Raw genomic sequence first — 53,795 nt, forward strand, 5'->3', positions numbered from 1 at the left:
GCTGGCGGGCGGGGTGTAGCTGATCGCCCCGGTCGTCGCATTCACCGTGGCGCTGCCGGAGACCGGCAGCGTGGCCAAGGTGACCGAGGCCGGATTGAGCGTGCCGTCGACATCGCTGTCGTTGGCCAGCACGTTGACGGCCACGGCGGTGTTGACTGCGGTGGTCGCGCTATCGTTCACCGCCTTCGGCGGCGTGTTGGCAGAGGTGACGGTCACGGTCACGGTCACTGTGGCCACGTTGGTCGCGGCACCGCCGTTGTCCTGCACGGTATAGGTAAAGCTATAGGTGCCCGCCATGCTGGGCTGGTAGGTAACAGCGCCAGTGAACGGGTTGACGCTTGCGCTGCCGCTGCCGGGGAGCGACAGCAGCGTCAAAGTGCCGGGAAGCAGGTTGCCATCCGGATCGTAATCGTTGGACAGAATATCGATCGTGACGGATGCATTGGAAGGCGTCGCGGCCGTGTCATTGCGGGCGACCGGCAATTTGTTGCTGCGTTTGACGATGACCGTGGCCGTGGCGATGTTCGAAATCGCGCCGCCGCTATTACGGATGGTATAGGTGAAGTCGTCTACGCCCGCGAAACCTGCCGCCGGGGTGTAGGAGAACTTGCCGCCGCCGGCATTCACAGCACTGCCATGGGCGGGACGTCTGACTGCTGTGATCGTGGCCGGGTCGAGCATGCCGGTTCGGTCGAAATCGTTGGGGAAGACGTCGACCAGCACCACGGTGTCTTCGGGGGTGACGGCCATGTCGTCAGCCGCCGCCGGCCGGGCGACGGCATCCTGTATCAGCACCGTCACGGTACCATCGTTGGGCGTGCCGTCAGCCGATGGATTGTAGTTCGACACCACGATGTCCGGGTGGCCGTCCTTGTTCCAGTCCGCGATCGCCAGTCCTTTTGGCCTGGTGTTGAAGGTGCCGCGCGAGTTTGTGGCGCGGGTGGACACATTCTGGCGCGGATGGAAGGTCCCCGCCGGATCGCGCAGGTAAATCGCCACATCATCGGTCTCGCCGTTGACGACGACAATGTCGCCGTAACCATCCCCGTTCAGGTCCGCGATGGCAACCGCAATGGGGTGTGACTCCACAGTGGGATCTGCACCGGTCGGCAAGGACGCGCCGAACGCGATGAAGCTGCCGTTGGGCTGCCCCAGACCCACGCGGACGACATCGTCGGCTGGCGTGTAGAGATTGTTCGTGCCTATCGACACCAAGTCCGGAATGCCATCACCGCTAATGTCGCCCACGGCTTCGCCGCCTCCGGTCACCGGCCCTGCCACGAATGTGCCACGCCCTGTGCCTAAATAAACCGCGCCGGGCATAGCGAGATCCAGGTGACCGTCCCGGTTGAAGTCCGCCACCGTGATGTGATTGGATTTCTCGGTCAAAAATACCTGCCCTGCGGCGAAGGTGCCGTTGCCGTTACCAGAGAGGAAGTATGTGTCCCTGTCGACCGTGTTGACGTCGGCGCTGGATATCGTCACCACCAGATCGGTGATGCCGTCCTCGTCGAAGTCGCCCGTGGTCACTGCGCCGGGACGGCGGCCTGCAGACAGGCAAGGCAGTTGCTGTGTGAAGCTTCCATTGGCTGTGCCCAGAAACACTGGAACCCTGGGCCCAACACTGTTGCAAAGCCCGACTGGTACGTTCTGACCTGCTCCGTCGAAACCTTCCGTGGTTACCAAATCTGAAATGCCATCGCCATTGAAATCAGCCGTGGCAATGCCGGTCAAGTACTCGCCGGCCAGAAAACCACCCGTCTGCGGAAATCCGCCCTGACCGTCGCCGAACAATAAGGTGACGCCGTCCACGTTTGGATAGGATTCCGGTGCAGAAAAGTCGGGAGTGGTCACCAGATCGAGGTTGCTGTCCCGATCGAAATCGCCGACGGCAATGCGATCTCCGACGCCACCGGCCGGCAGGTCGACAGAAGCCGGCGCGTGGAAGACGACCGAGGAACCCGCCCCGTGAACCAGTGTGGCGCAGGCGGCGAGGGCGGCCAGCGCGAGACGTGCCATCCAGATACTCAGCTTCGGCCAGCCGGTCGGGGAGATGTTGGGCCCGGACGCTTTTTTCTTCATCGCTTGTGACTCCTAAAGTGTGGCCACACATTGACACTCGCGCCGCTGTGAGGTGGACACGGGCACGTGAGCGTGTCCTCCGACCATCGCAGTGGACGGACGTTTATTCGACCACAGGCATCTGCCGCACCATGTAGGGCATACCGTGTATTTGCCCAGGGCAATTACCCTAGTTCCACCGTACCCGGCAAGCAGCTCATGCGCTTCGCTCGGCATGCCGATGCTCACGAGCATCAAGAACCGTTGAAGCAAGATACTCAACGCGATCGACTGCTGCTGACCTGGATGTACAACTCTGCGGCGCGGGTGTCCGAGATTGTTGGCGCTAAGTATTCCTGCGCCCGCAAATTTACAGTGTTCAGCGTATTGCTCTGCTGGGGCGTGCTGCGTAGGCTTGGCTGATGATGACACGCAAACACATGGGAATATGGCTGCTGCTTGGATGCAGTCTTTGCCGGCCGGGATGGGCGGAAATTTATTCCTACACTGCTGACGATGGTACGGTGTCGCTCAGCAATGTGCCGACGGATGACCGCTACACCGTACTGATCTCGGCGACAAAGCTAGCGGTTACCACAGCGCCCCTGACTAAAAGTCGCAAGGGCATTGCAGGCATGGCTGCAAAGGCTGGCTACGACCAGGTTGTCAACGAGGTGTCCCGAACCTACGGCCTGGAAAGCGCCTTGCTCCATGCGGTGATTTCGGTGGAATCGCGCTACAACCCGAAGGCGGTCTCCAAAAAAGGGGCGACCGGCTTGATGCAGCTCATGCCGCAAACCGCGAAACGCTATGGCGTGGCCGATGCGTTTGATCCGAGGCAAAACCTGGATGGCGGCGCCCACTATTTGCGGGATCTGCTACGCCTGTTTGACAACAACGTCAGTCTGGCACTCGCTGCCTACAACGCCGGCGAACATGCCGTGATGAAGCATGGCAACCGCATCCCGCCCTACAGCGAAACTCTGTCCTACGTGCCAAAAGTTCTGGATTTCTACCAGCGTTATCAAACCGATTTTTAACCAGCTGTGGTTCACGGAGTCTCGCGGGTTCACTTGCAGTGCTCGTCCGTCGTGTTCAATGCCCCCATTGTTGAAGACAATGTCACGTTCCTCAGCGGCGCGGACCATTTCATGGTGAAAGGCGAGTCGATCGAAGCGAAGACTGTCGGCCTGCTCAAGCACTGGCTGCGGGCACGCTTCATCACCCTGATCATCGTGAATTCCATTGGGTCAGGGCGAACGCAGTCCTGATTCGGTACTGGACTACAGTGAAACCCACCACTTCGAATAAAGGCTTGTCCGTAGCGAAGTGAGGGGTTCACTCCAGTGCAGTTATTTTTCCTTCCTCTAGAGTTAAGGCTACGGATGCGTCCGGCGCGGGCTTTGGGGCCAGCGGCGATGCAATTGATTTGAGTTGACACCAGTACGGGAGAGCACGATGAAAACCAATGCATTGAGTCTATTTCGCCCCTGCAGCCGATTCGGGTGTAGCCTCCGAATAATGTTCAATTACCTGGTCGCAGCGCTGTTGCTGGCCGGCTTGGGGCAACCCGTGTTTGCAGCCGTGCTGCTGAACGAGGATTTCAACGACAACGCCGCCACCTACACGACAATTCTGGGCGGAGAGGCCACAGCCAGTGCCATTAATATTCGACTGGCCAGCAACGCCATCAACACCGCTGTGAATGCTGGCTTCGATTTCTTTTTTGGTGCCAGTTCAAGTACCAACCGCTTCCTGGTGATTGGCGATAACGCCGGCAATCTAGGCTTAGAACCTGATGGACAGAGCATTGGCGCACTGTCGATTGCCAAGTTTGATCTTGGGCTGTGGGGAGGGGGGCTGCATAGCCTGGCTATCGGTTTCGATTACGCGTTCGATACCAACCAGGCTCCCGGGACTGCAGGGACGCGCAGCCCCGACGATTTCTTTGTGCTGCTGCTGGACGGTTCGGACAACCAGATTGACGAATTGCTGAGCTTCGATGATGTGCTGCGCAATGAAGCCAGCCGCAAGGGTAATTTCAACCAGGTGGTGAATTTCAGCATGGCCGGCGCGAGCAACGTCTATTTGGCCTTCGGCCTTACTGAAGCAAATGGCACGAGCAGTTCGGCGGTCGGCATCGACAACATCCAGGTTCAGTCCGTACCTGAACCAGGCTCCCTGGTCCTGCTCAGCCTGGGCCTGCTTGGCCTCGGCTTCGCCCGCCGCGGCAAGGCCTAGGCACGCTCCAGATACCAGACAGATACGTCGGGCGATGCTGGCACGCGTCGCTGGCGTCACCCGCAGACAAGAGCTGCCGTCGCTCTGCAACCCCCTTCATCAGATTTTCTTCACACAGACGCTGACCCAAGGCGTGTGAGATTTCACCTGTGCATCGTGATCCGTAACGCATTCCCGCTTCCTGCGTTACCACGCTACCGTCCCCCCTGTTTCCTACAGTGAAACCCGCCGCTCGAATGCAGACTTGGCCGCAGCGGAGTACAGGTTTCGCCCCGCTGAAATATGGCTGTAGCGTCACTAAACTTCAGTCGTAACTTTTGGTGACTTTCGTGTTGGCAAGGACGCGAGGTCACAAGTTAACTCAATTCATATTGATACGAGCCGGGGAGGACGCGATGAAAACCGATACCTTGAGACAATCTAGCGGCGCATACCACGTGTGGCGCCTGTTGCTGTCACTGCTGTTGCTAGCGGGCCTTTTTCATGCCCTCAACGCCCAGGCGCTGACGATCAACGTGGTCAACCCGAGCGGCGCTGCGGTGACCGACTTCCGCTGGCTGGTGGAGGAGGATGCCACCAAGGAATCCATCCCGGGTCTGCCGGCGGGGGCCGGCAACTTGTCGCTGAACTTCCACACCAGCTATATGCCGGTGGTGGCGTCTGGCCGGGTGGGCACGGTGTCGAAAGGCCCCAATCCAACCAGTCTGGTGCTGGATACGGCGAAGCGCTATTACGTCTCGGTACTGCCCGACGGCGGCGGCTACCAGATGGGCGGTGCGCCGGTGGCAGCGGGACAAAGCGAAGTGACCATTGTGGTCAACAAGACGCCCATTCCCACCGCGCAGATTTCAGTGTTCGTATTCAATGACAATCAGCCGATCAACGGCAAACCCGATCTGCCGCAGGAAGTAGGGCTGGCGGGCTTCAGCATCATTCTCAAGGAAGCAGGCGGCACCTACGGGCAATCCGGCGGCCAGGTGACCCAGGACGCCTTCGGCAATCCGGTCGGGACCACCTACCAGCAGGACGTCAACGGCAATTTCATATTCGAGGTTGATGGCGTAACGCCGAAGGTGCTGGCTGTCGGCAACGGATTCATGGCGTCGGGTCCGGACGGCGTGGTACGTGTCAAGTATCTGGCGCCCGCCAAGTACACCGTGGAGGTGGTGCCGCCTGCTGGTTCCGATTGGCACCAGACTTCCACCATCGAAGGGACCAAGGGGATCGACGCCTGGGTGAAGGCCAATGAGCCGAGCTTCTTCCAGGAGTTCGGGCCACCCGGGCACCATGTGGATTTTGGTTTTGTGAGGACGCTTAACGATACCAGCGTGTTGAGTGGCGGCAGCACCATCACCGGCAAGGTCGTGAACCAGCACATGTCGCGCCCACCCAATTTTGCTTTTTACAACGGCGCCCCGGTGCCCAATTGCTGGGTGGGGTTGAATGAACTGCCGGTCGCGGGAAGCAGCCGCGGGATCTACTCCCGCAAATGCAATGCCGACAGCACCTTCTCCATTCCCAACGTGCCGGCCGGTATTTATCAACTGGTCATCTGGGACGAGTTCCTGGACCGCATCATCGCTTCAACCAACGTCACAGTGCCGGCGGGCGGCGGCGTGGTTGATTTGCTCGATGTGCCGGTTTTCGACTGGTTCGGGCATTTCAAGGCGCGCGTTTTCTTCGATGCCAATAAAAACGGTTTCCGCGACTCGACCGAGGTCGGTCTTTCGGACCAGGCGCTGAATCTGCGCTTCCGCGATGGCAGCATCTACCAGGCAACCGCCACCAACGCCCAGGGCGAAGCCGAATTCACCGAAATCTTCCCCTTCTTCAACTGGCTGGTCGCCGAGGTCGATTTTGCCCGCTTCAAGGCGACCGGCATGACTGCTGTTGTCGACACTGGCGGGCCGGTTGCGGCTGACAGTGGCTGGACCATGCCATCTCGTAACACACTCACTCCGCAACTTCAATACTGCATGCAGGCGGATGTGGACGCCGGGGTGCCGGAGTGTCCGGCTGCAGGCGGGCTCAGGACCAATCCCAACACCGGCAATGCGTTGTCGCGTACCGATACCGGGCCGATTCTGACCCAGGGCATCGCGACTTTCCTTGGTCAGACCAACCTCATCGAATGGGGCAAGGCGCTTTACAGCCCAGGTGAGAATGGTGGCGTTTCCGGCATGGTCCAGTACGCCACGGTGCGCGCCGAGGAAGACCCGCGCTATGCCGCCGCCGAAAACTGGGAGCCCGGCATTCCGCGGGTGCAGATCAACCTGTATAAGGATTTCAACAAGGACAATGTGATCGATGACCTGGACGGCAACGGATCAGTCACCCTGTCCGATGTGGATAACTACCCCTTCGGCTGGAGCGACGGCAGTGCGCCCAAGGGGCCGGAGGACATAGACCGCAATGGCAATGGCGCCTTCGACAAGGGCGATGCCTTCGACGTCGCCACCACCGATAGCTGGGACGACAACGTACCCGCTGGCTGCCAGGGCGCAACGTTTGTCTCTAACGGCGTGACCACCGACTGCTACGACGGCCTGCGCAATTTCAACCAGCTGCGTCCGGCCGTGTTCGACGGCGGCTATGCCTTCGGCGGCGGCGCGGGTAAGCCGGAGCTGGCAGCCGGTACCTATATCGTCGAGGCGGTGACGCCGCCCGGCTACGAAACCGTGAAGGAAGAGGACAAGAACGTCGATTTCGGCGACAGCTACACGCCCAGCCCCTTGCTGTTGCCACCGGTCTGCGTGGGTGACTCTCGTGTCGTCCCTGCTGAACTTGATCTGATGCCGGGCGTGGCTTCGGCCTACGCCGGTCAATCCCGACCGCTGTGTGACCGCAAGTCGATTGATGTCGCGCAGGCCAAGAACGCCGGCGTCAACTTTTTCATGTTCACCGAAGTGCCAGTGGCGGGCCACATCGTCGGCTTCATTCTTGACGATACCGCCAACGAGTTCGATCCGAACGCACCGACCTTTGGCGAAAAACACGCGCCGCCTCATCTGCCGGTGTCGATCCGCGACTGGACCGGCCGTGAGCTTTCGCGGGTCTATTCCGACCAGTGGGGCACCTATAACGCGCTGGTGCCATCCAGCTATTCGGTGAACATTCCGTTCCCGTCCGGCGTGTCGCCCAACATGGTGACCACCTGCATGAACCATCCGGGCCCGATCCAGGATACCCGTGTCGGCTCACCGACGTTCGGGCAGATGATCATTGATCCCTACTTCGACCGGCAGTACAGCCAGTTCTGCTACACCTTCCAGTACCTGCCGGGCAAGACCACCTATCTGGACACGCCGGTCATGCCGGTGGCGGCGTTCGCCGGTGCAGGGCAGTTCCCGGTCGACTGCGAGGTGGGCGATAGCACCCCGATGATTTATTCGGCGGAAGGCATCACGGCGGCTGGCAGCAGCTTCGGCGGCCCCTACGTGGGCGACCAGGGTAATGCGGTGGCGGCAGCCAATCAACATCGCGTGCGCCTCGTTTCGGCCGGCATGGTGGAGGTGGCCAATCCGGCCTACGACGGAACCAATGCCAGGACCATTCTGCGCAACTACGGCTTTGGCGCCACACAGGGCAGCGTGACGCTCGGTGGCGTTCCCCTGCCGGTCGATCCAGGCAGCTGGAGCAACGACATGATTGTCGTGCGGGTGCCGGGATCTACCCCCCTTGGCAATGGTCAGCTCCAGGTCGTGAGTAGCGACGGCAAGGCCAGCATCAGTGGCATCACCCTGACGGTGGGTCAGTACGGCAACGCCGTCACCCCGCCAGTCGACAGCCCGACACGACGCGTGGTGCAGGCGGGGCAGACGATTCAGCAGGTGATCGACAGCGCCAACAGCGGCGACCTGATCCTGGTGCCGCCGGGAACCTATGAGGAAATGGTGATCATGAACAAGAAGGTGCGCCTGCAGGGTTGGGGTGCGCCCTCGACCATCATCAATGCAGCCAAGTATCCGGCCGAGAAATTGCAGGCCTGGCGCAACAAGGTGAATCAGCTGTTGGCTGCCAACTCCTTTGACCTGTTGCCGGGACAGGAAGCCGGTATCAACGCGCCCAACAACGAGCCCGGCTTGTTCAATACCGAAGAGGGCCCGGGCATCATGGTCGTGGCCAAGGAGTTTGGCGATAAAGCGTTCGACAACGCCCGCAATGCGCGCATCGACGGCCTGACCATCACCGGCGCCGATCACGGTGGCGGCATCTTCGCCAACGGCCATGCCAATTACCTGGAGATCAGCAATAACCGTATCGTCAACAACTACGGCACCTACGGCGGCGGTATCCGCATCGGCCATCCGAACCTGATCAACCCCACGGTCGAAGCCATCAACGACCCCCAGTATGGCGGCTATACCAACGCCAGCAACGACTTCGTCCGCATCCACCACAACCACATCGCGCAGAACGGCGGTGGAGGAGAAGCGGGCGGCGGCGTGGCGCTGTGCACCGGCAGCCACAACTACCAGGTCAGCCAGAACTACATCTGCGGCAATCACACCCTGGGCAATGGCGCTGGCATCGGCCATCTGGGCCGCAGCAACAACGGCACCATTGCCAACAACAAATTGCTCTTCAACCAGTCGTTCAACCAGGGGCTGGGCGTGTCAGGTGGCGGTATCTACATCGGTGGCCAGGCTTCCTTGGTTCCGACAACGACACCACGCCCCTCGCCTGGTACCGGGAACGTGACCGTGTCGTCCAACCTGATTCAGGGCAATCAGGCCGGTGCGGGCGACGGCGGCGGCATTCGTGCCGAATTCGTCAACGGGATGGATGTGCGCAGGGCGCCCGGCAACTCGACCACTTGGTACCGGCTGAACGTGGTGAACAACATGGTGGTGGATAACATCGCCGGCATGGCGGGGGGCGGCATCTCGCTGCAGGACACCGTGCTCGCCAATATCAGCAACAACACCATTGCCAACAACGACAGCACGGCAACGGCGGGGGCGGCATTTGCACCCAACAGCCCAAACCTGTCGACACCGCAGCCAGCCGGAATCGTGTCGCGTGCCCATACCACCCTGCTGTACAACACGATTGGGGCGGGCACTGGCTACAAGCTCGAGTTCTCCAACCCGACGCTGTTCAACAACATCGTCTGGCACAACCGCTCGTTCTACTGGGCCATCGACAACACGACCGATCCGGCCACCTTCGGGCTGGTGCCGAACATCGGTGCGGGTCAACCAGCGGTGTATTCGGACCTTGCAGTGTTGGGGACGTCGAGCCCGGCGCACCAGCTGAGCCCACGCTACAGCCTGCTCACCGACCTGACGGGTTATGGCGGTGCCAACAACATCACGGGTGATCCGATGTTCGTTTCGGAGTACACCAACGGTGATCAGGGCCAGACCATTCAGCAGCCTGAACTGACCACCAGCATCGCCACGGCACCGGCCTTCGACGAGGGCGGCAACTTCATCGACGTGCGCTTCGGCCCGCACACCCCGACCGGTGATTACCACCTCAGCGCGGGTTCGCCGGCCCTGGCCACGGGAACGATGCAGAGCGGGGTGCCGACGAGCGACTACGACGGCGAGCCGCGGCCGATCTCCAGCCCCGATATCGGTGCGGACGAACGCAACTAGCAGTTGAAGGAACATCCGCCGGGACTACCCGGCGGATATGGAAACCAGAAGGAGAACCATCATGACTTCAAGCGACCTTCGGAAACATTTACTGCCAATTGCGATGGCTGCATCTGCCCTGCTGGCAGGCCAGGCTGGCGCCGCGGTATATGTGCAGTGCCCGGGCGATACCAACGGCGATGGCGTCCCCGAGACGCCCACCCCGGGCGTCGTGTGCAAGCACCTCGGGGCCGGTGACGGCTTCTCCACCATGGCCGACGGCAAGCCGCTGTATGGTTTCGGTTTTTCCGACCTCACCGGGGTGCTCCCGGCACAGGCCATCAGCACCGGGCTGCTGGCCGCCAACTTTGCCGCGCCGACCATCGAACTCAAGGAGGGCGACAAGTTCTATCTCACCCTCACCAACGTCGGCATGGTGATCCGTCCTGATCTGTTTGACCCGCACACCGTGCACTTTCACGGTTTTCCCAACCAGGCGCCGGTGTTCGACGGCATGCCGGAGGGTTCGTTCGGGATCAACATGGGGTCGAGTGTGACCTACTTCTACAACGTCACCGAGCCCGGTACCTATATCTACCACTGCCACATGGAAGCTACCGAGCATATGCAGATGGGCATGCTCGGCCAGATCTATGTGCGCCCGGCGCAGGACGGCACGACCATCGCGGGCTACTCGAAGTTTGCCTACAACGACGGCGACGGATCCACCGGCTACCACAAGTCCTACCCGATCCAGCTCGGCTCGGTGGACCACAATTTCCACGACGCCAGCGAATCGGTACAGCCGCTGCCGTTTGCCGAGATGAAGGACACCTATGCGACGCTCAACGGCCGCGGTTACCCCGACACCGTCAACCCGGGCCCCTTGCCGTCGCCGACAGTCGACGGCGCGAGCATCAACAACGACAACCAGTCGCAAAAGATCAGCGCGCTGATCACGGCCACAGCGGGAGAGAAAATCCTGTTGCGGCTGTCCAATCTCAACGTGACCAACTACTACACGGTGACCACGCTCGGTCTGCCGATGCGCGTGGTGGGCGGCGGTGCGCACATCGCGCGCGGCCCCGGCGGCAAGAACCTTTACTACGACACCGGTTCGGTCACCCTGGGCGGCGGCGAGACGTCAGAAGTAATCGTCGATACGGCTGGCGTGACGCCAGGAACCTATTTTCTTTACACCACCAATCTCAATTACCTGAGCAACAACGACCAGGATTTCGGCGGAATGATGACCGAAATCGTTGTCCAGTAGCCGGACCGAACTTCAGCGAAGCAAGAGGAGAGACGACATGAACCAGACTATTTTCCCGCTCGCACGATGGCTCACTGCCGTCATCACCCTGTTGCTGTCGGCTACCGCGCTGCCGGCCTGGGCTGCCATTGACGGTATTACCGGGCCCGTCTTCAACCTCACGGCCAAGGAGGATCACATCAGCACGGGCGATGGCAACAGCATTTATAACTGGGGCTACGCTTCGGACGACAAGGGGAACTTCCCGGGCGTCATGCAGTACCCCGGGCCGACCCTGATCGTGAACCAGGGCGCCACCGTCACCATCAACCTGAGCAATACGCTGCCGGTGCCGGTGTCGATCGTTTTCCCCGGCCAGCAGGGTGTCACCACCAGCGGTGGAACGGACGGCCTGATAACAAAAGAAGCCCCGGCGATGAGTGGCGGCGTGCCCGGTATGGTGAGCTACACCTTCACCGCGACCCATGCCGGCACCTACCAGTATCACAGCGGCACCCAGCCGGCGGTCCAGGTAGAGATGGGGCTGGTGGGAGCGCTGATCGTTCGCCCGTCTGGTGTGGCCGACCCGCTGCATCAAGCGTACGTCCATCCGGATACCGCGTTCGCCCGTGAGCATCTGTTCGTGCTCACCGAGATCGATCCGCTGATACATGAGCAGCTGATGTCCAACCCGCTCGCCGTGGTGGACACAAGCAACTACCGTCCGGTGTACTGGTTCATCAACGGCCGCAACGCGCCGGACACCATGCTTGAAGCTGGTGTGCCCTGGCTGCCCACCCAGCCCTACAACAGCATGCCGCGCATGCATCCGGGCGAGAAACTGCTGATCCGCATGGTCGGCGGCGGGCGCGACCTGCACCCGTTCCACACCCACGGCAACAACTTCTGGGTCATCGCACGGGATGGCCGGGTGCTGGAAAGCGCGCCGGGCGCCGGGCCGGATCTCGCGGTCTCGGATTTCACTCTGCGCACCGTGCCGGGCGAAACCTACGACGCGATTTTTGAGTGGACCGGCAAGGGCCTGGGTTGGGACATCTATGGCACGACGGCGCAGTTTGCGCATACCTGCACGCCGGACGTTAACGGCTTCGACACTGCCACCAGGGAGTGGTGCGCCGACCATAACAAGCCGATTCCGGTGGTGCTGCCCAATCTGCAGGACATCACCGTCGGCCCACATTACAGTGGTAGCCCTTACCTCGGTCGCTTCGGTACCTTGCCACCGGGATCGGTGGTGCTGAACCAGAACGCGGGCTACTTCCACATGTGGCACTCGCACAACGAGCGGGAGATCGTCAATAACGACATCTTCCCCGGCGGCATGATGTCGATGCTGATCATCGAACCGGCCAGCGTGACCATTCCGTAATCAAGGGGAGATACGACCATGAAAACCAGGCTTCTACCCATCAGCTGGATGGCCCAGGCGCTCGCGCTGGCCGGACTCTCCAGCTTCCCGCCCGCGGCGTCTGCCATCGATTATTGGCTGCGCGCCGAGCCGCTCACGGTGTCGATGCCGGGTGGTGTCAACGTACCGATGTGGGGTTACGCCAGCTGTACGGATGCAACCTTCAGCAGCTGCAGCGCGGCGAGCGTGCCGGGGCCGGCGCTGACGGTACCGGTGGGCGACCCGTTGCTGACCGTCCACCTGAAGAACAACCTGCCGGCCAGCACCTCGATCGTGATTCCCGGGCAGACCGCAACCATGGTGCCGGTCAAATTCACCGATGCCAGCGGACGTGAGCGGGTACGCTCTTTCACCCATGAAACCCTGGCGGGTGGCGGCACGGGCGATTACGCCTGGTCCAACATGAAACCCGGCACGTATCTGTATCACAGCGGCACGCATCCGCAGGTGCAGGTGCAGATGGGGTTGTATGGTGGCGTGAAGAAGGATTTCGCGGTCAGTGCGGCTTATTCGGGCGTGACCTACAGTAACGAAGTGACGCTGCTCTATAGCGAGATCGATCCGGCACTGCATACCGCGGTCGCGACCGACAGCTACGGTCCAGGCACGGCCATGCCCAGCACGTTGAACTACCAGCCGAGGTATTTCCTGATCAATGGCAAGGCTTTCGTCAAACCCCTTGCTGGTGATCCTCCAGTTCCCGCGCTCGCCACGCTGACGGCCGGGCAGCCGACGTTGCTGCGTTTTCTCAATGCCGGCCTGCAGACCCGTGTTCCGGTGATCAACGGCATGTCCATGCGGCTTGTCGCCGAGGACGGCAATCCTTATCCGTGGCCTGCCAATCCACGCGAGCAGTATTCGGTATTTTTGCCTGCCGCCAAGACCATCGACGCGATCATCGTCCCGCAAGTGGGAGCAGGCGGGGCAGCAGCCCGTTATCCCATTTATGACCGCAAGATGGGCCTGAGCAATGATGGCGCGCCGGACGGCGGCATGCTCGCCTTTCTCGACGTGGGCGGCGGCGGCAATGCGCCTGCATTCACCTCGACTCCGGTTACCACAGCGATGCAAAATGTGCTTTACAGCTACCCGCTCGCCGCGAGCGATGCCGATGGCGGAGTGCTGAACTACTCGCTCGACGTCAAGCCCACCGGCATGAGCGTCGATGCCGGCACAGGCGCCATCAGCTGGACCCCGAGCAGCGCACAGGTAGGAACGCAGGCGGTGACGGCACGGGTGACCGATCCGACCGGATTGTTTGCAACGCAACCATTCATCATTGTGGTTGCTGATGCCAATGATCCGCCGGTGGCACAGAACAACGCTTACACCATGATCCGGCGCGGCACGCTGAATGTCGCGGCGCCCGGCATACTCGCCAACGACAGCGATCCGGATGCCGGTGACACCCTGAGCGCCGTGAACTTCGGCGCGCTGACGCCACTTGGCGGCACGCTGGTACGCAATGCCAACGGCAGCTTCAGTTTCACCCCGCCGCTGGCTTACACCGGAACCAAGAGTTTCAGCTATCAGGCGCAGGACAGCAGCCTGGCCACCAGCAACGTCGCCACGGTATCCATCACTGTCATCGCCAACCGGGCACCGGTTGCCGTGGATGACACGGTGGCTGCACCAGTGCGCAGATCCACGCCGCCGTATGAGCCGGTCATCATCAACGTGTTGGCGAACGACAGCGATCCGGATACGGCGATTGATCCGGCCAACGTCATCAACCCGGCCAGCGTGACGATTTCGAGTGCACCCAACAAGGGCGGCAGTGTGGTCGTCAATGCGGACGGAACCCTTGCGTACACACCCAAGCTCAATTTCCGTGGCACCGAAACATTCCGCTATCGGGTGCAAGACACTTACATCGCGCCGGCTACCTCGAACGCAGCTTATGTGCGCGTCAACGTTCAATAGCGGAAACAGTCGGCGCCTTGCCTCTGCAAGGCGCCCATCGACAGGCAGGCAGCTGCCTGGACTGAACCGGGGTGGTGAAAGGGGACGATATGAAACAGCATGAGTTCTTGTCAGGCACACAGGGTCGGCAGCTGGCTGCGGGTGCTGGAGATGTGTTGGGGGCACTCTTGCTGGCCGTCGTGATTGCCATGACATTGTCGAGCGGCCAAGCCAATGCCGCGGAAACCCCAGAAAAGCCGACACCACACAGCGAAATTGAGGACAAGCTGGGCATCAAAATCGTGGGTTTGCGGCGCTCCGCGGTGGGGTATATGGTCGATTTCCGTTACCGCGTGCTTGACCCGGCCAAGGCCTCGCTGCTGCTGGATCGCAAGATCCAGCCCTATCTGCTGGACGAAGCCACCGGCGCGCAACTGGGTGTGCCTGATACGCCCAAAGTCGGCCAGCTGCGCCCGACCTCACGCAACAAGGTCATCCCGGGGCGCAATTACTACATCCTGTTCGCCAATCCGGGACGCTACCTGCAGGCGGGGAGCAAGGTCACCCTGATTGCGGGGGATGCCCGCATCAGTCACCTCACGGTCGAGTAGCGGAGGCATGAATCATGAACGCTTGGAGACCACCAAACGAACACCGAGCCGGCGTTCTGGTTGCGCTCGGTTGCATCGCCTGCGCCGGTGCGCAGGCAGCGGTGATTGCGCCCGATCTGAAAGCGGAATTGGCGCTACGGGCGCCGCATGAAGAGATCGCGGTGATCCTATCCTTGTCCGACAAGGTAGACCCCCGCCTGTTCAAGCTGGCAGATCGAAGCAAACGCGATACCCGACTGGTCAAGGCGCTCAAGGCAAAAGTTGCAGCGACACAAGGTACGCACCGGGTTTTCCTGCAGAACAATGGGGGGCGGCGACTGCGCGAATTGTGGGCAATCAACGGCATTGCCGTGACGGCACGCGCCAGTGTCGTCCGCCAGTTGGCGTCGCGCGTCGGCATTGAAAGCATTCGCCTGGATTCGACCTTGCAGGCCCCGGTCACCACCTTCGGCACTGCGGCACCACCGGAGTGGAACCTGAACGTGATGCGGGCACCGGAGATGTGGTCACTGGGCCATAGCGGCGCCGGCGTGGTGGTGGCCAACATGGACACCGGGGTCGATGCCGCGCATCCCGATCTGGCCGCTCAATGGCGCGGTGGCGACAACAGTTGGTACGACCCCCACGGCGAGCACGTCACCCCGCATGACAGCGATGGGCACGGCACCCAGACCATGGCCATCATGGTCGGCGGAGGCGCTGGGGGGACCGCCGTCGGCATGGCGCCGGACGCCCGCTGGATCGCGGCCAAGCTCTACAACGATGCCGGTCTGGCAAGCTACAGTGACATTCACCTTTCGTTTCAATGGCTGCTCGATCCCGATGGCGATTTGAATACCATGGATGCGCCGGATGTGGTGAACGCCTCGTGGGGCCTGGTCGGCACAGCTGGGCAGTGCATTACCGAGTTCAGCGCGGACGTTGAGGTTCTCAAAAACGCCGGCATTGCCGTGGTATTTGCTGCGGGGAATGACGGCCCGGCGCCGCTGACCAGCGTCAGTCCGGCCAACAATCCACAAGGCTTTTCTGCCGGCGCAATCGATGCCGCCCTGGCCATTGCCGGCTTCAGCAGCCGTGGTCAGTCCGCATGCGATGGCACGTTGTACCCGAAGCTGGTCGCGCCCGGCGTCAACATCAATACGGCCGATCTCTCCTTCGGCGGGTTGCCGCTGTACGCCGTGGTCTCCGGTACGTCCTACGCCGCCCCCCATGCGGCGGGGGCGATGGCTCTGCTGGCGGGGGCCTTTCCCAATGCCAGCATCAGCCAGATCGATGCGGCGCTGATCCAGAGCGCGCGCGATCTGGGCGTGGCCGGCGAGGACAACAGCTACGGCTACGGCCTGGCCGATGTGGCGGCGGCCCATCAGCTGCTGCTCGCCGGCTCCAACGGCCAGCCCGCCATCACCTCGACGCCGCTGACAGGCGCCACCGTGGGTAGCCTCTACCGCTACGCCGTCACCGCCAGCGATCCCGATGGCGATGCGCTCAGCTTTTCCCTCGACGCGGCGCCGGCCGGCATGACGATTGATGCCATCACCGGCGTGATCGAGTGGACGCCCGGCAGCACCCAGGCCGGCACCCATGCCATCACCGTGCGGGTCACCGATGCGCGGGGCCAGTCCGCGACCCAGTCCTTCAGCGCGACCGTCGCCACGCCCAACCAGGCGCCGGCTGCGTCGAACGATGCCTACAGCATGTCGTCTGGATCCACGCTCGGGGTCGCCGCTCCCGGCGTGCTGGGCAACGACGGCGATCCGGATGGGGATGCGCTGACGGCGGTGCTGGCGAGCGGCCCCGCCAGCGGCAGCCTCGCGCTCAACGGCGACGGCTCGTTCAGCTTCACGCCGAATGCCGGCTTTGCCGGCACAGTCAGCTTTGCCTACCGGGCTTATGACGGCGCTCTTTACAGCAACAGCGCCACCGTCTCGATCGCGGTCAATGCCAGTGTGAACAAACCCCCGTTAGCCAAGGGCGACAGTGCGACAGCCGCCATGCGCAAGGCCACCGCCTATACGCCCGTGGTCATCCGCGTGCTGGCCAATGATTCCGACCCGGACGGTAGCCTTGATCCTGCAACTGTGAACATCGCCACTGCGCCGGACAAGGGCGGAACGGTGGCGGTGAATGCCGGCGGTACGGTGTCCTACACGCCGGCGCTCAAGTTCCGCGGTAAGGAAACGTTCAAGTACACCGTGCGCGATCTGGCCGGCGCACTGTCCAACCTTGCGACGGTGACGGTCAACGTGAAGTGAACAGGCAACGATCCACCAACTGGGAGGATGACATGCGTACCCCGATACCAAAAAACCAAGTGCGCCGGCCGCACGCCTGTGCAAGCCTGATGCTCGCCGCGCTGTCGCTGAGTCTCGCGCCTTTGCCCATAAGCGCGATCGCGGAGGAAGCTTCGCATGCCCACCACCATCACGCTATGCCCGGCAAGCCGGACAGTTATGTGCGCACGCGGGTGGCCTACTCGGTCCCGGACGTGAAGCTGCTGGACGCCAATGGGGCAAGGGTGTCGCTGCGCAGCGAGCTCGCCGACCAGGACAGGCCAGTCATCCTCAATTTCATCTTCACCAGCTGCACCGCGATCTGTCCAGTGATGACCGCGACCTTCTCAGAGGTGCAGGCCACGCTGGGTCCGCAGCGGAGCGCAGTGCGCATGGTGTCCATTTCCATCGACCCCGAGCAGGACACGCCTGCCGTACTCAAGGCCTATGCCGGCAAGTTCGGCGCGGGACCGCAATGGCAGATGCTGACCGGAAGCCTGCATGACAGTATCGCGGTGCAGCGCGCCTTCAATGTATATCGCGGCGACAAGATGGGGCACTCCCCGGCCACCTTCCTGCGGGCGAAAGCCGGGCAGCCCTGGGTGCGGCTGGAAGGTTTCGCCAGCGCGAACGACATCCTGCAGGAGTACCGCCAGCTCGCAGCGCGATAAGCCTGCGTTCATCTGGGCGTGCCATGTGCTATCTCAAGCGCTGTGCGGTGCAGATTCTGGCCGCGCTGCTCGCCATGTCCGGGCATGGACTAGCGTCAAGTCCCGCTGCAACCGAGAGCCTGCCGGGTCAACGCATCTATCGTGATGGGGTGCTCCCCTCGGGCGAGCTGTTGCGCGCAACCGTGCAGCAAGGTGTGCCACTGCGCGGTGCTGATGCGGCCTGCGCCAAGTGCCATCGACGCAGCGGCCTTGGCAGCAGCGAAGGCCGCAACAACATCCGCCCGATTGCTGGGCGGCTGCTGTTCCCAACGACCAAATCCGAACAGCCAGCCTCACCGTCCGTAAAGGGGGGGCGCAGCGTGAGCGCCGGAGCACGTGTGGCAGCGCGGCCCGTATACACCGAGGCGTCATTGGCGCAGGCGCTGCGCGAAGGCATCGATCCGGCCGGTCACACGCTTGATCCGCTGATGCCCCGCTATACCCTGAGCGATACCGAGGCTGAACAACTGCATGCCTATCTTGCAGTCTTGTCTGCCGAACCCGCGCCGGGAGTGAGCGATACGGAGATTCACTTTGCGACCATCATCACTCCTGGCGTCAGCCCGGAAAAAACCCAGTCGATGCTGGGCGTGTTGCGGGCTTTTGTCAGCGACAAGAATGCCGGGACACGGAAGGAAGCGCGTCGCAGGGATGAAGGGCGTGAGCAGATGGATCGCGCCTACCGGACCTGGGTGCTTCACTCCTGGGAACTGAGCGGCCCGCCGGAAACCTGGCATGGTCAACTGGCGGACCACTATCGACAGCAGCCGGTGTTTGCCGTGATCGGCGGTATCGGCAACGGCAGTTGGAAACCGGTGCATGCCTTCTGCGAAGCATTTGAAGTTCCCTGCGTGTTCCCCGATGTGGACTATCCGGTCGTCACGGAGGCGGGTTATTATCCGCTGTATTTCTCGCGCGGTGTGACCCTGGAAGCGGAGGTGCTGGCCAAACATCTGCTGGAAGCCGGACCGAACAACAAGACCGGAACGATTGTGCAGGTACACCGCGACACGCCGTTGGGCCGGTTGCCGGCACAGGTGTTGCGCAAAGCCCTGCAAGACGGGAATAAGCAAACTGTTGTTGATTACACGCTGGCGGATGCTGGCCGCATGCCGGAAGAATTCCTGCCAAAGTTGCTGGGCAGTCAAAGCCCGAGCGTGCTGGTGATATGGCTCGACGCCGCCGATGTCCAGAATCTCCGGTTTGCCAGCACACCGCCAGCAGGGCTGCAAGAAATCTATCTATCGGCCAGCCTGTCAGCCATGCGCCGCCCTGACTTGCCTGACAATTGGCTGGAGAAAGTGCACATGGTTTATCCGTTTGATTTACCGGACAGCCGTGAACGGCGCTTGGCACGCATGAACGTGTGGCTCCGCGCCAAAAAAATTCCACTGGCGGACGAGCGTACCCAAGCCAATGCATTTTTTGCCGTCACCGTTACCGGGGATGCGATATCGCACCTGGGCGAAAACTTTTCGCGAGACTATTTCATAGAGCGGATCGAGCAAATGACGGCAGCCTCATTGTCCCCCTCAATCTATCCCCACCTGAGTCTTGGCCCAGGCCAGCGCTTTGCGTCGAGGGGCGGTTATGTCGTCAGGTTCCCTCCGGGAGCAGATAGCCCGCCGTTGCCAGTTGGCAACTGGTTGGTTCCTTGATGGCTCTAGGCTGGATTTGACATAAGCCGCTCAGTCATGGAGTCCGCCGGGCAGCGCGTGTCTGACGCGGAGCGTTCGGGCATCCCTCCCGCTTATTGCTTTGATTTGTCCGGCTGACTCGCCTGCCAGCAGACAGTTTGAAGAACCTGTCAAGGCACGCCGTTGCGCCCCGTATGCTTGGCCAGATAGATATTCGCTTCCCCCAAGTTTCAGGACCATGCCGGTTCGCAAACCTGATCGAGCATGTGGGTGGAGCGCTAAGTGGGAGTGCCGGGTACATTCATCGAGACATTCAGCACCCACCCAATCCATACGGTCTACGCACTGACTCTGAACACGATTCGTCCAAGGACACTCGCAGATTAAGCGGCCGTCATCAATCTGATGAAACAAACTCCATCGTTTGAGGTGGGGCAGGGTAGGTGCCTTTCCCCATGTCGGCCAGGCGAGCATTCCGAGATGTCTGCGGAGGAACTTAATTGCTAAAAATCTCGACCTAATAATCCTTCTTTTTGACCTTGCCCCTGGAATCCGTATCCCATAACCGAGATCATGAGTTGGCTTGCTCAGGCTGAGTTGCTCGCCAGCTTTGCTCGAACTGCAACGGGCTGACATAGGCCAGCGTCCAATGCAGCCGAGCGCGGTTATACCAGAGCAACCAGGCGATGGTCTCATCCTTGGCCTGGCGCCGGGTCTTGAACCGTTGGCCGTGCAAGCGTTCCACCTTCAATGAGCCGAACAGCGTCTCTCTGCAGGCGTTGTCCCAGCCGTTGCGACGCCGACTCATAGAACTGGTGATACCGTATTGCGTCAGCACGTCCCGGCAGTCCTTACTGGCACTGGTATTCTTACTGTCGCTATGGAAGATCAGCCCAGTTTGCTTGCTCGGGTGCCGCTTGAACTACGCCATGCGCAATGCGTCGATGACGATGTCACGCGTCATGTCTTGGCGCAAGGACCAGCCCACCACTTGGCGACTGAACAAGTCGATCACCACGGCCAGGAACAGGCAGCCTTCGTCGGTAGCGATATACGTGATATCGCCCGCCCAGACTTTGTCTGGCTCGGCCACAGAGAACTCACGGTTGAGCAAGTTGGGCGAAATCGGAGAATCATGTTTACTGTCGGTAGTGACCTTGAAGCGCCGTTTGCCCTTGGCACGAATGCCGTGCAACTGCATGAGCTTTGCACGTGCTCCTTGCTCGCACGGATACCGCGTGCGAGCAGTTCCTTCCAAATGCGCGCCCAGCCGTAACCGCCACGGGTTTCGACGCGGATAGCCTTGATATGCACCAGCAACGCGCCGTCGCTCAGATGGCGGCGCTGTGCATAGTTGACCCCATGAAGGAAGTGCTCGTGGCATCCGGCCACACTAACGCCGAGCACCCGGCACTGTTCCGAGATCGGCCACACGCTGCGGTGCGTCGGATGAAGGCGTACTTTAAGTCAATCCCTTTGCGAAGTACGCCGTCGCTTTTCCCGGAATGTCGCGCTCCATCTTCAGATGCGCCAACTCGGCTCGCAGCCGGCTGATCTCCATCTGCTCGGCACTCACGGGCGCCTTGCTGTCGGCGCCCTCAAGCTTGCCGTGTCGATGTGCCTTAACCCACTTGAACAGTGTCCGGTCAACCACACCCAATGTCCGCGCCGCCCTCGACCAACCGCACCGCCTCCTGCTTAAATTCGAGCGTGTATTGCGCCCGCGTCGTTTTTGTCATTTCCGTTCTCCTTGCCTGAATTGAACCACTCAGCAAGGGATACGTTTTACGCGGATGCAGGTAATCAAATTTTTAGCGGGCTTGCATAGCCTGGGGACCTTGAATTGTCCTTCAGTATCAGGCAGTTACTGGACTTCACTCGCTTGAATCGAAACCTGTCAAGTTCGAAGTTGAATCAGCGAGTTGTTTCTGGTGAGAGTCAGATGCCGAGCGAACTTGCGAGCTGAGGCGGTAAAGCAAGTGGCCGAGCGTGGTCATTCAGCAGCGGTCGGCCATTGCTCCACCTGGGTATCAGCAACCAGGCGATTGCCGCTATCGGCCCCGAACGGAGACACGATACGGCCCGGAGTTACTGCGCGGGACGATCTGGACCTTGCGTACCCTGGGCGCGCGCCGAGAGGTAAGCATAGAGATCCGCGATATGCGCGTTCACACGGGGTTCGCCCTGCCACGCGGGCATCGTGAGCATGTATTCCTTGCGCTGCACGATCTCATCGATCAGGGCTTCCCGTGCGGCGCTGTCGCCGCTGGACTGCCGCGCCGGCAGACCCCAGTCGTAGCGCGTGAGCACGAGGCTGACAAATTGGCGCGAGCCCATTTCGCGAACTCTGGGCAACAGATCGGGGCCGCCGGCCGTCCCGGTCGCAGCGGGCCCATGACAGCCTGCGCACCTGTCCTGAAAAACGCGCCAGCCGGTATAGACCGAACCGGGCGGCTTTGCGAGCCTCGCCACCTCCTGGGGGACCTCCCTGTTCTGCACTTCCAGGGCGCAACCGGCCAGCACCAGGGCCGACGCGACTGCACTGCCATACAGCAGGCCGCGGCGCCTCGTCGTGATGCGGCCGAAGAACGGCTTCAGTGCAAACTCCGATAGTCTCGAAAACTTCGCCATCGACATCACCTTTTCGTTTCTTGCGGCTGTAAATCCGACATGCGGTGCAGCCCATTTCGGCTGTGCTGCATGAGATTATGGACAGCGGCCCATACCTTTGTCTTGCGAAAGATCAGTGCCGGCTTCGGTTTGCACAGCCGAAGCGGCAGCCACCAGCCGCTGTTCACGGTGGCAGGAAAATTGTTCAACTCGCCGGACGCAGGCGCTCGGCGTCTGACGGCGGGCGATCACCGTCACAGATTTGAAGCGTGAAGCGAATTCGTTTCTGCTTCCGTCAGCGCCGGGCGAACGATGGCGGCCAGGTAAGCCTGAGAAAAATCCGGCGGCATTCGACGCGCTCGCCCGCTGCTTCGCTCAATGCACACCAGTTCCCAGCGGCCGCGCAGGATGGTTGCCTGGTCCCGGTTGCGGATCAACTGGAAACGACGCTCCATTGTCAATTTGCCGTCGCTGGCAGTCAGCCAGGTGCCGAGGGTGAGTTCGTCATTGAGTATCGTAGGCAGCAAATAGTCATACTCGCCACGCCGAATCGCCATCGCACGATCAAGGCGCTGGTAGTCAGCCAGACCAAGGCCGAGTGCTTCTGAGTGTGCCCAACCGATCTTCTCGCACCATTGAACATACACCGCATTGTTGGTGTGATTGAGGCCGTCAATGTCGGCGGCCTGCGGCACGGCAGGCAAGGTGAAGGGGTGCGGATAGTCCCAAGCCATAGGGGTGGTCAAAATATCGAAGGGAGTTCATCTTAGCCGCCGAATCGCGCCAGGAAGCGACCGACGGCCTGCGGTGCACAAGGGCAGCCAATCGCCGCCCAAAAAAAAGCCGCCAAGCTCTGTGAAGCTGGGCGGCTCGTCGCACTGCAGGTGCATTTTCAGGGCATGTACTCGCCAACAGGCGGCGCATGCCAGCACGAGCATGCGGTACAGGCTGCTTACTTGCCTGCCGCCTTGGCAGCTTTGCGCGCAGCGGCTTTGGGATCAACAGCCGCCTTGAACTTGGAGCCAGGGGTGAATTTAGGTACTGTGCCAGCAGGAATTTTCAGCGCAGCGCCGGTGCTCGGATTTTTACCGGTGCGGGCTGCGCGCTTGACCGACTTGAAGGTTCCGAAGCCAACCAGGGTGACCGTGTCGCCTTTTTTGACGGCGAGCTGCACGGTTTCAATGAAGGTGTCCAGGACGCGTCCGGCTGCCGCTTTGGACAGGTCGGTTTTGGAAACAAGTTTTTCGATGAGTTCAGCGCGGTTCATTTTTTGACTGCAATTGGTTGATGGGATGCATATCGTACCGGACGAATGCGGTGGCGCAGATTGGGACTTCCCTGGGTATGAGAGGCTGGACACGGCCTTCAGTCGTGCACGAAGAACACATGGTCAATGAATTCAGCGCCGAGCCACCAGTTGCGCCCGGCGCTTCCGAACCGTTTGTTGACGGCACCGGCCTGGCTCTGCAGCGGCTGGTCGACATTGCCCGCAGCGTCGCGCTGGGCGGTCTTGCCAGCCTGTTCAGGTACGACGACGGTGATATGGCCGGCCCGGCCTTCGGTGGCGCGGTCTGCGCAGATGATGCCAATCCCGCCCCCATTCGCCGCGTTCTGAAGTGCCGTCGCGTCTGCCACACGGCGCCAGCCGAACATCGTGCCGAAATCGAGCAGCCAGCGGTAAAGGTCGTCGGCGCGCATCTCGCGCACTGTCTCGCCGTAGGCCGGCGCGACCGCCTGGCCGGCGGCAATCTTCGCGATCGTGGCGCTGGTCCACCACACGCGCGGCAGGTAAGCCGCCGCAAGATAGCAGTAGTCGGCGGTGTAGACATTGCAGAAGGTCAGGCCGTCCCGGCGCGCATACCGCGCGCTGTGCTCAACGTCCAGCCAGTCACCGATCGCAGCAAGCTGCTGCCTTCGCAAGGCGGCATCGACATCTGGATTGCGTGCCGGTCGCCCGGCCTCGCCGATCGGTGAAGCCAGGCCGCTGGTCGACTGGCGCCCGGCCGAGCGGTTTTCTTCCTTCCAGTGCACGGCCGGTATGCGCGGGATCTGCACCGGCGCCGGCGGTAGCCCGGGTACTGCCGCAAGGAAACTCGCCTTGACGTGACCGATGAAGGCGGCGCCGTTCAGCACCACACGCACACGCACCCACCCAGGGGCGGAGATTCCGAGGACCCGCAGCAGCGTGCCATGCGGCAAGGTCGCGAGCGGCGTGTTGGCGTCTGCGGTCGGCACAAAACGCAGGTTCAGCTGCGTCGCGCTGACCTGCATCAGTTCGCCCTCGCCTGCCTGAATATCGAAACCCGCGGGCTGGAACTGGCCGAACGCTGGCTTTGCGGTGCAACGCTGCCAGCCATTGCCGATGCTGCAGAGATCCTGGCTGGTGACGAATTGCTTGATATCCCAGGCCGTGTACGTTCTGGATTCAGCCCATCCGGTCGCCTCGGCCAGCCAGGTGAACTCAACCAGGCCGGCCTGCTTGAGCAGTCGGCACGTCATGCCCGACCCATAGACGCCCAGCTTGTAGTGGGATACGCCGCCCGAGGCCGCGTCCAACGCAGCGCGCACGCCCCTGAAATACGGCAGCACAAACTTTTTGATCTGCGTCGCGCTGAAATCGACGTCGACCGCGAAGTAGATCGCACTGCCGGCCGGCTGACCGATCTGCCCGGCACTGGAAAAGGCGCTGGCACCATCGAGCTGGCCGCGCGCCAGGTTGAAATCTCCGGTGAGTCGGGCCCGGTCCTGGTAGACGACCGCGAGCAGCAGCCCGGCGCGCGCCAACTCGGCGGCCTCCTTGGGACGAAGCTGCTTTTCCGGCTGCTGCGTGGTGCGCGAGTAGTAACGGATCACAAAAGCCTTGCCAGCCGTCACCAGGCAGCTGGCCGAGCTATCGCACAGGCGGTTGGTGGATATTCCCTCAAGCATGTTGGCTCCCCGGGTGAACGCGTCACCACGGACATCAGCGTAGCCAATGTCCCAATTTTCTGCAAGTGTTCAATTCCGCCCTGGGCGCCAGTCAAGTCCGGGCTGACTGTGGCACTGAACGGCACATGATGGTTACCGTACCCGGACTCATCAAGGCCCGGCAGGCCGCGTCTGCTGGTAATCCCTCGTTCGTAACAGCCTGAACGACGGGAAATCCAGAGTACAGTTGATTTGTCAATCGATCGAATCAAATGAATTTGTGAATTTCCCGTACCGACTGCATTCATGTCCATCCCCATTCGAGTTCTTCTGATTGAAAGCGATACCGGGCGCGCGCGCGCCGTTGGCCAGGCATTGGCCCGGACGCGTGAGGCGTGGCAGGTGGCTCTGGCCACGTCATTGGCTCAGGCACGCGAGCGGCTGGCCGACGCAGAGTTTGATGTCGCGCTTGCCAGCTATCGTCTGGTCGATGGGATTGCTTTTGATTTGACAGACCTGGCGAGTCGCATGCCCGCGGTGCTGTGCGTCAATCCGGACGAAGAATGGGCCGCGGCGCGCGCCTTGCGTCAAGGCTTCAGTGACTACATTGTCGCGGGTGAGGGCGCAAACGACCTGGACGCTCTTGCCGATTTGATGGATGCGGCTCTGACCCGATGGCAGACCCAGCGGCAGTTGCGGGAGACTGCCGAACGTTACGAGCTGGTGCTCAGCGGCTCTGGCCTGGCGCCATGGGATCGGCACTTGCCGAGCGGCAGGGTCTTTCTCAGCAAGCAGAATTACGAGATGCTGGGGTACAGCGAAGGAGAACTCGGGTCGGACGCCAGTTTCTGGCAGCGCCTGATGCATCCGGACGACTGGGAGGCGACGCATGAGGCCAGCGAGGCTCATCTTCGAGGAGAGACGCCGAGTTACCGAAGTGAGTACCGGATGCGCCACAAGGACGGGCACTGGGTCTGGGTGCTGAGCCGTGGCCGGGTCATGGAGCGCGATGTTCACGGTGCACCCGTGCGCATGCTGGGAATTTATGTCGACATCACCGAGCGCCGACGTGAGCAGGACGCGATGGCACGTCAGAACCGCTTGTTGCAGGCTGTCAGTCGGGCGCAGACCCTTGTGATAGCGAGCCGTGAAACCGGTTTCAATTTCGAGGGTCTACTGGACGAACTGCTCGCCGTGACGGAAAGCGAATACGGCTTTGTCGGTGAAGTGTTCTTCACTCCTGAGCGGCAGCCTTACCTGAAGACATTTGCTGTTTCAGATACTGCGCGGGACGAAGCATCAAGACGGCCGGGCAAGGAACGCATGCCGCGCGGCATGATGTTTTCCAATCCGAACACGCTGGTTGGTGCCGCCCTGGCGTCAGGCAAGCCAGTGATTTCCAATGAGACTGACAGCGATCCGATGCGCGGCGGCGTGCTGCGTGGGCAAGTGGCGATCGACGCTTTTCTGGGTATTCCCATTCACCATGGTGAAGAAATGGTCGCCATGGTGGGTCTGGCCAGGCGATCGGCTGGCTACAGCCAGGCGGACGTCGACTTCCTTGAGCCCCTGTGCAACACGATCGGTCAGCTGGTTCAGGCGCGGCGCATGGATGCCGAGCGACAGCGTGCCCAGGACGAACTGCAGGCAACAGCCGCCCTGCTGGCTGAAAAAACCAAGTCACTGGCGACCACGCTGGACAGCATGAACCAGGGCATCATCATGGTGGATCCGGGTGGTCGGATCATCGTCTGCAACCAATACGCCCTGGGGCTTCTGGATATTCCTGAAAGCCTCATGGTGACGCATCCGAGTTACACGGACATTGTGCGGTTTCAGGCGGAACGCGGTGACTTTGGTGACAACTATGCCGGGATTGAAACCAAGGGGCGGGCGTATGTGGCGCGGGGCGATGCATCTGGCGCGCCGGACAAGTACTTGCGGACAACCAGATCGGGTCGCGTGCTGGAATTGGTGACACGCATGTTGCCTTCCGGCGACATGGTGCGAACCTATACAGACATCACCGAGCAACTTCGGGCCGACGAGAAGATACGCGAGAGCGAGGCCCGTTTTCGCGCCTTGACCGAACTCTCATCGGATTGGTATTGGGAGCAGGACGCGGAGTTCCGTTTCGTTCGGGTCGATGGTGACCTGGAAACCCCCAATCCATTGCCTTGGGATAGCTATATCGGCACAACGCGTTGGGGTAGCGATGCAGAAGGTGTCAGTCCCGCGCAGTGGGACGCGCACCGGGCCGCGCTGCAGGCGCGCGCAGTCTTTCGTGATTTTGAGTTACAGCGCCTGCGTGCGGACGGTACGTTGATGTGGATTGGCATCAGTGGCGCCCCCATCTTTGATTCGGATGGGGTATTCCAGGGTTACCGGGGAACAGGGCGCGACATTACCGTTCGCAAGCAGGCGGAAGCCCAGATTCAGAAACTGGCGTTTTACGATTCATTGACGGAGCTGCCCAATCGGCAAATGCTGCTGGATCGGCTTGAGCATGCGGTCGCGGGCAGCGCCCGTCACCGCAGTCATGGCGGCTTGTTGTTCATTGACCTGGACAATTTCAAGATGCTGAATGACACCATGGGGCATGACCGCGGAGATCAATTGCTGCAGCAGGTGGCCCGGCGGCTGACCCAGTGCGTGCGGCACATGGACACCGTGGCACGACTGGGGGGCGACGAGTTCGTGGTCATGCTTGAGGAACTCAGCGCGGATGCCCTTGAGGCGGCCACTCAGGTTGAAGCAGTGGGCAAGAAAGTCCTCGCGGCGCTTAACCATCCCTTTGACCTCGCGGGTCAGCACCATCACACCTCTCCCAGCATCGGCGCAACCCTGTTTTTCGATCACATGGAAACGGTGGATGAGTTGCTCAAGCGTGCTGACTTGGCGATGTACCAGGCGAAGGCGGCAGGGCGCAATACCCTGCGGTTCTTTGACCCCGAGATGCAGGCGGTTGTGAACGCCAGGGCCGCGCTGGAGCTTGATCTGCGCCAGGGTCTGGCACAAGGCGAGTTGCTTCTGCACTATCAGCCTGTGGTAGACGCTGCGGGCGAGACCACGGGGGTCGAGGCATTGGCGCGCTGGGTGCATCCCCGGCAGGGTATGGTGTCACCCGCTGAATTCATTCCCCTGGCAGAGCAGACCGGACTTATCTTGCCCTTGGGCCGGTGGGTGCTCGAGACAGCCTGCTTGCAGTTGGTCGCCTGGAGTACCAGCCGGGCCACGAAGCATCTCACCATGTCGGTCAATGTCAGTGCCCGCGAGTTTCATCATCCTGACTTTTCTTCGCTGGTCGTTGCCCTGCTGGGCAAGACCGGCGCCAATCCCGGCCGTCTCAAGCTTGAACTGACGGAAAGCCTGTTGCTGAGTGACGTGGAAGACGCCATCGCCAAGATGAGCGAGTTACGCTCGATTGGCGTGAACTTCTCGCTGGACGACTTTGGCACCGGCTACTCATCCTTGTCCTACCTCAAACGCCTGCCGCTGGATCAGCTGAAAATTGACCGGTCGTTCATATCCGATGTGCTGACAGATGCCAACGATGCCGCGATTGTGCGCACCATTCTGGCATTGGCGCAGAGCCTGGGTTTGAGCGTGGTGGCCGAAGGGGTGGAAACACAGGGTCAGCGGGATTTTCTGGAGCAGATCGGTTGCACCGCGTTCCAGGGGTACCTGTTCGGACGACCGGTGCCGCTGGATGCGTTGCGACTGACCTGATCCGGTCAGGGCGCGTGCGGCACAATGGCGTGGCCGATTGGCGATATGGTGGTAGAGGCCCCGAAATGAGACTTTTCTGGTGAGTTTTTCTGAGGAAGTCCAGCGCCTGCAAGATCAATTGCAGCAAGCTTGCCGTCGTCTGCAACTGGTGGCCGATGCCTCAGGGGGCATGATCGGCAAACTTGAGTTTGAGTTGCGTGCCGGTGGCGCTCTGATTCTCGTCGATGCAGACGAAACGGCGGATCAACTCCTGCACAGAACTTGTTCAGATTTTCTTGAACGCCCGTTTCTTGCACTTTTTCCCGGATTGCAGGTCACCAATATTCAGGCTGCCTTGGTGGACGTGGCGCTCAAGGGCAGTTTGCTGGAGCCCCGCAGTCTTCTTGGTGAGGGCTTTTTTTCGGGGGCGGCCTTCAATTTCTTTGCCTTTCAGATCGCACCCGGCCGTGCCGTGGTGAAGTTCTGGGACAGCTGCGGAGCAGTCGAATCCGAAAACAGGAACATGCGTTCGCAGCAACAACTGGCTGTGGTGTTCAGCCAGAGCCCGGTGGCCATCTCGCTAAGTCGCGAAAGTGATGGCGTCTACGTGGACGTCAATGAAGAATGGTCCCTGCTCACGGGTTTGTCGCTTGCGAATGTCTTGGGGCGAACCACGATCGACCTGGGTTTCTGGCCCAGCGCCGAGGAGCGCGAGGCAGCGCTGGGCGCCTTGCGCGAGTCTGGGCGCCTGCACAATCTGGATTTGCCGTTCATCAGGCCGAATGGCACCAAGCTCATACTGCAGCTCAATGCCTCCCGCATCGAGATCGGCGGCTCGCGGTATATCTTGAGCTACGCCAAGGATGTGACCGCGGAGCGTTCGGTGCAAGCCGAACTGCAGGCCAGTCGGCAGTTGTTGGAAGAGACCAATACCAGGCTCAATCAGCAGATCAGGCTGTTCGAATCGATGGAGAGTCTGGCCTCTGTCGGCTACTGGACGTCGGGTGCTGACCCCGCCAGTTTGCGCTGGTCCAATGGCTTGTACAGTCTGGCGGGGCTTGAACCCGGTACGGTTCAAGGCCGGGTGGCCGGGCGCAGCCTCATCCACGCAGAAGATCTAAAACAGTTCGAAGAGGCCCGCAGCAAACTGGATGGGTCCATTGCCGAGTACCGATGGAATCATCCGGACGGGCGGGTGCACTGGTTGCGTTCGCGCATGCGGCATTTGTCGGGAGAAGGCGCCGAGGCCATTGATTTTGGCGTTGTCCAGGACGTTACCAACGAGCGCGAAGCAACCCTTGCCCTTCAGGAGAAGTTGGGGTTCATTCAAAAAATCACCAGCCGCGTGCCAGGCGTGGTGTTCCAGTTGCGGCTCAAGGCCGATGGATCGTACGAGTTCCCTTACATCAGTGATCCCGTGCGGGACCTTTACCGGGGTGTAACGCCCGAAGAAGTGATGCAGGATGCATCCTGCACCTTGCGACTGCACCATCCGGATGACCGGGCAGCCTTCGTCGCCTCCATCAGGACCTCCGCGCAGCATCTCACGCCCTGGAGTCATGAATATCGTTTGCGGTTTGATGACGGCGAGGTGCGCTGGCTGATGGGACAAGCCATGCCTGAACGGGAGGCGGATGGTGCCGTGTTGTGGAATGGCTTTACGACAGACGTCACCTTGCGCAAACAGGCGGAGGAACGCCTGCGTGATAGCGAAGCGCGTTTCCGTGCCCTGACGGCGCTCTCTTCAGACTGGTACTGGGAGCAGGATGAGGAAATGAGGTTTGTGCGCTTTGAAGGACGCGCCGTGGGTTCGACGCCTGTCGATCGAATCGGCAAGACGCGCTGGGAGGTGGGCGCATTGAACATGAGCGAGGCTGACTGGGATGCGCACAGGGCTGTACTGCGATCGCATGGCACTTTTCGGGATCTGGAACTACAGGATGTTGACGCCAAAGGTCGCAACTACTGGATGTCCGTCAGCGGCGAGCCGATTTTTGATTTGCAGGGAATTTTCAGAGGGTACCGGGGCATTGGACGCAATGTCACAGGACGCAAGCGGGCTGAAGACGAGATTGAACGGCTGGCCTTCTACGATGTGTTGACCGGATTGCCCAATCGCCGTTTGTTGATGGACCGCCTGCAGCACGCGTTGGCGACCAGCGGACGCGACAGTTCGCCCGGCGCCCTGTTGTTCATTGACCTGGACAATTTCAAGGATCTCAATGACACCCAGGGTCATGACATGGGTGACCAGTTGCTGAAACAGGTGGCGGTCCGGCTGGGCGAGTGCGTGCGTGACGCTGACACGGTGGCACGCCTGGGAGGCGATGAGTTTGTCGTGATGCTGGAGAAACTCGGGCGCGAGCCCAATGAAGCGGCAGCTTTGGCGGAAAGTGTGGGCCGCAAAATATTGAGCACATTGAGTCGGCCTTACCGGATGGGCGACGCCGAGCATCACAGCACCCCGAGCATTGGCATCACGCTATTTCATGACCATCTGCTCAGCATTGATGAGTTGCTCAAGCGGGCAGATCTGGCCATGTACCAGGCCAAGGCTGCGGGGCGCAACACGCTGCGCTTTTTCGACCCCGAGATGCAGGCCGTGGTAGCCGCACGTGCTTCGCTGGAGTCAGATCTTCGCCAGGGCCTGCAACGCAAGGAATTGTTGCTGTATTACCAGCCCGTGGTGAATGAGGCCGGGCTCATGGTGGGCGTTGAGGCACTGGCACGCTGGCAGCACCCCCAGCGCGGCATGGTGTTGCCAGGCGATTTCATCCCTCTGGCCGAACAAACCGGCCTGATTTTGCCCCTGGGGCAATGGGTTCTGGAGGCCGCGTGTACCCAATTGGTGGCATGGTCAACCCAGCCCGACACGGCGTGCTTGAGCGTGGCTGTCAACGTCAGCGTACGCCAGTTCAGGCAAGCTGATTTTGCCAGTCAACTTCTGGCTTTGCTGCAGTTGAGCGGCGCCAATCCCTGCCGCCTGAAACTCGAGATAACAGAGAGCCTGCTGCTCAATGACATGGAGGACGCGATCCAGAAGATGGGTGAACTCAGGTCGATTGGCGTGAGCTTTTCACTGGACGATTTTGGCACCGGCTACTCTTCGCTGGCCTACCTCAAGCAACTGCCGCTGGAGCAGCTCAAGATCGACCAGTCGTTTGTGCGTGACGTGTTGACTGATCCCAATGACGCCGCCATCGCCCAGACCGTGTTGACACTGGGGCAGAGTCTCGGTTTGACGGTGGTAGCCGAAGGTGTGGAGACCCAGGCTCAGCATGAGTTCTTGCTGCGCCACGGCTGCCGTGTGTTTCAGGGATATCTGTTCGGCCGGCCGGTGCCGGTGGGCCAGCTGGTGCTGAATGGGATTGCCAAACCCGGGCAAGCCGGGTCGTAGGGTCGTAAGCCGGCTTACCCGGCCCGGCTGTCGTCTGAGGGCAGTACGGTTTCACTGTCCGACAGTTCGGCAATGGCCTGGCGCACCGCGGCTTTGTCACCGGCATTGGCAAACTTGCTGTATTTGCCAAGAATGGTTACCAACTGGCCGTAAACACGGGGGTTGCCAGCCATGCATTCATTCTGTTCCAGGAAATCGGAATCGCCTGTGAAATTGCCAACCAGGCCACCCGCTTCGGTCACCAGCAATGAGCCCGCCGCCACATCCCAGGGCTGCAGGCCGGTCTCAAAAAATCCATCGGTAAAACCAGCGGCGACATAGGCCAGATCAAGCGCGGCGGCGCCAGGGCGGCGCAGGCCGGCGGTCTTCTGCATCACGTCACCCATCATGCGCAGGTAGGCGTTGAAGTCGTCGCCGGGGCGGAACGGGAAGCCGGTGGAAATAAGGCACTCCTGCATGCGGATGCGTTTGGAGACGCGCAGGCGGCGGTCGTTCAGATAGGCGCCGCGCCCCTTGGTGGCGGTGAACAGGTCATTGCGGCTGGGGTCATAAATGACGGCCTGCTCAATCTTGCCCTTGACGGCCAGGGCAATGCTCACGCAGTAAACCGGCAAGCCGTGGATGAAGTTGGTGGTGCCGTCCAGCGGGTCAATGATCCAGACGAATTCCGAATCTTTGGCGCCGTGTTCCCGACCTGATTCCTCGGCCCAGATGCCGTGCCCGGGGTACGCTGCCAGCAGCGTCTCGATGATGGCCTGTTCGGCTGCGTGGTCAACGTCGGTGACGAAGTCATTGACCAGCTTTTGCGAGATGCGAACCGCTTCGACGTCAAGCGCGGCGCGGTTGATGATGGCACCAGCGGCGCGGGCGGCCTTGACGGCCACATTGATCATGGGATGCAGATTGGGGGACATAAATTGTTTTCAGGAGCTGGGCGGAACTGCACGGCGATGCGGGCAGCGACAATAGCGTGATTTTACCCGTCCCGGCGATTTTCCCCATTTCCGCGCGCATTTACGAGTTTATGCAGACACGTTTTATCCTGATCAATACCAGCCACGCCGGCAATGTCGGAGCGGCGGCCCGGGCCATGAAAACCATGGGTTTTGATGACCTGGTGCTGGTGGCGCCGCGCTGGCCCAATGTGCTCAACCGCGAAGAGACCATCCAGCGCGCCAGCGGGGCGCTGGATGTGCTCAAAAACGCCCGCATTGTGGCCACGCTGGACGAAGCACTGGACGGCATGACCCATTTGTGTGCCACGGCCATGACGCCGCGCGACTTTGGCCCGCCCACCGTCACGCCTCGTGAGCATTTCGAGGCGCTGTCGAATGAAGAGTCGGCAACGCAGCAGGGCGTGGCGTTCCTGTTCGGTTCCGAGCGTTTTGGCATGAGCAATGACGATGTCTATCGTTGCCACGCCTGCCTGAGCATTCCCAGCAACCCGAAGTTCGGCTCCCTCAATCTCGGCGCGGCTTTGCAGGTCATCGCCTACGAGTGGCGCCTGGCCTTGGGCGGCTATGCCGTGCAACAGGCGACCGTGGCCCCCGTGCTGGCCGATGCCAGCCAGGTGGCTGGCATGCTGGCCCATTGGGAGCGATCGCTGGTTGCCATCGGTTTTCTGGACCCGCTGGCACCCAAGAAACTGATGCCCCGGCTCAATCAGCTGTTCAACCGGGCGGGTGTCACGCAGGAGGAGATCCACATTCTGCGGGGCATCGCCAAGATGATGGACCAGACCGCTTCCGGGCAGAAGCCCCTGCCGGAAGCCGCGACACCTTCAAAACGCTAGACTTGCACGATGTTTTCCCGACTACGTTCCGACATTCAATGCATTCTTGACCGCGACCCGGCTGCGCGCAGCACCTGGGAGGTGCTCACCTGCTACCCCGGCCTGCACGCCCTGGTGCTGCACCGGCGCGCCCATTGGTGCTGGAACCACGGGCTGAAGTGGCTGGGGCGTTTTATTTCCCACCTGGCCCGTTTCCTCACCGGTATTGAAATACACCCGGGTGCCAAGATCGGACAGCGGGTGTTCTTTGACCATGCCATGGGCGTGGTGGTGGGCGAGACGGCCGAAATTGGTGACGGCTGCACCATTTACCAGGGGGTGACCCTGGGCGGCACCTCGCTCTACAAGGGCACCAAGCGCCATCCCACGCTGGGGCGCGACGTGGTTGTGAGCGCTGGCGCCAAGGTGCTGGGCGGTTTCGAGGTCGGTGACGGCGCCAAGATTGGCAGCAATGCGGTGGTGATCAAGCCGGTGCCGGCTGGCGCCACGGCTGTGGGTATTCCAGCGCGGATCATTCCGTCGAAGGCCGGTGAAAGTGCTGATGTCACGTCGCCGGAAAAGAAGTTCTCGGCCTACGGCATCACGCAGGAGGACGACCCCTTGAGCCAGGCCATGCGTGGCCTGATTGACAATGCCTCATCGCAGGAGCACCAGATTGCGCTGCTGTGGAAGGCGATTGAGACCCTGCAGGCCAATCGATCCGCCACCAATTGCGTGCCGGGCGATGCGGCCCGCAGCGAGCACTTTGAGGCCGACAAGCTCAACCAGCTGGTCGGCAAATAAGCCCTTCCGCCAAATCAGGCGGAAGGGATGGGGCGAATCGCTGACTTGGGCCGGAAAGCCTTGCACACGTCGTCGTTGGTTTCCAGGTACGGCCCGCCAATCAGGTCCACGCAGTAAGGAACAGCGGCAAAGATGCCCGCCATCAGGGTTTCGCCATTGCTGCCTTTGAGGCCTTCCAGTGTTTCCTGAATCGACTTGGGCTGCCCCGGCAGGTTGATGATCAGGGTCTGATCCCGGATTACCGCCACCTGGCGCGACAGAATCGCGGTCGGTACGAACTTGAGGCTGATCTGGCGCATCTGCTCGCCAAAACCGGGCATCTCCTTGTGCGCCACCGCCAGCGTGGCCTCGGGTGTGACATCGCGCCGGGCCGGACCGGTGCCGCCGGTGGTCAGTACCAGCGCACAACCGGCATCGACCAGTTCAATGAGGGTCTGGCTGATGAGGATTTGCTTGTCGGGGATCAGGCGGGGCTCAATTTGCAGCGGGTTTTTCAGGGCGCGGGTCAGCCAGTCCTGCAGGGCCGGCAAGCCTTTGTCGACATACACGCCGGTCGACGCCCGGTCGCTGATGGAGACAATGCCAATCTTGACCTGGTCGAATGGATGGCTTGCTGCGGCAGTCATGACGCCTCACCCGATCCACCCACTGCGTCGGCTTCGTTCTGGTTTGTCAGCTGCTCACGCACGATCTGAAATATATCCCGGTAGGCCCGGCCATGGCGCACGGCCTCACCGGGCTTCTCGGGCTTGGCGTCCTTGCGCGCCTGGCGAATGAGGGCGCGCAGTTGCTGCGAGTCGGAATTGGGGCACTTGGTAACCCATTCGCCAAATGCATCATCATCGGCGATCAGGCGGTCACGCCAGGTCTCTGCCAGGTGCAGAACGAGGTTCTCCTGCGCCGAGCCGCTGTGTTGTTCGGTCAGAGCGGTGCGCACCGTCTCCAGCACCGTCGGGTCCACCAGCCGCATCAGCTTGCCAATGAACTGCATCTGGCGGCGTTTGCCTTCGAAATTGGTGATGCGCTTGGCCTCGGCCACGGCGTCCTTCAGCTTGTCCGTCAGCGCGAGGCGTGCCATCAGGTCGGCGCGCAGCGTCAACAGGTCTTCACCGAGCTTTTGCAGCTCAGTGCTTTCCCGTTTGAGCTCGGTCCGGCTTTGATCGTCCGTGCCCTTGAGTTCGCGCTTGAGCTCCAGATCGCGTTCGCTGCCTTCGGCGACGAACTCACCTCTGACGAAATAGCCTTTTTTGAGTTTGCGTGACATGGTCTGGAAATAGTGAGGGAGTGGCAGGCGCAGAGTCCCGCAGAGCCAAGTATCATAGCCTCCGATATGAAGAAACCCAATATGCCCCCTGCGCGGTCAAGCGCTGACAACGGCTTCAGCTACAGCCGCCCCTACTTTGAAGAACTGGTGGACACGGCCCTGGCCCACGCCAAAAAGCTGGGTGCGACCGACGCCGGCGCGGAGGCGTCCGAGGGTTGCGGCCTGAGCGTCTCGGTTCGCAAAGGCGAACTGGAGAACGTGGAACGCAATCGCGACAAGTCACTGGGGGTGACGGTTTACATGGGCCATCGCCGTGGCAACGCCAGCACCTCGGATTTTTCCAGGGCTGCGATTGAACAAACGGTGCAGGCCGCCTATGACATTGCGCGCTTCACCGCGGAAGACCCTTTTGCCGCCTTGCCGGACGCCGGGGATGTGGCGCCAGCGTCAGAGCAGCGCACTGACCTCGACCTGTTCCACCCCTGGGCCATCAACAGCGAACAGGCGGCAAAACTGGCCATGGCCTGCGAAGCGGCGGCCTTGAAGACCGACAAACGCATTACCAACAGCGAGGGGGCCGCGGTGTCAGCCCAGCAATCGCATTTCTTCAGCGCCCACACCCGGGGTTTCCGGGGTGGTTACGCCAGCTCGCGCCACTCACTGTCGGTGTCACCCATTGCGGGCAAGGGCAGTGACATGCAGCGCGACGCCTGGTACAGCTCGATGCGCAACGCGGATGACTTGGCCACGCCCGAAGCCGTTGGACGCTATGCGGCAGAGCGTGCCTTGAGCCGGCTGAACGCGCGCAAGATTGCGACGACGGAATGCCCGATTTTGTTTGAGTCACCGCTGGCCGCTGGTCTGCTGGGCAGCTTTGTGCAGGCCATCAGTGGTGGCGCCCTGTACCGCAAGAGCTCGTTCCTGCTGGACTCGCTGGGCAAGCAGGTGCTGCCCAAGCACATTGACATCATGGAAGACCCGTTTGTCAAACGCGGCAAAGGCAGTTCGCCGTTTGATGATGAGGGTGTGAGGGTCAAGGCCCGCCAGGTGGTGGAGGCCGGGCGGGTGCAGGGCTATTTCCTGGGCAGCTATTCGGCTCGCAAACTCGGCATGAAGACCACCGGCAATGCTGGCGGTTCGCACAATCTCACCCTGACTTCGCGCCTGACGCGTGCCGGCGATGACCTCGATGCCATGCTGGAAAAACTGGGCACCGGCTTGTTCGTGACCGAGCTCATGGGCAGCGGCGTGAACTACGTCACTGGCGACTACTCACGCGGGGCCAGCGGCTTCTGGGTGGAGAAGGGCCGCATCGCGTTCCCGGTACAGGAGATCACCATCGCCGGCAACATGAAAGCCATGCTCAAGGGCATCCAGGCGGTGGGGGCGGATACCTACAACTACGGGGCCAAGACGGTGGGGTCCATCCTGGTCAATCGCATGAAGGTAGCGGGGAGCTGAATCAGCCTGCCAGCGCGGCTTTGACCGCTGCCGACACCTGTCCCATATCGGCCTTGCCCGCCAGGCGTGTCTTGACCGCGCCCATGACCTTGCCCATGTCGCCAGGTCCCGTGGCGCCCAGTTCCGCGACGATGGCGCGCACTTCGGCCGCTACTTCCTCGGCGCTCAGGCGCTGCGGCAGGTAGTCCTCCAGCACCTTCACTTCAGCCGCTTCCTTGTCCGCCAGGTCCATGCGGTTGGCCTGGGTGAAGGCGGCGATCGAGTCCTTGCGCTGCTTGATCAGCTTGTCGACGATGGCGACCATGGCGATGTCGTCCAGCACGACACGTTCATCGACCTCTTTTTGCTTGGCGGCCGCCAGCAGCAGGCGGATGGTGCCCAGGCGCTCGCTGTCCTTGGCGCGCATGGCGGTTTTCATGTCATCGGTGATCTGGTCTTTGAGTGTCATGGTTTCGTTTCCAATTCGATTCGATACGTTGTTGCCCCATCTTGCCGTGCTGAACAATACAGGGTCGCAATCTTCGCCAAAAAAACATAAAAAAAGCCCGCCTGAGCGTCCCCGGCGAGCTTTTTTTGAGACCTTAACTGTGGTTTTAACCTGCGTTAAGTGCCTTGCCAGACGAGCTGGATCAGTACATCTTCTTGGGCAACTGCATGGCGCGGATGCGCTTGTAGTTGCGCTTGACGGCGGCAGCCTTCTTGCGCTTGCGCTCGGCAGTTGGCTTTTCGTAGAACTCGCGTGCGCGCAAGTCAGTCAATAGGCCCAATTTTTCAATGGTGCGCTTGAAGCGGCGCAGGGCGACGTCAAAGGGTTCGTTCTCTTTTACACGGATGGTTGTCATTACGTAATGTTGTCCAAAATATGCAGACTTCAGCCAAAGGAAGATCGGGCCAGTTGAAGAATATCGTGCGATGTTCCCCGCTAAAAAGTTGATCAGGCAGCGGGGGTTTGCCAGCAAAGCCTTGGATTATAGCGTTTCTGGCAAGGAATTCAATGCCCCGCTTCACGCAATTGTCCGACCGGCCGACAGCGTGGCGGCCAAACCCTGTGCGCAGGCATGGCCGCTGGCCCAGGCCCACTGGAAGTTGTAGCCGCCCAGCCAGCCGGTCACGTCCACCACTTCGCCGATGAAATACAGGCCGGGCTGCTTCGATTCGAGGGTCTGCGACGACAAATCGCGGGTGTCGACACCCCCGGCGGTGACCTCGGCCTTTTTGTAACCTTCAGTGCCGGTGGGCGTCAGTTCCCAGCGCGCCAGGCGCTCCGCCAGCACCGCCAGCGCCTTGTCAGTGGCCTCGTTGATGGGCCGCTGCCAGTTCTGGCCCAGGGCAGCGCCCTGTGCCACCCAGGTATCGGCCAGGCGCGAGGGCACCAGACTCGCCAGTTCATTGGCGATCAGCTTGCGTGAACTGGCTTTGGCGTGGGTGAGCGACTGCAGCACATCGGTGTCGGGCGCCAGATTGAGCCGAATCGGCGTGCCCGTTTGCCAGTAGCTCGAAATTTGCAGCACGGCCGGGCCGCTCAGACCCCGATGGGTGAACAGCAGGTCTTCCAGAAAACCCATTTTTTCTTTCTTGCTGCCGGTCTCAATGTGCACCGGCAGCGACAGGCCGGCCAGCTGGGCGTAGGGCGCCCAGGCGTCGCCGTCAAAGGTCAGCGGCACCAGAGCTGGTCGCGGCTCCACCATGCGCAGCCCGAACTTGCGGGCGAAACGGTAGCCGAAGTCGGTGGCGCCAATCTTGGGGATCGACAGGCCGCCGGTGGCGATGACCACCGATGGCGTGCGAATAACGCCCCGGTCGCTATCAAGTTCATAGCTGCCGGCGCCCGTTCCTTCTGGGCTGGAGGCTGAATACCTGATGTTCCTGATGCTGCAGGGCTGCCAGCGCGTGATCCGCCCGGCATCGCATTCGGCCAGCAGCAGAGCGATGATGTCTTCGGCCGACCGGTCGCAGAACAGCTGCCCCTTGTGCTTTTCATGGAATGGGACGCCGTGGCGCTGCAGCAAGTCGGTGAACTGGCGCGGCGTGTAGCGCGACAGCGCCGAGCGGCAAAAATTGGGGTTGTTGCCCAGAAAATTGGCCGCTGTGGTGCCCAGGTTGGTGAAGTTGCAGCGCCCGCCGCCCGAGATGCGGATTTTCTCCGCCACTTTGTCACTGTGGTCCACGACCAGCACTTTGAGTCCGAGTTGCCCGGCCACGCCGGCGCAAAACAGCCCGGCGGCACCCGCCCCAATCACCACGACGTCAAATGAATTCACGGGCTAAAGCGGGCGCTTGCCCGTGCCCGCGAGCCTGTTTCTGCCATTTGCACGGGGTTTTCCTGTCCGGCGTTCACAGCTGTTGCACCAGACGCAGGATGTGCGCCACCTGCTGCGCGATGGGGGTCGGCACAGGGCTGTCACCGGCCAGGACGCGTCGAATGTAGGCGGCTGTGCTGTCGGCATCAATCTCCTTGGGCAGATCGGGCAGGGTGGCCAAGGTGCCGCTCTGCGCTTCCTGCAGTTCGACGGGCCGGCCCGCCACAAAGCCCTGCATGCGGGGCATCCGGCGCGGGTCGGCCACGGCTTCGCCCTCCGTGCCGCGTAGCAGCAAGGCGTTGGCCTGGATCAGCTCGAAGGTGGCTGCCATGGATTCGGCGTACTCGGGGTGGGTGTAGCTGCTCACCAGCAGGCTCTTGCCCGCGCAGGGGTTCATGAGTTTCACGAGGCTGTGGGCCGAGTTGCGCAGGTTGACCACACGACGCACGTCCAGCAGGCGCTGCAGGCCGGGACACAGCAGTTCAGTGGGCGCAAACACCACTTCACCGTTTGCTATTGATTTGATAGCTGTTTGTGCAGGCAAATCAAGGGCCAGCAGCACTTTTGACGTAAAGACACGGGTGGACTCCGTGGCCGTGCCGTGGATCAGCACCGGCAAACCTTCGCGCGCCAGCAGCAGGGCCAGCAGCGGGGTCAGCACCGGCAGCTTGCGCGCGCCGTTGTAGCTGGGAATCACGATGACCGGTTTGTCACCAGCGGGAATCAGCTGCAGGCGCTCGTGGGTGGCGTCCAGAAAGCCCGCCATCTCCTGCGGCGTTTCGCCCTTGATGCGCATGGCCAGGCAGAACGCACCAATCTCCAGATCGGTCACGCTGCCGTCCAGCACCTGCCCGAACAGATCGGCGGCCTGCTCGCGCGTCAGCGCACGGGCGCCGTCCTTGCCGCGCCCGATTTCCTTGATGTACTTGCCAATTCCCATGGGCTGATTGTCGGCGATGCGACGCGCCTTTTAGCCTCCGGGTCGATGCCCCTAGGCAGATTCCAGGCTGGGGGACACCGATGCCCGCACCATGCGCTGCAACTCGGGAACGCAGGAGCCGCAGTTGGTGCCGCACTTCAGGCTGATTTGTAACGACGCCAGACGCTCTTTGGCCGAGCCACTGCAATAGCCCAGCTGCGCCTCAATCGCCACATCGGTCACGTTGAAGCAGGCGCACACCTGTTTGCCGCGCGACACCACGGCGATGGGCGGCCTGGCGCCTGCTACCAGCAGGGCGCGGCCATAGGCCTGGGCCGGCAGCTCGTCCTGCAGCAGGGTCTTGATCCAGCTCTGGGCACGGGTGTCACCGGCTAGCATGAAGCCCTCCAGCTGGGTATCAACGGCGCCGCGCACCAGCTTGACGGCGCGGCGTTGGCCGCGCTTCCTGTCGGCGTAACGCAGGACGTCGTTACCGGCGAGGTTCAGGAGGGTTTCGATTTGCTGCAACAGCTCATCCGCTGGCGCGTCGTGACCGGCCGCGCGAAACAGCAGGCCGCTGCGCTCGCCCATCGGTGCATCGGCGGGTGCGTTGTTGGAGAAAGGCACGCAACTGGCAAACGGAAACCGGGCCATCAGTGACTGCAGTTCCGCGCGCGCCGTGAGCAGGCACCCAGCGGGGAGCCAGGCCACCGCCAGCAGGGTCCAGGGCAACTCGGCCTTCAAAATCTTGACCGCCGCATGCTTGAACTCGGGCTGCTTGGAGTCGGGGCAGCAGGCCGAGGTGGTGAGAGCATTCACGCCGGCCAGCCGTTGCCCGGTGCTGGCCGCGCCGCTCAAAAATTCTTCGCCCCAGTGCATGGCGATGAAGGCCTGGCTCAAGCCGATCTCGGCGCTGCTTTGCACCGGCACCAGAATGGAGCCCCGCTTGCTGGTGACGTGAACCAGGTCGCCATCCTTGAGCAGGCGGCGCGCCATGTCCTGCGGGTTCATCTGGACCGCGGGCTCGCTGACGTGGCCAAACAGGCGCCCCAGTGTGCCGGTGCGGCTCATGCCGTGCCATTGGTCGCGCAGGCGGCCGGTGGTGAGCGAAAACGGATAGCGCGATTCGCGCGGTTCCGCCACTTCCTTGCAGACGGTGTTGACAAAACGCGCTTTGCCGTCGGACGTGGGGAAGATGCCGTCTTCGTACAGGCGTGCCTTGCCTTCGGTTTCGCCCTCTTTCAGGGGCCATTGCCGGGGAGATTGCTCCAGCATGGCGTATGACATGCCGGTGATGTCGAGGTCGCGGCCTCGGGTGGATTCGCGGTGTTCGAGCCAGATCGATTCGGAATTTTGGTAAGGGAAAAGGGTGGTGCCAGTCCCCATCGCATGTTCCAGCCGGCGGGCGAAATCGACCGCGATTTGCCAGTCGTGGCGCGTCTCGCCGGGCGCGGGGACCGCGGCGCGCACGCGCGAGATGCGGCGCTCGCTGTTGGTGACCGTGCCTTCCTTCTCGCCCCAGGTGGTGGCGGGCAGCAACAGGTCGGCGTAGGCACAGGTGGCAGTCGTGGCGAAGGCTTCCTGCACCACCACAAACTCCAGGCGCTCCAGCGCGCGGCGCACGGTGGCCTGGTCGGGCATGGATTGGGCCGGGTTGGTGCAGGCAATCCACAAGGCCTTGATTTCACCGTCGGCGGCGGCCTGGAACATTTCCACCGCAGTCTTGCCCGGCGTGGCCGGCACATCCGGAACACCCCACAGGGCGGCCACTTCGGCGCGGTGCGCGGGGTTGGCGAGGTCGCGATGGGCGGACAGCAGGTTGGCCATGCCGCCGACTTCGCGCCCGCCCATGGCGTTGGGTTGGCCGGTGAGCGAAAACGGCCCGGCACCGGGTTTGCCGATCTGCCCGGTGGCCAGGTGCAGGTTGATCAGCGCCGCGTTCTTGGCGGTGCCGCTGCTGGACTGGTTCAGGCCCTGGCAGTACAGGCTGAGCGTGGCGGGGCGATGCGTCGTGTCGCCTTGCTGGACGCCGGCAAAGTAGCGCGCGGCCGCCAACAGGTCGGCCTTCGTGATGCCGCAGGTTTGCGCGACCATGTCCGGCGTGTAGTCGCGCACCGTGGCTTTGAGCCCGTCAAAGCCGCTGGTATGGGCCGCCATGAACGCCGTGTCGGTCCAGCCTTCCCACAGCATGATGTGCAGCATGCCGTTGAACAGCGCGACATCGGTGCCGGGCTGGATGGGCAAGTACAGGTCGGCAATCTCGGCCGTGTCGGTGCGGCGCGGGTCGCAGAAGATGATTTTGAGCGCCGGGTTGGCCTTTTTTGCGTCTTCAATCCGGCGAAACAGAATCGGGTGCGCATAAGCCGTGTTGGAGCCGACGATGAAGATCGTGGTCGCGTGCTGGATGTCGTCGTAGCACGCCGGCGGCGCGTCCATCCCCAGCGTCTGCTTGTAACCTGCCACCGCGCTGCTCATGCACAGGCGCGAGTTGGTGTCGATGTTGTTGGTGCCGATCAGGCCCTTGGTCAGCTTGTTGAAGACGTAATAGTCTTCGGTCAGCAACTGGCCGGAGACGTAAAAGCCCACCGCGTCAGGGCCATGGCGCGCGATGACATCGGCAAAGCGGCTGCTGGCCAGGTCCAGCGCGGCATTCCATGTCACAGCTTGAGGCGCCTGGGTGCGCTGCAGGCGTTGCATCGGCTGCAGCAGCCGCGTTTGCTGTGTCACGCCAGCACTGGCCGTCAGGTGCAGCGTGGAGCCCTTGGAGCAAAGGCGCCCGAAATTGGCCGGGTGATCCGGGTCGCCCTGCACGCCGGTGATCTGCCCGCCCTCTGCTTCGATCAGCACGCCGCAGCCGACGCCGCAGTAGGGGCAGGTCGATCGGGTCTGCGTGCGCTGGCCGGCCGTGACGAGGGGGATGGTCATGCGTCGGTGAGCTCGGCGTGTCCTTTGCAGCCGGGGCCGGCCACCGGGGCCGCCAAATCAAGTGCCAGCGTGGCCAGTTCGCCGGCGTCGAGATGCACGGCACCATCCACCACGCTGACGCTGAATTTTGGCGTGCAGCCTTCGTCGGGCGCCTTCGCGCAGCCGTCCGCCAGGCCAATGGTCCAGTTGTGCAGCGGGCAGGCGACACTGGTGCCAAACACAATGCCCTGGCTCAGGGGGCCGCCTTTGTGCGGGCAGCGGTCGAGCAGGGCAAACACCTCGTCCTGCTCGTTGCGAAACACGGCCACGTCCATCCCCTGGGCTCGCGCGACCCGGCGCGAACCCAGCACGGGGATGTCCTGCACCAGGCAGATTTTTTTCCAGTCACTCATATCAATATCCTTTTGCTATAGTTTTAATAGCTTATAACGTATATTCCACGGGGGCTAGAGGCCAATTTCATTCAAGGAAGTGCGCCTGTCAGGCCGGCGCGGCCAGTTTTTCAAACTGCCGTGTATCGACCTCGGCCTTGTCAAATTCAAACCAGGGATCGGGCTCGCCGTCCAGGCTGAACTGCAACTTGGCCCACAGAGCCTTGCGGTTCTCGTCATCTTCCAGAATCTTCTTCTTCACGTAGTCCATGCCGACGCGGTTGAGGTAGTGCACGGTGCGCTCCAGGTACCAGCCTTCCTCGCGGTACAACTGCATGAAGGCGCCGGTGTACTCCAGCACCTCGTCAGCGGTCTTGAGCTTGGTGAAGAAGTGCGCCACCTCGGTTTTGATGCCGCCGTTGCCGCCGATGTGCATTTCCCAGCCGCTGTCCACACCGATGATGCCGACGTCCTTGATGCCAGCCTCGGCGCAGTTGCGCGGGCAGCCGCTCACCGCGAACTTCACCTTGTGCGGTGCGTACATGCGCCACATGGCGCGCTCCAGGTCCTTGCCCATCTGGGTACTGTCCTGCGTGCCCATGCGGCACCACTCGGAGCCGACGCAGGTCTTCACGGTGCGCAGCGCCTTGGCATAGGCGTGGCCGCTGGGCATGCCGATGTCCTTCCAGACGTTGACCAGGTCTTCCTTCTTCACGCCCAGCAGGTCGATGCGCTGCCCGCCGGTGACCTTGACGGTGGGGATCTTGTACTTGTCCACCGCATCCGCAATGCGGCGCAGCTCACTGGCGGTGGTCTCGCCGCCCCACATGCGCGGGATCACGCGGTAGGTGCCGTCCTTCTGGATGTTGGCATGGCTGCGCTCGTTGATATAGCGGCTTTGCGGATCGTCCTTCGCTTCCTTGGGCCAGCTGCTGATCAGGTAGTAGTTGATGGCCGGGCGGCAGGAGGCACAGCCGTTGGGTGTCTTCCACTCCATGAAGTTGAAAACGTGGGCGATGGTGAGCAGCTTGTTGGCGACAATGGCGTCGCGCACGGCCTGGTGGCCGTGGTCGGTGCAGGCGCACATGGCTTTCATCTTCGGCGTGGCCGAGTAGTCGCCGCCGGCGGTGAACATCAGGATCTGTTCCACCAGCCCGGTGCAGGAGCCGCAGGAGGCACTGGCCTTGGTGTGCTTGCGCACCTCGTCCAGCGTGAACAAACCTTTTTCCTTGATGGCCTTGCAGATCGTGCCTTTGGTCACGCCGTTGCAGCCACACACTTCGGCGTCATCCGCCATGCTGGCGGCCTTGTTGTGGCCCTCGTGACCGCCTTCACCGAGGTTGGATTCGCCAAACATCAGCTTGTCGCGGATGTCAGACACGCTGCGGCCATCGCGCAGCAGCTTGAAGTACCAGCTGCCGTCCACTGTGTCGCCGTAGAGGCAGGCGCCGACCAGCTTGTCGTCCTTGATGACGAGCTTCTTGTAGACGCCGCCATAGGGGTCGCTCATCACCAGCTCTTCGGTGCCTTCGCCGCCCAGAAAATCGCCTGCGCTGAACAAGTCGATGCCGGTGACCTTGAGTTTGGTCGAAGTGAGCGATCCGACGTAGCGGCCAATGCCGAACTGTGCCAGGTGGTTGGCCGCCACTTTGGCCTGCTCGAACAGGGGTGCTACCAGCCCGTAGGCAATGCCGCGGTGCGCGGCGCACTCACCGACCGAGTAGATGCGGGCATCGGTAATGGTCTGCAGGGTGTCGTTGACCACGATGCCCTTGCTGCAATGCAGGCGCATGGCCTCGGCCAGGCCGGTGTTGGGGCGAATGCCCACCGCCATCACCACCAGATCGGCGGGAACTGAAGTCCCATCCTTGAATTTGACGGATTTGACGCGGCCATCGGCGCCAGCGATGAGCTCCTGGGTTTGCGCACCCATCAGGAACTTCAGGCCCCGATCTTCCAGCGATTTTTGCAGCATCTTGCCGGCCACGGTGTCGAGCTGGCGCTCCATCAGCGTGGGCATCACATGCACGACGCTCACATTCATGCCGCGGCGCATCAGGCCGTTGGCCGCTTCGAGCCCCAGCAGGCCACCACCAATGACAACCGCATTCTTGTATTTCTGCGCCGCGTCGATCATGGCCTCGGTGTCGGCAATGTCGCGGTAGGCAATGACGCCGGCCAGGTCCTTGCCGGGCACGGGCAGGATGAAGGGGTTGGACCCGGTGCACATCAACAGCCGGTCGTATTCGGCGCTGATTTTTTCACCGGCCGCATTCTCGGCGTGCACCAGGCGGTGAACGCGGTCCACCGCGGAGACCTTCCAGCCCGCATGCAGGGTGATGTGGTTGTCCTTGTACCAGTCCCACGAGTTGAGCACGATCTCATCGATGGTCTGCTCGCCCGCCAGCACCGGCGAGAGCAGGATGCGGTTGTAGTTGGGGTGCGGCTCGGCACCGAACACGGTGATGTCATACAGGTCTGGTGCGATCTTGAGCAACTCCTCCAGCGTACGTACACCGGCCATGCCGTTGCCGATCAGCACGAGCTTCATTCGGGTCCTGGGTTCTACGCGCATGTCCATGATTTTTTCCTTGTCTGTACCGTGAGGTTTCAAGCCGCTTTCTCTACATGCGCCTGGCGCGTGTAGAGAAAGTCAATGACGGCTTTGCGGTAATGCAGGTACTGGGTGCTCTCGGCCAGCTCGACCCGGTTGCGCGGACGCGGCAGCTCCACGCTCAGCACTTCACCAATCGTGGCGGACGGGCCGTTGGTCATCATCACGATCTTGTCGGACAGCAGCACGGCTTCGTCCACGTCGTGCGTCACCATCACCACGGTGCTGTGGGTGCGGGCCACAATCTCCAGCAATTCGTCCTGCAGCTTGGCGCGGGTCAGGGCATCGAGGGCACCGAAAGGCTCGTCCATCAGCAGCACCTTGGGCTCCATCGCCAGCGCCCGGGCAATGCCGACACGCTGCTTCATGCCGCCCGAAATTTCGCCGGGGCGTTTCTGCGCGGCGGGTGTCAGGCCCACCAGCGCCAGGGCGGCGTCGGTACGGGCCTTGAGCTGGGCTTTGCTCTCGGACGCGGCGCCAGTGGTGCGGCTCGCAGCGCCGAACACCCGTTCAACGCCGAGATAAACATTCTCGAAACAGGTCAGCCAGGGCAACAGCGAGTGGTTCTGGAACACCACCGCGCGCTCGGGGCCGGGTCCGGCGATTTCGCGGTTGGCGCACAGCAGGTGGCCCTGCGTGGGTGTGGTCAAGCCGGCGATCAGGTTGAGCAAGGTGGACTTGCCGCAGCCCGAGTGGCCGATGAGCGCCACGAACTCGCCTTTGGCGACGGTCAGGTTGATGCCCTGCAGCGCGCAGAACGGTCCCTTCTTCGTTTTGAAGGTTTGCTCGACGCCCGAGATTTCGATGAACTTGGTGGTCAGGGATGCGTTCATGATTTCACTTCCTCAAAGGTGAATGCGGTGGCGATTTTGATCAGGGCGAATTCCAGGATCAGCCCGACGATGCCGATCACGAAGATGGCGATGATGATGTTCTTGACGTTCAGGTTGTTCCACTCGTCCCAGACCCAGAAACCGATGCCCACGCCGCCCGTCAGCATCTCGGCCGCCACGATCACCAGCCAGGCGGTGCCGACTGCCAGCCGCACACCGGTCAGCATGTAGGGCAGCACTGAGGGGAACAGGATCTTGGTCACGATCTTCCACTCAGACAGGTTCAGCACCCGCGCCACGTTCATGTAGTCCTGCGGTACCCGCTGCACACCCACGGCCGTGTTGATGATCATGGGCCAGATGGAGCAGATGAAAATGGTCCAGATGGCCGCCGGGTTGGCGCCCTTGAACACCAGCAGGCCAATCGGCAACCAGGCCAGCGGCGACACCGGGCGCAGCAGGCTGATCAGCGGGTTGAACATGCGGCTCAGAAACTCGAAGCGCCCGATCATGAAGCCGGCCGGAATGCCCACCGCCGCCGCCAGTCCGAAGCCCACGGCGACGCGCTCCAGCGACATCAGGATGTTCCAGCCCACGCCCTGGTCGTTGGGACCCTTGCGGTAGAACGGGTCCGAGAAGATGACGATGGCCTGCTTGAACGTCTCGGTGGGCGAGGGGATGCTGCTGGCCGTCGAGATGGACACCAGCGCCCACACGCCGATCAGCAGAATCAGGCCGAACACCGGTGGCAATACCGTCAGCCAGAAGCTGCGCCAGTCGAAGCCCGGACCTGACGGCCTGGCTGCAGGTTCAATGAGTTTCTGGCCTCTAGCCCTCGTGGTATCTGCTTGAGTAGCTATTGTTTTTATAGCGTCTTCTGCGATCGGCGCAGCCGGCGCCACCCGTGATTCAAGGGGAGAGTGAAAAACTGCGCTGACCATGGCCTGCTCCTTAAGCGTGAACTTTGAAACTGTCGGCGTACTTTTTCGGGTCTTTGCCGTCCCACACGATGCCGTCCATCAGCTTGGAGCTGCGCATCACATCCTTCGGCACTGGCGTCTTGGCTGCCGTGGCGGCCTGCTTGTAGATGTCGATCTGGTTGATCTGCTTGGCCACCGCCAGGTAGTCGGGATGCTCTTTCAGCAAACCCCAGCGCTTGTGCTGCGTCAGGAACCACATGCCGTCCGACAGGTACGGGAAGTTCACGGCGCCTTCGTTGAAGAACTTCATGTAGTTGGGGTCGTCCCAGGTCTTGCCCATGCCGTTCTGGTAGCGGCCCAGGATGCGCTGGTTGATGGCGTCCACGCTGGTGTTCACGTAGGACTTTTCTGCAATGGTTTCAGCCATCTTGTTTTTGTTCAGCAGGCTGGCGTCAATCCATTTGCCGGCCTCCAGAATGGCGGCCGTGACGGCGCGGGCCGTGTTGGGGTATTTCTTGACGAAGTCGCCGGTGGTGCCCAGCACCTTTTCGGGATGGTCTTTCCAGATGTCCTGCGTGGTGGCAGCGGTGACGCCAATGCCGTCGATGATGGCGCGGTGGTTCCAGGGCTCGCCCACGCAAAAACCGTCCATGTTGCCCACCCGCATGTTGGCCACCATCTGCGGCGGCGGCACGGTGATGACCTTGGCGTCCTTCATCGGATTGATGCCGCCCGAGGCCAGCCAGTAGTACAGCCACATGGCGTGGGTGCCGGTCGGAAAGGTCTGCGCAAAGGTGTATTCGCGCTTCTCGGCGGCCATCAGCTTGGCCAGCCCGGCGCCGTTGACTGCGCCCTTGTCGGCCAGTTTCTTCGACAGCGTGATGGCCTGGCCGTTGTGGTTCAGGTTCATCAGGATGGCCATGTCTTTTTTGGGGCCGGACGTGCCCAGGTGAACACCGTAAATGAGGCCATAGAGCACATGGGCGAAGTCGAGTTCGCCATTGACGAGCTTGTCGCGCACACCGGCCCAACTGGCTTCCTTGGTCGGAATGATCTTGACGCCGTATTTCTGGTCGATGCCCAGCACCGAGGCCATGACCACCGAGGCGCAGTCGGTCAACGGAATGAAGCCGATCTTGACTTCCTTCTTTTCAGGGGCGTCCGAGCCTTGCGCATAGACAACAGCACGCAAGGCCGGACTGATGCCGCTGGCGCCGACGGCGGCAGCCTGCAAAACGGTACGGCGTGTCAGTGAAGATTTCAGCAGTTCGGTCATGGTCGGGACTCCAGAATGAAAAATGCAAGGTAAAAAACAAAAAAGGCGTTCGACCCAGGCACACACAAGAGATGTGAGTGCGGGGTGCGAACGCCTTTGTTCTTGGAAGGCATCCCGCTTCGCCGTTGAAGCAGGATGTTTTGTATCTAATCCTGAGCAAAACTTGTGCCAGCGGGTGCTCTTATTTCACGCGGCTTCGAAATATCAATTAGATTGGCCTGTAGAGCTTTGTATATAAGCGTAATCAGCTATTTAATTAATAGCAAAAACAGCAACAAGCCGGATCGCCCCAGGATTTTCGAGGGCCTGCACCGTATGTGTGCGGCGCACCATTTCGGCGTCAGCCGAGCAGGTCGGCTGCGTCCAGGATGCGCTGCGCCACCTCGCCCAGGCGCAGGCCCTTGTCCATGGCGGCCTTGCGGAGTTTTTCGTAGGCAAGCTGTTCGTTGATGTTCTGGCGCTGCATCAGCAGGCCCTTGGCGCGGTCAATCACTTTGCGGTCCTGCAATTCGGTCCTGGCGTCTGCCAGTTCGCGCCTGAGGCCCTGCTCATGTTCGAAGCGCGCCATCGCCACGTCCAGGATGGGGCGTATGCGTTCGGGCGACAAGCCGGCCACGATGTAGGCCGACACCCCGGCTGCCACCGCGTCTTTCACGTGGGTGGTGTCATTGTCGTTGGTAAAAAGAACGATCGGGCGCCGCGCATCGCGGGTCGCCATCACCACATGCTCCAGGGAATCGCGTGCCTCGCTTTCGGCGTCCACAATAATCATGTCGGGCTGGAGCTGGGCCAGGCGCTCGTCCAGGAACGTGTCCGCTGGCAACACCGCGACGATGTTGTAGCCGTTTTCCAGCAGACCGATGCGCAACTGGCGCGAACGCTCCGCTTGCGCGCGGGCATGGCTGTCCGTGGAGACGCCTTCCAGCAAGTCTGGAGCGATGATGACAAGGCGCAAGGATTGGGAAGGTGTCATGGGCGAGTTTGTGCAAGATTCGCGCCAGTGGAATATGGCCCCCACGTTCGCTCACTGACGTGTAGCTCTCTGCCCCCCACGGGGGCTAATTTCCCTTGGGGCGGCCCGGCGGGAAATTGCCGGCCCCCACGTTCGCTCACAACGCGCAAGCTCTCTGCCCCCCACGGGGGCTCATTTCCCTTGGGGCGGCCCGGCGGAAGTCTGAACCATCAACCGGCTAGCGCGGCGGATCCCGGATGCTGAGCGCTATCGACTTCCGAACAGCCGGCGCCACCGCAGCCGTGAATCTGCCCCTGCGGCAGTGCCTCGGGCATGTTGACAACCCCGCTGACCGGGTCATAGCCGATCTGGCGCAGATGCAGGGCCAGGGCCGCGTCCATGCTCTGGGCATGAAATGCAAACCAGACGCCAAGCTCACGCGCCATCTGCCGCAGCAGCGCCAGGTCGCCGGTCTGGCCGCGCACTTGGCCTTCGCGCATCACCTGCAGCACCGCCTGGTGCTGGGAACTGTGGCAGTTGTTCGATGAAAAACGGGTCGCCAGCATCCACTGGTCTTCGCGGCCGAAGTGATCGTCGGTGTGGGCGATCAGGTCGTGCCAGGCAGCGAGCACGGTGTCGTCGCCAGCGGCTTCGACCGTGCCGAGCAGCACGACGAATTCTTGATGGGTCTCGTCCATGACGGGCAAGCCAAGCACGAGCGCATCGGACCATTGCAATGTGGACATGCTGGAAATTTCAGAGTTGATATCCGAGGAAGGATAGCGGCGGCGGACAATTCCGGATTGATGCAAATCAGGAAAGCTGCGGATGGCGGGAGTGATGCGGAGCATGACACGCCAGTCGAGCGAACGTGAGGGCCAGCAATTTCCCGCCGGGCCGCCCCAAGGGAAATTAGCCCCCGTGGGGGGCAGAGAGCTTGCGCGTTGTGAGCGAACGTGGGGGCTACACTTCTTCCATGATTGTTCTGGGCATTGAATCGAGTTGCGATGAAACCGGCGTGGCGCTGGTGGATGCGTCGGGTAGCCAGGTGCCGGTGCTGCTGGCGCAGGCGCTCTACAGCCAGATCGACATGCACCAGGCCTACGGTGGCGTGGTGCCGGAGCTGGCCAGCCGCGACCATATCCGGCGTGTTTTGCCCTTGACGCAGGAGGTCATGACGCAGGCGCAATGTTCGCTGGCGCAAGTGGACGTGGTTGCCTACACGCGCGGGCCGGGCCTGGCGGGTGCGCTGCTGGTGGGCGCGGGCGTGGCCTGCTCGCTGGCGGCGGCGCTCGGGCGGCCAGTGATGGGTGTACACCACCTCGAAGGCCATCTGCTGTCGCCCTTTTTGAGTGCTGATCCACCCGAATTCGCGTTTGTGGCGCTATTGGTATCGGGCGGCCATACCCAGCTCATGCGGGTGGACCGCGTGGGCAGCTACGAACTGCTGGGCGAGACGATTGACGATGCGGCGGGCGAAGCGTTTGACAAGTCGGCCAAATTGCTGGGCCTGCCATATCCCGGCGGGCCGGCTTTGGCCCGGCTGGCCCAGCACGGCGATGGCCAGGCCTTCAAGTTGCCGAGGCCTTTGCTGCACAGCGGCGATCTGGATTTTTCATTCTCCGGACTGAAGACGGCGGTGCTGACGCAGGCCAAAAAACTGGGTGAAGCGATGGGCGATCAGGCCCGGGCCGATCTGGCGGCCTCGACGCAGGCGGCCATTGTCGAGGTGCTGGTCAAGAAGTCGCTCAAAGCACTGGAACAAACCGGCCTGCAGCGGCTGGTGGTGGCCGGCGGCGTCGGTGCCAACACGCTGCTGCGCGAGCAACTCAATGCCGCCTGCAAAAAGAAGGGGGTTCGCGTGTATTACCCCGAGCTGCATTTATGCACCGACAACGGCGCGATGATCGCGCTGGCGGCCGGCATGCGCATACAGGCCGGGCTGGCGCCCCTGCGGCGCGACTACACCTTTGACGTGAAACCGCGCTGGAGCCTTGCGGAAATGGCGATTTAAGGCCTGTTAACGCTTCTGCGAGTGGCAAGTAGGCTATAATCCAAGGCTCTGCTGAAAAGTGCGCTTTTTCATTGATGAAACGGCACGCGGCAGAACACGACGGCCACGGTCAACTCTCACTTCGGGAACACTGTGCCGCTCGCAAGTTATTTCCAAGGAAAAACCTATGATCGAGAAATCAGTCAAGGCCGAGATTGTCAAGGCCAACGCGCGCGCTGCCAACGACACCGGCAGCCCGGAAGTTCAGGTCGGCCTGTTGACCGGCCGCATCAATGAACTGATGCCCCATTTCAAAACCCATGCCAAAGATCATCACGGTCGCCGTGGCCTGCTGCGCATGGTGAGCCGCCGCCGCAAGCTGCTGGACTACCTGAAGTCCAAAGACGCGGCCCGTTATGTTGCGCTGATTGCCAAGCTTGGCCTGCGTAAATAATCCCTAAAACGACTGCAAGGCGCCTGAGTTGGTTCTTCTGACTCAGGCGCTTTGCACTTTAAAAACGGAAAAAACCAGTTTCAGAAGCGCTTTCCTCGCCAGTTGAGGGGCGCCGATGACTTTCTTCGGAGCAAGGCCAAACGATCACGCGCTGTGTCATTCCACAAGAAAAGACCTGAAATTGCAGGCATTTTGTGGAATGGCATCGTGTTCTGCCAGCCGCCGCTCCGGGCCTTCTGCACTGCCTCAAGTGCTTGAAACTAGTGGAGATAAAACATGAGCATTTTCAACAAAGTCAGCAAATCCTTCCAGTGGGGCCAGCACAAGGTCACGATGGAAACCGGAGAAATCGCCCGCCAGTCCGGCGGCGCGGTGCTGGTCGACATGGACGGCACGGTGGTGTTGGCCACCGTGGTTGCCAAGACTGACGCCAAGCCCGGCCAGGATTTTTTCCCGTTGACGGTTGACTACCTGGAAAAAACCTATGCCGCCGGACGCATTCCCGGCAGCTTCTTCAAGCGCGAAGGCCGCCCCAGCGAGTTTGAAACGCTGACCTCGCGCCTGATCGACCGCCCGATTCGCCCCCTGTATCCCGAAGGCTTCTTCAACGAAGTGCAGGTC

Annotated in this window: 38 protein-coding genes and 2 pseudogenes; 19 read left to right on the plus strand and 21 right to left on the minus strand. The window is 61.6% G+C overall.

What is annotated here, in order from left to right:
* The coding region (locus Q7T10_RS06565) for an Ig-like domain-containing protein (protein ID WP_304747022.1) at positions 1-2,082 on the minus strand (2,082 nt) is incomplete at its 3' end.
* 404 nt (positions 2,083-2,486) lie between these two features.
* On the opposite strand from Q7T10_RS06565, the gene Q7T10_RS06570 reads away from it, so the two are divergent.
* The 11 genes from Q7T10_RS06570 to Q7T10_RS06620 all read left to right on the plus strand — a co-directional run bounded on the left by Q7T10_RS06570 (position 2,487) and on the right by Q7T10_RS06620 (position 19,716).
* Positions 2,487-3,101, plus strand: coding sequence for a lytic transglycosylase domain-containing protein (locus Q7T10_RS06570; RefSeq protein ID WP_304747023.1), 615 nt, complete (start codon positions 2,487-2,489; stop codon positions 3,099-3,101).
* Positions 3,102-3,152: 51 nt separating this feature from the next.
* On the plus strand, positions 3,153-3,332 hold the full coding sequence (locus Q7T10_RS06575) for a hypothetical protein (RefSeq protein ID WP_304747025.1): 180 nt from the start codon (positions 3,153-3,155) through the stop codon (positions 3,330-3,332).
* Positions 3,333-3,582: 250 nt separating this feature from the next.
* Positions 3,583-4,302: a PEP-CTERM sorting domain-containing protein gene (locus tag Q7T10_RS06580; RefSeq protein ID WP_304747027.1), complete on the plus strand. Its 720-nt coding sequence runs from the start codon at positions 3,583-3,585 to the stop codon at positions 4,300-4,302.
* 395 nt (positions 4,303-4,697) lie between these two features.
* Entirely contained in the window at positions 4,698-9,905 is a 5,208-nt protein-coding gene (locus Q7T10_RS06585) for a choice-of-anchor Q domain-containing protein (protein WP_304747029.1), read from the plus strand.
* 61 nt (positions 9,906-9,966) lie between these two features.
* Positions 9,967-11,157, plus strand: coding sequence for a multicopper oxidase domain-containing protein (locus Q7T10_RS06590; protein ID WP_304747030.1), 1,191 nt, complete (start codon positions 9,967-9,969; stop codon positions 11,155-11,157).
* Between the two features lie 37 nt (positions 11,158-11,194).
* A complete protein-coding gene (locus Q7T10_RS06595; RefSeq protein ID WP_304747031.1) occupies positions 11,195-12,526 on the plus strand; it encodes a multicopper oxidase domain-containing protein in 1,332 nt (443 codons plus the stop codon).
* Positions 12,527-12,544: 18 nt separating this feature from the next.
* Entirely contained in the window at positions 12,545-14,488 is a 1,944-nt protein-coding gene (locus Q7T10_RS06600; protein WP_304747032.1) for an Ig-like domain-containing protein, read from the plus strand.
* Positions 14,489-14,577: 89 nt separating this feature from the next.
* Complete coding sequence (locus Q7T10_RS06605) at positions 14,578-15,078, plus strand: hypothetical protein (RefSeq protein ID WP_304747033.1); 501 nt, start codon at positions 14,578-14,580, stop codon at positions 15,076-15,078.
* A gap of 14 nt (positions 15,079-15,092) precedes the next feature.
* Positions 15,093-17,330: an Ig-like domain-containing protein gene (locus tag Q7T10_RS06610; protein WP_304747034.1), complete on the plus strand. Its 2,238-nt coding sequence runs from the start codon at positions 15,093-15,095 to the stop codon at positions 17,328-17,330.
* A 32-nt stretch (positions 17,331-17,362) separates the two neighbouring features.
* Positions 17,363-18,019, plus strand: a complete 657-nt coding sequence (locus Q7T10_RS06615) for an SCO family protein (protein WP_304747035.1) — start codon at positions 17,363-17,365, stop codon at positions 18,017-18,019.
* 410 nt (positions 18,020-18,429) lie between these two features.
* Positions 18,430-19,716, plus strand: a complete 1,287-nt coding sequence (locus Q7T10_RS06620) for a cytochrome C (RefSeq protein ID WP_304747036.1) — start codon at positions 18,430-18,432, stop codon at positions 19,714-19,716.
* A gap of 550 nt (positions 19,717-20,266) precedes the next feature.
* Here the strand turns inward: Q7T10_RS06620 and Q7T10_RS06625 are convergent.
* The 5 genes and pseudogenes from Q7T10_RS06625 to Q7T10_RS06645 all read right to left on the minus strand — a co-directional run bounded on the left by Q7T10_RS06625 (position 20,267) and on the right by Q7T10_RS06645 (position 25,233).
* Positions 20,267-21,434, minus strand: a pseudogene (locus tag Q7T10_RS06625) (IS3 family transposase).
* Positions 21,435-21,783: 349 nt separating this feature from the next.
* Positions 21,784-22,326, minus strand: a complete 543-nt coding sequence (locus Q7T10_RS06630) for a c-type cytochrome (protein ID WP_304747037.1) — start codon at positions 22,324-22,326, stop codon at positions 21,784-21,786.
* A 233-nt stretch (positions 22,327-22,559) separates the two neighbouring features.
* Positions 22,560-23,000, minus strand: coding sequence for a thioesterase family protein (locus tag Q7T10_RS06635; protein WP_304747038.1), 441 nt, complete (start codon positions 22,998-23,000; stop codon positions 22,560-22,562).
* Positions 23,001-23,257: 257 nt separating this feature from the next.
* Entirely contained in the window at positions 23,258-23,599 is a 342-nt protein-coding gene (locus tag Q7T10_RS06640; protein WP_370653738.1) for an HU family DNA-binding protein, read from the minus strand.
* Positions 23,600-23,670: 71 nt separating this feature from the next.
* Positions 23,671-25,233 (minus strand): glycoside hydrolase domain-containing protein, encoded by a 1,563-nt coding sequence (locus Q7T10_RS06645; protein WP_304747041.1) that lies wholly within the window; start codon positions 25,231-25,233, stop codon positions 23,671-23,673.
* Between the two features lie 285 nt (positions 25,234-25,518).
* On the opposite strand from Q7T10_RS06645, the gene Q7T10_RS06655 reads away from it, so the two are divergent.
* Both Q7T10_RS06655 and Q7T10_RS06660 read left to right on the plus strand, forming a co-directional pair.
* Positions 25,519-28,941, plus strand: coding sequence for an EAL domain-containing protein (locus Q7T10_RS06655; RefSeq protein WP_370653737.1), 3,423 nt, complete (start codon positions 25,519-25,521; stop codon positions 28,939-28,941).
* A gap of 79 nt (positions 28,942-29,020) precedes the next feature.
* The gene (locus Q7T10_RS06660; protein ID WP_304747042.1) at positions 29,021-32,317 is read left to right on the plus strand and encodes an EAL domain-containing protein; all 3,297 of its coding nucleotides are present in this window, start codon (positions 29,021-29,023) and stop codon (positions 32,315-32,317) included.
* Between the two features lie 14 nt (positions 32,318-32,331).
* On the opposite strand, the gene Q7T10_RS06665 is transcribed toward Q7T10_RS06660, so the two are convergent.
* Positions 32,332-33,231: an inositol monophosphatase family protein gene (locus tag Q7T10_RS06665; protein WP_304747044.1), complete on the minus strand. Its 900-nt coding sequence runs from the start codon at positions 33,229-33,231 to the stop codon at positions 32,332-32,334.
* Positions 33,232-33,341: 110 nt separating this feature from the next.
* Between Q7T10_RS06665 and Q7T10_RS06670 the strand changes: the two genes are divergently transcribed.
* Both Q7T10_RS06670 and cysE read left to right on the plus strand, forming a co-directional pair.
* Positions 33,342-34,109 carry an RNA methyltransferase gene (locus Q7T10_RS06670; RefSeq protein ID WP_304747045.1) on the plus strand — a complete coding sequence of 256 codons (768 nt, stop codon included), beginning with the start codon at positions 33,342-33,344 and terminating at the stop codon, positions 34,107-34,109.
* Between the two features lie 9 nt (positions 34,110-34,118).
* On the plus strand, positions 34,119-34,892 hold the full coding sequence (cysE, locus tag Q7T10_RS06675) for a serine O-acetyltransferase (protein WP_304747046.1): 774 nt from the start codon (positions 34,119-34,121) through the stop codon (positions 34,890-34,892).
* Positions 34,893-34,906: 14 nt separating this feature from the next.
* On the opposite strand, the gene mog is transcribed toward cysE, so the two are convergent.
* Positions 34,907-35,518 (minus strand): molybdopterin adenylyltransferase, encoded by a 612-nt coding sequence (gene mog, locus Q7T10_RS06680; protein ID WP_304747047.1) that lies wholly within the window; start codon positions 35,516-35,518, stop codon positions 34,907-34,909.
* Positions 35,515-36,156, minus strand: coding sequence for a ribosome biogenesis factor YjgA (gene yjgA, locus Q7T10_RS06685; RefSeq protein ID WP_304747048.1), 642 nt, complete (start codon positions 36,154-36,156; stop codon positions 35,515-35,517). Before yjgA ends, mog begins: the two co-directional genes overlap by 4 nt.
* Before the next feature lie 66 nt (positions 36,157-36,222).
* Between yjgA and pmbA the strand changes: the two genes are divergently transcribed.
* A complete protein-coding gene (gene pmbA / locus Q7T10_RS06690) occupies positions 36,223-37,617 on the plus strand; it encodes a metalloprotease PmbA (protein ID WP_304747049.1) in 1,395 nt (464 codons plus the stop codon).
* A gap of 1 nt (position 37,618) precedes the next feature.
* On the opposite strand, the gene Q7T10_RS06695 is transcribed toward pmbA, so the two are convergent.
* The 12 genes from Q7T10_RS06695 to Q7T10_RS06750 all read right to left on the minus strand — a co-directional run bounded on the left by Q7T10_RS06695 (position 37,619) and on the right by Q7T10_RS06750 (position 51,473).
* The gene (locus Q7T10_RS06695) at positions 37,619-38,065 is read right to left on the minus strand and encodes a GatB/YqeY domain-containing protein (RefSeq protein ID WP_304747050.1); all 447 of its coding nucleotides are present in this window, start codon (positions 38,063-38,065) and stop codon (positions 37,619-37,621) included.
* 181 nt (positions 38,066-38,246) lie between these two features.
* On the minus strand, positions 38,247-38,459 hold the full coding sequence (gene rpsU, locus Q7T10_RS06700; protein ID WP_011465162.1) for a 30S ribosomal protein S21: 213 nt from the start codon (positions 38,457-38,459) through the stop codon (positions 38,247-38,249).
* 162 nt (positions 38,460-38,621) lie between these two features.
* Positions 38,622-39,878, minus strand: a complete 1,257-nt coding sequence (locus Q7T10_RS06705) for an NAD(P)/FAD-dependent oxidoreductase (RefSeq protein ID WP_304747053.1) — start codon at positions 39,876-39,878, stop codon at positions 38,622-38,624.
* A 73-nt stretch (positions 39,879-39,951) separates the two neighbouring features.
* A complete protein-coding gene (ybiB, locus tag Q7T10_RS06710; RefSeq protein WP_304747054.1) occupies positions 39,952-40,857 on the minus strand; it encodes a DNA-binding protein YbiB in 906 nt (301 codons plus the stop codon).
* Positions 40,858-40,908: 51 nt separating this feature from the next.
* On the minus strand, positions 40,909-43,761 hold the full coding sequence (locus Q7T10_RS06715; RefSeq protein WP_304747055.1) for a nitrate reductase: 2,853 nt from the start codon (positions 43,759-43,761) through the stop codon (positions 40,909-40,911).
* Positions 43,758-44,153, minus strand: coding sequence for a nitrite reductase small subunit NirD (gene nirD, locus Q7T10_RS06720; protein WP_304747056.1), 396 nt, complete (start codon positions 44,151-44,153; stop codon positions 43,758-43,760). Before nirD ends, Q7T10_RS06715 begins: the two co-directional genes overlap by 4 nt.
* 88 nt (positions 44,154-44,241) lie before the next feature.
* Positions 44,242-46,713: a nitrite reductase large subunit NirB gene (gene nirB, locus Q7T10_RS06725; RefSeq protein ID WP_304747057.1), complete on the minus strand. Its 2,472-nt coding sequence runs from the start codon at positions 46,711-46,713 to the stop codon at positions 44,242-44,244.
* Between the two features lie 29 nt (positions 46,714-46,742).
* Complete coding sequence (locus tag Q7T10_RS06730) at positions 46,743-47,579, minus strand: ABC transporter ATP-binding protein (protein ID WP_304747058.1); 837 nt, start codon at positions 47,577-47,579, stop codon at positions 46,743-46,745.
* Positions 47,576-48,520, minus strand: coding sequence for a nitrate ABC transporter permease (ntrB, locus tag Q7T10_RS06735; RefSeq protein WP_304747060.1), 945 nt, complete (start codon positions 48,518-48,520; stop codon positions 47,576-47,578). The genes Q7T10_RS06730 and ntrB overlap by 4 nt, the downstream gene beginning before the upstream one ends.
* Before the next feature lie 10 nt (positions 48,521-48,530).
* The gene (locus Q7T10_RS06740) at positions 48,531-49,775 is read right to left on the minus strand and encodes a CmpA/NrtA family ABC transporter substrate-binding protein (protein ID WP_304747062.1); all 1,245 of its coding nucleotides are present in this window, start codon (positions 49,773-49,775) and stop codon (positions 48,531-48,533) included.
* A 340-nt stretch (positions 49,776-50,115) separates the two neighbouring features.
* Positions 50,116-50,748, minus strand: coding sequence for an ANTAR domain-containing response regulator (locus Q7T10_RS06745; protein WP_304747063.1), 633 nt, complete (start codon positions 50,746-50,748; stop codon positions 50,116-50,118).
* A gap of 209 nt (positions 50,749-50,957) precedes the next feature.
* Complete coding sequence (locus tag Q7T10_RS06750) at positions 50,958-51,473, minus strand: hemerythrin domain-containing protein (protein WP_304747065.1); 516 nt, start codon at positions 51,471-51,473, stop codon at positions 50,958-50,960.
* A 230-nt stretch (positions 51,474-51,703) separates the two neighbouring features.
* On the opposite strand from Q7T10_RS06750, the gene tsaD reads away from it, so the two are divergent.
* The 3 genes and pseudogenes from tsaD to Q7T10_RS06765 all read left to right on the plus strand — a co-directional run.
* Positions 51,704-52,741 carry a tRNA (adenosine(37)-N6)-threonylcarbamoyltransferase complex transferase subunit TsaD gene (gene tsaD, locus Q7T10_RS06755; protein WP_304747066.1) on the plus strand — a complete coding sequence of 346 codons (1,038 nt, stop codon included), beginning with the start codon at positions 51,704-51,706 and terminating at the stop codon, positions 52,739-52,741.
* A gap of 166 nt (positions 52,742-52,907) precedes the next feature.
* Positions 52,908-53,174, plus strand: a complete 267-nt coding sequence (gene rpsO, locus Q7T10_RS06760; RefSeq protein ID WP_304747067.1) for a 30S ribosomal protein S15 — start codon at positions 52,908-52,910, stop codon at positions 53,172-53,174.
* Positions 53,175-53,450: 276 nt separating this feature from the next.
* Positions 53,451-53,795: pseudogene (locus Q7T10_RS06765) on the plus strand (polyribonucleotide nucleotidyltransferase); the annotation flags it as partial.

Source organism: Rhodoferax sp., assembly GCF_030646845.1.
Classification (GTDB): Bacteria; Pseudomonadota; Gammaproteobacteria; order Burkholderiales; family Burkholderiaceae_C; genus Rhodoferax.

Bases quoted from the DNA above. Each gene is read 5' to 3' on its own strand.
- Q7T10_RS06730 (WP_304747058.1), bottom strand. From the start codon at position 47,579: ATGAACGCATCCCTGACCACCAAGTTCATCGAAATCTCGGGCGTCGAG.
- mog (WP_304747047.1), bottom strand. From the start codon at position 35,518: ATGACTGCCGCAGCAAGCCATCCATTCGACCAGGTCAAGATTGGCATT.
- Q7T10_RS06600 (WP_304747032.1), top strand. From the start codon at position 12,545: ATGAAAACCAGGCTTCTACCCATCAGCTGGATGGCCCAGGCGCTCGCG.
- Q7T10_RS06665 (WP_304747044.1), bottom strand. From the start codon at position 33,231: ATGTCCCCCAATCTGCATCCCATGATCAATGTGGCCGTCAAGGCCGCC.
- Q7T10_RS06715 (WP_304747055.1), bottom strand. From the start codon at position 43,761: ATGACCATCCCCCTCGTCACGGCCGGCCAGCGCACGCAGACCCGATCG.
- nirD (WP_304747056.1), bottom strand. From the start codon at position 44,153: ATGAGTGACTGGAAAAAAATCTGCCTGGTGCAGGACATCCCCGTGCTG.
- Q7T10_RS06610 (WP_304747034.1), top strand. From the start codon at position 15,093: ATGAACGCTTGGAGACCACCAAACGAACACCGAGCCGGCGTTCTGGTT.
- Q7T10_RS06605 (WP_304747033.1), top strand. From the start codon at position 14,578: ATGAAACAGCATGAGTTCTTGTCAGGCACACAGGGTCGGCAGCTGGCT.
- Q7T10_RS06645 (WP_304747041.1), bottom strand. From the start codon at position 25,233: ATGCTTGAGGGAATATCCACCAACCGCCTGTGCGATAGCTCGGCCAGC.
- rpsU (WP_011465162.1), bottom strand. From the start codon at position 38,459: ATGACAACCATCCGTGTAAAAGAGAACGAACCCTTTGACGTCGCCCTG.
- Q7T10_RS06695 (WP_304747050.1), bottom strand. From the start codon at position 38,065: ATGACACTCAAAGACCAGATCACCGATGACATGAAAACCGCCATGCGC.
- pmbA (WP_304747049.1), top strand. From the start codon at position 36,223: ATGAAGAAACCCAATATGCCCCCTGCGCGGTCAAGCGCTGACAACGGC.
- Q7T10_RS06740 (WP_304747062.1), bottom strand. From the start codon at position 49,775: ATGACCGAACTGCTGAAATCTTCACTGACACGCCGTACCGTTTTGCAG.
- Q7T10_RS06655 (WP_370653737.1), top strand. From the start codon at position 25,519: ATGTCCATCCCCATTCGAGTTCTTCTGATTGAAAGCGATACCGGGCGC.
- Q7T10_RS06630 (WP_304747037.1), bottom strand. From the start codon at position 22,326: ATGGCGAAGTTTTCGAGACTATCGGAGTTTGCACTGAAGCCGTTCTTC.
- rpsO (WP_304747067.1), top strand. From the start codon at position 52,908: ATGATCGAGAAATCAGTCAAGGCCGAGATTGTCAAGGCCAACGCGCGC.
- Q7T10_RS06595 (WP_304747031.1), top strand. From the start codon at position 11,195: ATGAACCAGACTATTTTCCCGCTCGCACGATGGCTCACTGCCGTCATC.
- Q7T10_RS06570 (WP_304747023.1), top strand. From the start codon at position 2,487: ATGACACGCAAACACATGGGAATATGGCTGCTGCTTGGATGCAGTCTT.
- Q7T10_RS06745 (WP_304747063.1), bottom strand. From the start codon at position 50,748: ATGACACCTTCCCAATCCTTGCGCCTTGTCATCATCGCTCCAGACTTG.
- ybiB (WP_304747054.1), bottom strand. From the start codon at position 40,857: ATGGGAATTGGCAAGTACATCAAGGAAATCGGGCGCGGCAAGGACGGC.
- yjgA (WP_304747048.1), bottom strand. From the start codon at position 36,156: ATGTCACGCAAACTCAAAAAAGGCTATTTCGTCAGAGGTGAGTTCGTC.
- nirB (WP_304747057.1), bottom strand. From the start codon at position 46,713: ATGGACATGCGCGTAGAACCCAGGACCCGAATGAAGCTCGTGCTGATC.
- cysE (WP_304747046.1), top strand. From the start codon at position 34,119: ATGTTTTCCCGACTACGTTCCGACATTCAATGCATTCTTGACCGCGAC.
- ntrB (WP_304747060.1), bottom strand. From the start codon at position 48,520: ATGGTCAGCGCAGTTTTTCACTCTCCCCTTGAATCACGGGTGGCGCCG.
- Q7T10_RS06590 (WP_304747030.1), top strand. From the start codon at position 9,967: ATGACTTCAAGCGACCTTCGGAAACATTTACTGCCAATTGCGATGGCT.
- tsaD (WP_304747066.1), top strand. From the start codon at position 51,704: ATGATTGTTCTGGGCATTGAATCGAGTTGCGATGAAACCGGCGTGGCG.
- Q7T10_RS06750 (WP_304747065.1), bottom strand. From the start codon at position 51,473: ATGTCCACATTGCAATGGTCCGATGCGCTCGTGCTTGGCTTGCCCGTC.
- Q7T10_RS06580 (WP_304747027.1), top strand. From the start codon at position 3,583: ATGTTCAATTACCTGGTCGCAGCGCTGTTGCTGGCCGGCTTGGGGCAA.
- Q7T10_RS06615 (WP_304747035.1), top strand. From the start codon at position 17,363: ATGCGTACCCCGATACCAAAAAACCAAGTGCGCCGGCCGCACGCCTGT.
- Q7T10_RS06585 (WP_304747029.1), top strand. From the start codon at position 4,698: ATGAAAACCGATACCTTGAGACAATCTAGCGGCGCATACCACGTGTGG.
- Q7T10_RS06670 (WP_304747045.1), top strand. From the start codon at position 33,342: ATGCAGACACGTTTTATCCTGATCAATACCAGCCACGCCGGCAATGTC.